Annotated in this window: 43 protein-coding genes, 2 tRNA genes and 3 pseudogenes (1 of these 48 only partly in view); 29 read left to right on the top strand and 19 right to left on the bottom strand. The window is 72.1% G+C overall.

Features of this window, described 5'->3' with window-relative positions; all coding sequences use genetic code 11:
* Positions 1–145: 145 nt before the first annotated feature.
* Positions 146–1,612 (bottom strand): CCA tRNA nucleotidyltransferase, encoded by a 1,467-nt coding sequence (locus ACFWBY_RS26640; RefSeq protein ID WP_385338596.1) that lies wholly within the window; start codon positions 1,610–1,612, stop codon positions 146–148.
* A gap of 196 nt (positions 1,613–1,808) precedes the next feature.
* On the opposite strand from ACFWBY_RS26640, the gene ACFWBY_RS26645 reads away from it, so the two are divergent.
* The 7 genes from ACFWBY_RS26645 to trxA all read left to right on the top strand — a co-directional run bounded on the left by ACFWBY_RS26645 (position 1,809) and on the right by trxA (position 11,289).
* The gene (locus ACFWBY_RS26645) at positions 1,809–4,079 is read left to right on the top strand and encodes a DUF6049 family protein (RefSeq protein WP_385338593.1); all 2,271 of its coding nucleotides are present in this window, start codon (positions 1,809–1,811) and stop codon (positions 4,077–4,079) included.
* Between the two features lie 46 nt (positions 4,080–4,125).
* Complete coding sequence (gene murJ / locus ACFWBY_RS26650) at positions 4,126–6,297, top strand: murein biosynthesis integral membrane protein MurJ (protein ID WP_385338590.1); 2,172 nt, start codon at positions 4,126–4,128, stop codon at positions 6,295–6,297.
* Between the two features lie 117 nt (positions 6,298–6,414).
* On the top strand, positions 6,415–8,133 hold the full coding sequence (locus ACFWBY_RS26655) for a protein kinase family protein (protein WP_385338587.1): 1,719 nt from the start codon (positions 6,415–6,417) through the stop codon (positions 8,131–8,133).
* Between the two features lie 26 nt (positions 8,134–8,159).
* Positions 8,160–8,861, top strand: coding sequence for an RNA polymerase sigma factor SigM (gene sigM / locus ACFWBY_RS26660; protein ID WP_385338584.1), 702 nt, complete (start codon positions 8,160–8,162; stop codon positions 8,859–8,861).
* Complete coding sequence (locus tag ACFWBY_RS26665; protein ID WP_385338581.1) at positions 8,858–9,802, top strand: hypothetical protein; 945 nt, start codon at positions 8,858–8,860, stop codon at positions 9,800–9,802. Before sigM ends, ACFWBY_RS26665 begins: the two co-directional genes overlap by 4 nt.
* 128 nt (positions 9,803–9,930) lie before the next feature.
* The gene (gene trxB, locus ACFWBY_RS26670) at positions 9,931–10,890 is read left to right on the top strand and encodes a thioredoxin-disulfide reductase (protein WP_385338578.1); all 960 of its coding nucleotides are present in this window, start codon (positions 9,931–9,933) and stop codon (positions 10,888–10,890) included.
* 54 nt (positions 10,891–10,944) lie between these two features.
* Positions 10,945–11,289 (top strand): thioredoxin, encoded by a 345-nt coding sequence (gene trxA, locus ACFWBY_RS26675; RefSeq protein WP_214947402.1) that lies wholly within the window; start codon positions 10,945–10,947, stop codon positions 11,287–11,289.
* Between the two features lie 74 nt (positions 11,290–11,363).
* On the opposite strand, the gene ACFWBY_RS26680 is transcribed toward trxA, so the two are convergent.
* The 9 genes from ACFWBY_RS26680 to rpmH all read right to left on the bottom strand — a co-directional run bounded on the left by ACFWBY_RS26680 (position 11,364) and on the right by rpmH (position 17,850).
* Entirely contained in the window at positions 11,364–11,981 is a 618-nt protein-coding gene (locus tag ACFWBY_RS26680) for a GNAT family N-acetyltransferase (protein WP_385338574.1), read from the bottom strand.
* A 101-nt stretch (positions 11,982–12,082) separates the two neighbouring features.
* Positions 12,083–13,177 (bottom strand): ParB/RepB/Spo0J family partition protein, encoded by a 1,095-nt coding sequence (locus tag ACFWBY_RS26685; RefSeq protein ID WP_385338572.1) that lies wholly within the window; start codon positions 13,175–13,177, stop codon positions 12,083–12,085.
* Positions 13,174–14,265, bottom strand: a complete 1,092-nt coding sequence (locus ACFWBY_RS26690; protein ID WP_385338569.1) for a ParA family protein — start codon at positions 14,263–14,265, stop codon at positions 13,174–13,176. The genes ACFWBY_RS26685 and ACFWBY_RS26690 overlap by 4 nt, the downstream gene beginning before the upstream one ends.
* Positions 14,266–14,561: 296 nt before the next feature.
* Positions 14,562–15,299, bottom strand: coding sequence for a 16S rRNA (guanine(527)-N(7))-methyltransferase RsmG (rsmG, locus tag ACFWBY_RS26695; protein WP_385338566.1), 738 nt, complete (start codon positions 15,297–15,299; stop codon positions 14,562–14,564).
* Positions 15,300–15,406: 107 nt separating this feature from the next.
* A complete protein-coding gene (locus tag ACFWBY_RS26700) occupies positions 15,407–15,916 on the bottom strand; it encodes a protein jag (RefSeq protein WP_385338563.1) in 510 nt (169 codons plus the stop codon).
* Positions 15,917–15,930: 14 nt separating this feature from the next.
* Positions 15,931–17,034 (bottom strand): membrane protein insertase YidC, encoded by a 1,104-nt coding sequence (gene yidC / locus ACFWBY_RS26705; RefSeq protein WP_385338560.1) that lies wholly within the window; start codon positions 17,032–17,034, stop codon positions 15,931–15,933.
* Between the two features lie 3 nt (positions 17,035–17,037).
* Positions 17,038–17,319 carry a membrane protein insertion efficiency factor YidD gene (yidD, locus tag ACFWBY_RS26710; protein ID WP_385338556.1) on the bottom strand — a complete coding sequence of 94 codons (282 nt, stop codon included), beginning with the start codon at positions 17,317–17,319 and terminating at the stop codon, positions 17,038–17,040.
* A complete protein-coding gene (gene rnpA / locus ACFWBY_RS26715) occupies positions 17,316–17,690 on the bottom strand; it encodes a ribonuclease P protein component (protein WP_385338554.1) in 375 nt (124 codons plus the stop codon). The genes yidD and rnpA overlap by 4 nt, the downstream gene beginning before the upstream one ends.
* 22 nt (positions 17,691–17,712) lie before the next feature.
* Positions 17,713–17,850 carry a 50S ribosomal protein L34 gene (rpmH, locus tag ACFWBY_RS26720; protein ID WP_008741645.1) on the bottom strand — a complete coding sequence of 46 codons (138 nt, stop codon included), beginning with the start codon at positions 17,848–17,850 and terminating at the stop codon, positions 17,713–17,715.
* Positions 17,851–18,209: 359 nt separating this feature from the next.
* Between rpmH and dnaA the strand changes: the two genes are divergently transcribed.
* The 11 genes from dnaA to ACFWBY_RS26775 all read left to right on the top strand — a co-directional run bounded on the left by dnaA (position 18,210) and on the right by ACFWBY_RS26775 (position 32,735).
* Entirely contained in the window at positions 18,210–20,018 is a 1,809-nt protein-coding gene (gene dnaA / locus ACFWBY_RS26725; protein ID WP_385338551.1) for a chromosomal replication initiator protein DnaA, read from the top strand.
* A gap of 891 nt (positions 20,019–20,909) precedes the next feature.
* The gene (gene dnaN, locus ACFWBY_RS26730; protein ID WP_385338548.1) at positions 20,910–22,040 is read left to right on the top strand and encodes a DNA polymerase III subunit beta; all 1,131 of its coding nucleotides are present in this window, start codon (positions 20,910–20,912) and stop codon (positions 22,038–22,040) included.
* Between the two features lie 211 nt (positions 22,041–22,251).
* Positions 22,252–23,127 (top strand): phosphogluconate dehydrogenase (NAD(+)-dependent, decarboxylating), encoded by an 876-nt coding sequence (gnd, locus tag ACFWBY_RS26735; RefSeq protein ID WP_385338545.1) that lies wholly within the window; start codon positions 22,252–22,254, stop codon positions 23,125–23,127.
* Between the two features lie 162 nt (positions 23,128–23,289).
* Complete coding sequence (recF, locus tag ACFWBY_RS26740; RefSeq protein ID WP_385338542.1) at positions 23,290–24,426, top strand: DNA replication/repair protein RecF; 1,137 nt, start codon at positions 23,290–23,292, stop codon at positions 24,424–24,426.
* A 47-nt stretch (positions 24,427–24,473) separates the two neighbouring features.
* Positions 24,474–24,980, top strand: a complete 507-nt coding sequence (locus ACFWBY_RS26745) for a DUF721 domain-containing protein (RefSeq protein ID WP_385338602.1) — start codon at positions 24,474–24,476, stop codon at positions 24,978–24,980.
* A 494-nt stretch (positions 24,981–25,474) separates the two neighbouring features.
* Positions 25,475–27,532 carry a DNA topoisomerase (ATP-hydrolyzing) subunit B gene (gene gyrB / locus ACFWBY_RS26750; RefSeq protein ID WP_385338539.1) on the top strand — a complete coding sequence of 686 codons (2,058 nt, stop codon included), beginning with the start codon at positions 25,475–25,477 and terminating at the stop codon, positions 27,530–27,532.
* Between the two features lie 40 nt (positions 27,533–27,572).
* Positions 27,573–30,188, top strand: coding sequence for a DNA gyrase subunit A (gene gyrA, locus ACFWBY_RS26755; RefSeq protein WP_385338536.1), 2,616 nt, complete (start codon positions 27,573–27,575; stop codon positions 30,186–30,188).
* A 2-nt stretch (positions 30,189–30,190) separates the two neighbouring features.
* Positions 30,191–30,820, top strand: coding sequence for a DUF3566 domain-containing protein (locus ACFWBY_RS26760; protein ID WP_385338533.1), 630 nt, complete (start codon positions 30,191–30,193; stop codon positions 30,818–30,820).
* 107 nt (positions 30,821–30,927) lie between these two features.
* Positions 30,928–31,001 (top strand) — tRNA-Ile (locus tag ACFWBY_RS26765).
* A gap of 155 nt (positions 31,002–31,156) precedes the next feature.
* Complete coding sequence (locus tag ACFWBY_RS26770) at positions 31,157–31,291, top strand: DLW-39 family protein (protein ID WP_208809277.1); 135 nt, start codon at positions 31,157–31,159, stop codon at positions 31,289–31,291.
* A 124-nt stretch (positions 31,292–31,415) separates the two neighbouring features.
* Positions 31,416–32,735: a hypothetical protein gene (locus tag ACFWBY_RS26775; RefSeq protein WP_385338530.1), complete on the top strand. Its 1,320-nt coding sequence runs from the start codon at positions 31,416–31,418 to the stop codon at positions 32,733–32,735.
* Between the two features lie 39 nt (positions 32,736–32,774).
* On the opposite strand, the gene ACFWBY_RS26780 is transcribed toward ACFWBY_RS26775, so the two are convergent.
* Both ACFWBY_RS26780 and ACFWBY_RS26785 read right to left on the bottom strand, forming a co-directional pair.
* The gene (locus tag ACFWBY_RS26780; protein ID WP_385338528.1) at positions 32,775–34,022 is read right to left on the bottom strand and encodes a serine/threonine-protein kinase; all 1,248 of its coding nucleotides are present in this window, start codon (positions 34,020–34,022) and stop codon (positions 32,775–32,777) included.
* 41 nt (positions 34,023–34,063) lie between these two features.
* The gene (locus tag ACFWBY_RS26785) at positions 34,064–34,615 is read right to left on the bottom strand and encodes a helix-turn-helix domain-containing protein (RefSeq protein WP_385338526.1); all 552 of its coding nucleotides are present in this window, start codon (positions 34,613–34,615) and stop codon (positions 34,064–34,066) included.
* A 159-nt stretch (positions 34,616–34,774) separates the two neighbouring features.
* On the opposite strand from ACFWBY_RS26785, the gene ACFWBY_RS26790 reads away from it, so the two are divergent.
* Positions 34,775–34,847, top strand: a tRNA-Ala gene (locus ACFWBY_RS26790).
* Between the two features lie 149 nt (positions 34,848–34,996).
* Here ACFWBY_RS26790 and ACFWBY_RS26795 read toward each other — a convergent pair.
* Positions 34,997–35,183 (bottom strand): annotated as a pseudogene (locus ACFWBY_RS26795) (cytidine deaminase); the annotation flags it as partial.
* A 140-nt stretch (positions 35,184–35,323) separates the two neighbouring features.
* Here ACFWBY_RS26795 and ACFWBY_RS26800 point away from each other — a divergent pair.
* Positions 35,324–38,044 carry an AAA family ATPase gene (locus ACFWBY_RS26800; protein ID WP_385338523.1) on the top strand — a complete coding sequence of 907 codons (2,721 nt, stop codon included), beginning with the start codon at positions 35,324–35,326 and terminating at the stop codon, positions 38,042–38,044.
* Between the two features lie 121 nt (positions 38,045–38,165).
* On the opposite strand, the gene ACFWBY_RS26805 is transcribed toward ACFWBY_RS26800, so the two are convergent.
* Positions 38,166–40,709 (bottom strand): BTAD domain-containing putative transcriptional regulator, encoded by a 2,544-nt coding sequence (locus ACFWBY_RS26805; protein ID WP_385338521.1) that lies wholly within the window; start codon positions 40,707–40,709, stop codon positions 38,166–38,168.
* A gap of 222 nt (positions 40,710–40,931) precedes the next feature.
* On the opposite strand from ACFWBY_RS26805, the gene ACFWBY_RS26810 reads away from it, so the two are divergent.
* The 4 genes from ACFWBY_RS26810 (at position 40,932) to ACFWBY_RS26825 (ending at position 45,753) form a co-directional block, all read left to right on the top strand.
* Positions 40,932–42,725 (top strand): fatty acyl-AMP ligase, encoded by a 1,794-nt coding sequence (locus ACFWBY_RS26810; protein WP_385338518.1) that lies wholly within the window; start codon positions 40,932–40,934, stop codon positions 42,723–42,725.
* Positions 42,722–44,518 (top strand): acyl-CoA dehydrogenase, encoded by a 1,797-nt coding sequence (locus ACFWBY_RS26815; RefSeq protein WP_385338516.1) that lies wholly within the window; start codon positions 42,722–42,724, stop codon positions 44,516–44,518. The genes ACFWBY_RS26810 and ACFWBY_RS26815 overlap by 4 nt, the downstream gene beginning before the upstream one ends.
* Before the next feature lie 90 nt (positions 44,519–44,608).
* Positions 44,609–44,911 carry an acyl carrier protein gene (locus ACFWBY_RS26820; protein ID WP_385338513.1) on the top strand — a complete coding sequence of 101 codons (303 nt, stop codon included), beginning with the start codon at positions 44,609–44,611 and terminating at the stop codon, positions 44,909–44,911.
* On the top strand, positions 44,908–45,753 hold the full coding sequence (locus tag ACFWBY_RS26825) for a 4'-phosphopantetheinyl transferase family protein (RefSeq protein WP_385338511.1): 846 nt from the start codon (positions 44,908–44,910) through the stop codon (positions 45,751–45,753). The genes ACFWBY_RS26820 and ACFWBY_RS26825 overlap by 4 nt, the downstream gene beginning before the upstream one ends.
* Positions 45,754–45,774: 21 nt before the next feature.
* On the opposite strand, the gene ACFWBY_RS26830 is transcribed toward ACFWBY_RS26825, so the two are convergent.
* Together ACFWBY_RS26830 and ACFWBY_RS26835 are read right to left on the bottom strand one after the other, a co-directional pair.
* Positions 45,775–46,839 carry an AfsA-related hotdog domain-containing protein gene (locus ACFWBY_RS26830; protein WP_385338508.1) on the bottom strand — a complete coding sequence of 355 codons (1,065 nt, stop codon included), beginning with the start codon at positions 46,837–46,839 and terminating at the stop codon, positions 45,775–45,777.
* Between the two features lie 133 nt (positions 46,840–46,972).
* Positions 46,973–48,037: a hypothetical protein gene (locus ACFWBY_RS26835; protein WP_385338506.1), complete on the bottom strand. Its 1,065-nt coding sequence runs from the start codon at positions 48,035–48,037 to the stop codon at positions 46,973–46,975.
* A 162-nt stretch (positions 48,038–48,199) separates the two neighbouring features.
* On the opposite strand from ACFWBY_RS26835, the gene ACFWBY_RS26840 reads away from it, so the two are divergent.
* The gene (locus tag ACFWBY_RS26840; protein ID WP_385338504.1) at positions 48,200–48,346 is read left to right on the top strand and encodes a hypothetical protein; all 147 of its coding nucleotides are present in this window, start codon (positions 48,200–48,202) and stop codon (positions 48,344–48,346) included.
* Positions 48,347–48,604: 258 nt separating this feature from the next.
* Here the strand turns inward: ACFWBY_RS26840 and ACFWBY_RS26845 are convergent, their stop codons facing one another.
* The 3 genes from ACFWBY_RS26845 to ACFWBY_RS26855 form a co-directional block, all read right to left on the bottom strand.
* The gene (locus tag ACFWBY_RS26845; RefSeq protein WP_385338501.1) at positions 48,605–50,899 is read right to left on the bottom strand and encodes a LuxR C-terminal-related transcriptional regulator; all 2,295 of its coding nucleotides are present in this window, start codon (positions 50,897–50,899) and stop codon (positions 48,605–48,607) included.
* 389 nt (positions 50,900–51,288) lie between these two features.
* A complete protein-coding gene (locus ACFWBY_RS26850; RefSeq protein WP_385338498.1) occupies positions 51,289–52,302 on the bottom strand; it encodes an AIR synthase related protein in 1,014 nt (337 codons plus the stop codon).
* Positions 52,303–52,310: 8 nt separating this feature from the next.
* A complete protein-coding gene (locus ACFWBY_RS26855; RefSeq protein ID WP_385338495.1) occupies positions 52,311–53,288 on the bottom strand; it encodes an AfsA-related hotdog domain-containing protein in 978 nt (325 codons plus the stop codon).
* A gap of 560 nt (positions 53,289–53,848) precedes the next feature.
* Between ACFWBY_RS26855 and ACFWBY_RS26860 the strand changes: the two are divergent.
* The 4 genes and pseudogenes from ACFWBY_RS26860 to ACFWBY_RS26875 form a co-directional block, all read left to right on the top strand.
* Positions 53,849–54,757: pseudogene (locus ACFWBY_RS26860) on the top strand (4-(cytidine 5'-diphospho)-2-C-methyl-D-erythritol kinase); the annotation flags it as partial.
* 180 nt (positions 54,758–54,937) lie between these two features.
* Positions 54,938–56,023, top strand: a pseudogene (locus ACFWBY_RS26865) (DegT/DnrJ/EryC1/StrS family aminotransferase); the annotation flags it as partial.
* Complete coding sequence (locus tag ACFWBY_RS26870) at positions 56,020–57,138, top strand: DegT/DnrJ/EryC1/StrS family aminotransferase (protein WP_385338492.1); 1,119 nt, start codon at positions 56,020–56,022, stop codon at positions 57,136–57,138. The pseudogene ACFWBY_RS26865 and the gene ACFWBY_RS26870, both read left to right, overlap by 4 nt.
* Positions 57,139–57,158: 20 nt before the next feature.
* On the top strand, positions 57,159–57,671 hold the 5' portion of the coding sequence (locus ACFWBY_RS26875) for a class I SAM-dependent methyltransferase (protein ID WP_385338489.1). It continues 300 nt past the right edge of the window; 513 of the gene's 813 nt are visible here — the first part of the coding sequence; its start codon is at positions 57,159–57,161; the stop codon falls past the right edge of the window.

Genomic DNA, 57,671 nt, shown 5'->3' on the forward strand with positions numbered 1-57,671 from the left:
GGGCGGGGGGTGGTTTCCGTACACACCGCCCCGGCCCGCCGGGCGGGGGGGGGGGGTTGGGGTGGGGGGGGGGGGGCGGGCGGGGTTGTGCTCCCGGCCCCCCCCCCCCCGCCGCCCGCGCGGGGACCACGCCCGCAGGCCTTTCTCAGGCCTGCGCCGCCCACCACTCCTTGAGGGCGACGACGGCCTCGTCGCGCCCCATCGGACCGTTCTCCAGCCGCAGCTCCAACAGGAACGCGTAGGCCTTGCCGATCACCGGACCTGGGCCGACCTCCAGCACCCGCATGATCTCGTTGCCGTCCAGGTCGGGGCGGATCGCGTCCAGCTCCTCCCTCTCCTGGAGCTGGGCGATGCGCTCCTCCAGCCCGTCATACGTACGGGAGAGCGCGTTCGCCTTGCGCTTGTTGCGCGTCGTGCAGTCGGAGCGGGTCAGCTTGTGCAGCCGCTCCAGCAGCGGGCCGGCGTCGCGGACGTAGCGGCGCACCGCCGAGTCGGTCCACTCCCCGTCCCCGTAGCCGTGGAACCGCAGGTGCAGCTCGACCAGCCGGGACACGTCCTTGACCATGTCGTTGGAGTACTTCAGCGCGGTCATGCGCTTCTTGGTCATCTTCGCGCCCACCACCTCGTGGTGGTGGAAGGAGACCCGTCCGTCGCTCTCGAACCGGCGGGTGCGGGGCTTGCCGATGTCGTGCAGCAGGGCCGCGAGCCGCAGCACCAGGTCCGGGCCGTCCTCCTCCAGTGCGATCGCCTGTTCCAGCACGATCAGCGAGTGGTCGTAGACGTCCTTGTGCCGGTGGTGCTCGTCGCTCTCCAGGCGCAGCGCCGGCAGCTCGGGCAGCACGTGGTCGGCCAGCCCGGTGTCCACCAGGAGGCCGAGGCCCTTGCGCGGGTTCGCGGAGAGCAGCAGCTTGTTCAGCTCGCCCTGCACCCGCTCCGCCGAGACGATCTCGATGCGGCCGGACATCTCCGTCATCGCGGCGACCACGTCGGGGGCGACCTCGAAGTCGAGCTGGGCGGCGAACCGGGCTGCCCGCAGCATGCGCAGCGGGTCGTCGGAGAAGGAGTCCTGCGGGGTGCCCGGGGTGCGCAGCACGCCGGCCGCGAGGTCTTCCAGGCCGCCGTGCGGGTCCACGAACTCCTTCTCGGGGAGCGCGACGGCCATCGCGTTCACGGTGAAGTCGCGGCGGACCAGGTCTTCCTCGATCGAGTCGCCGTAGGAGACCTCCGGCTTGCGCGAGGTCCGGTCGTAGGACTCGGAGCGGTAGGTGGTGACCTCGATCTGGAAGCTTCTGTCGACTTCTCCGACCCGGGCCAGCTTCTGCGCACCGACCGTGCCGAAGGCGATGCCGACGTCCCAGACCGAGTCGGCCCACGGCCTGACGATCTTGAGAACGTCCTCGGGGAGGGCGTCGGTGGTGAAGTCGAGGTCGTTGCCGAGGCGCCCGAGCAGCGCGTCGCGGACCGACCCGCCGACCAGGGCGAGGCGGAATCCGGCCTCCTGGAAACGGCGGCCGAGATCGTCGGCGACGGGAGCGATGAGCAGCAGTTCGCTCACCGCGTGGGCCTGCCCCTGACTCAGGACAGTGGCATTGTCTTCGTTGGCGTTCGGCACAACAGAAAAGGGTACGTGCCCGGCCCGCCGGGAGCTCCCTCGTTTGCGGCCACCTCGGCCCACCCCGGCCCACAAGGGCTCCGGGCCGGACCCGATCATGTGGAGCAAGGCGCGGCACTCGCGCACAGCGGGCCTCGTTACCATGCGTGGACGCACAAACGACGACCACTGACACTTCGAGGGACCGGGGGAGCGCGTGGCCGAGGCGGCAGACAACCAGGGGGTGCCCCCCACCCCTGCCCGCAAGCGCTGGCTGCGGCGGGCGGTCGTCCTGCTCGCCGGAACCCCGGTGCTGGCCGCCCTGGTGTACTCGCCCGCCCCCGAAGCCCAGGCCGCCGAGGCGGCCGCCGCCGTCGACGTCCAGCTCGACGGCCTGGTCCCCACCGCACCGGTCAAGGGCGACACCCTCACCATCTCCGGCACCGTGGTCAACAACGGCCGCGAGAAGATCACCGACGCGCACGTGGGCCTGCGGGTCGGCCCGGCGCTGGGCGACCGCAGCTCCATCGACGAGGCCGCGGAGCGCGGCGGCTTCCGGGCGGGGGTCGACCCAGCGGAGGTCGGCGCCGAATTCGCCGTCAAGATCGATTCGCTGCCCTCGAAGGTCGCCCAGCCGTTCACCCTCAAGGTCCCGGTGAACAAACTGGAGCTCGACAAGGACGGCGTCTACCAGCTGGGCGTCTCCCTGTCCGGCGAGACCGAGAGCCGCCCGTACGAGCAGGTCCTCGGCATCCAGCGGACCTTCCTCCCCTGGCAGCCCGAGGCCGCGGCCAAGCGCTCACAGATCTCCTACGTGTGGCCGTTGATCTCCACAACCCACCTGACCGCGGAGACCGGCTCGGACGAGGTGCAGACCCCCGTCTTCCTGGACGACAGCCTGGCCGAGGAGCTTCGGCCCGGCGGCCGCCTGGAGCAGATGGTCTCGCTCGGCAAGGACCTGAACATCACCTGGGTCGTCGACCCGGACCTGCTCTACACGGTCGACGCCATGACCAAGGGCTACCGGATCCGCACCGCCGACGGGCGGACCGTCCAGGGCAAGAACAAGGCCGTCGCCGAGCAGTGGCTGAGCTCGCTGGAGAGCGCCGTCCAGGGCAAGAAGGTCGTGGCCCTGCCCTTCGCCGACCCCGACATCGCTTCGCTCGCCCACCGCGGCAAGGACGTCTCCGGCACGCTGGGCCAGCTCCGGCCGGCCACCGACAAGGCGAAGCAAGCCGTCGAGACGGTCCTGCACGTCCCCGCGACCACCGATTTCTCCTGGCCCGTGGACGGGGCGATCGACCCGTCCATCGTGAACGTCGCGACCTCGGCCGGCGCCCACAACGTCCTCACCCGCAGCGACAGCCTCCAGGAGACCGGCGCCCTCGGCTACAACCCGTCGGCCGCCCGCCCCATCGGCGCGGGCACCACGGCGGTCGTCGCCGACACCGAGCTCTCCACGGCTTTCGAGGGCGACATGCTCGATGCCGGGAACTCCGCCCTCGCGGTCCAGCGCTTCCTCGCCCACACCCTCGCCCTGAACCTGCAGAAGACCGACACGCAGCGCAGCTTCGTCGTGACTCCGCAGCGGATGCCGACCGCCAGCCAGGCACAGACGATGGCCGCCGCCATACGCGGGCTGCAGCCGGGCCGCTGGACGCAGCCCGCCGACCTGGAGGCGGCCGCCGCCGCGACGCCCGACCCGCGCGCCGCCACCCAGGTCCCGGGCGCGGGCCAGTACCCCGAGGCGCTGAGCAAGCAGGAACTGCCGGTGGCCGCTTTCGAGAAGATCCGCAGCACCCAGAGCACCCTCGACCACTTCAAGGTGATCCTGACCGCGCCAGACCGCGTCGAGATCCCCTTCGGCAACACCACCAACCGGGAGATGTCCGCCTCCTGGCGCGGCCGCCCCGAACCGGCCCTGGAGTACCGGGACCAGGTGCAGAAGTACCTGATCGGCCTCACCGAGAAGGTCAAGGTCATCCCCAAGTCCGACGCCACGCTCTCCGGACACAGCGCGACGATCCCCGTCAGCGTCCAGAACAGCCTCGTCCAGGACACCCACAACCTGATCCTGCGCGTGCGGTCCGCCAATCCCACCCGCCTGATGTTCGGCGACAGCGGTGAGGACCAGCAGGAGGTCGCGGTCCAGGGCGGGCACAGTCAGACCGTGAAGTTCACCGCCAACGCGACCGCGAGCGGGCCGGTCGAGGTGACCGCGCAGCTCTTCACGACCGACGGCGTCCCGTACGGCAAGGCCCGCACCTTCACCGTCGAGGCCACCGAAGTCACACCTACCGTCATGCTCGTCATCGCCGGCGGCGTCCTCCTCCTCGTCCTGGCCGGCATCAAGATGTACGCCAGCCGCAAGCGCGTCGCGGCACGCGCCGCCGCGGAGGAGGAGAGCACGCAGCAGAGTGACGAGTCCTCGGACACCGGACCGCAAAGCGCGGACCCGTCCGGCACGGGTGAGACAGTGGACCGTTGAGCGACGCCGTGGCCGGTCGGCCTGGGGACGATGAGGTGGGGTTTCGATGAACGCGCCGTACGAAGGTGACCGCGCGCAGGGCACTGGCGGGCCCGCGCCCTCCCAGGGCACCGCCCCCGGTGCCCAGGTGCCGGGGCAGGCTCCCGCGCCCGCGCCGGACCACGACCCGTATGTCCAGGACGCCTACGCCTACGACCCGTACCGGTCTCAGGACCTGTCCGCCCAGGACCCCGTGGCCGAGGTCCTGTACGACCGGGCATCGCACCCGCCGCCACCGCCCGGCACCTTCCAGGAGCCCGGCCCGCTCTACGCGGCTCCGCAGGCCCCCTCCTACTCCCCCGACCCGCGCGTCTGGGCCCAGACCCCGCCGCCCGAGCCGGACGGACCCTCCCGCCACCTGCCCTACGGCGACCGCGCCACCACCACGCAGTTCGTCGGTGTGGACTCCCTCGTCACCAAGGCCGCCGACGACGAGCCCCGCCCCGACGCCTTCGCGCACCTCTACCGGGACCAGGAAGCGGCGCCCCGCACCCCCGCCGAGGACGCGCCCGTCGCCGCTCCGGCGCCGAGCAAGCCCGCCGGACGCGCCTCCAGCCTGCTGAAGTCCAGCGCCCTGATGGCGGCCGGCACGATCGTCTCCCGCATCACCGGCTTCATGCGGACCCTGGTCATCGCCGGGGCCATCGGCGTGGCCACCCTCAACGACAGCTACCAGGTCGCGAACACCCTGCCGACGATGATCTACGTACTCGTCGGCGGCGGCGCCCTCAACGCGGTCTTCATCCCGCAGCTGGTGCGCGCGATGAAGAACGACAAGGACGGGGGAGAGGCCTACGCCAACCGGCTGCTCACCCTCGTCATGGTGCTGCTGGGCGCCGTCACCACCATCTGCGTGCTCGCGGCCCCGCTGTTCATCGGCATGATGTCGCAGAAGATCGCCGATGATCCCGAGCGGCTGGCCGTCGCCGTCGCCTTCGCCCACTACTGCCTGCCCACCATGTTCTTCATGGGCGTGCACGTGGTCCTCGGTCAGATCCTCAACGCCCGCGGCCGGTTCGGCGCGATGATGTGGACCCCGGTCCTCAACAACATCGTCGTCATCGCCACCTTCGGAGCCTTCATCTGGGCCTTCGGCGGCTTCACCGCCACCGGCGTCACCGAGGCCGGCATCACCCCCGACGGGGTCCGGCTGCTGGGCCTGGGCACCCTGCTCGGCCTCGTCGTGCAGTCCCTGGCGATGGTTCCCTACCTGCGCGACGCCGGCTTCAGGCCGCGCCTGCGGTTCGACTGGAAGGGCCACGGTCTCGGCAAGGCCGCCGGCCTGGCGAAGTGGACGTTCTTCTTCGTCCTCGCCAACCAGCTCGGCCTGATCGTCGTCACGCAGCTCGCCACCTGGGCGGGCGAGGTCGCCGACAAGCAGGGCCACGGCGGTACCGGCATCACCGGCTACAACTACGCCCTGCTGCTCTGGCAGATGCCGCAGGCCATCATCACCGTCTCCGTCATGACGGCCGTCCTGCCGCGCATCTCCCGCTCCGCCCACGACGGCGACGCCGCCGCCGTCCGCGACGACATCTCCTACGGTCTGCGCACCTCGGCCGTCGCGATCGTGCCCTGCGCCTTCGCGTTCCTCGCGCTGGGCGTCCCGATGGCCGGCCTGCTCTACGCCGGTTCCGGCACGGAGAGCGCCCAGAACATCGGCTTCATCCTGATGGCCTTCGGCCTCGGGCTGATCCCGTACTCCGTCCAGTACGTCGTCCTGCGCGGCTTCTACGCCTACGAGGACACCCGGACCCCCTTCTACAACACGGTCATCGTCGCCGCCGTCAACGCGGGCGTCTCCACCGTCGCCTTCCTCGTCCTCCCCGCCCGCTGGGCCGTCGTCGGCATGGCCGCCGCCTACGGCCTCGGCTACGCGGTCGGCGTGGGCGTCGCCTGGCGCCGCCTGCGCGTCCGCCTCGGCGGCGACCTCGACGGGGCGCACGTGAGGCGCACCTACGCCCGTCTCATCGGCGCCTGCCTCCCGGCCGCGGCCGTGGCCGGCGCGGTCGCCTTCGCGGTCCTGCGCTTCCTCGGCAGCGGAGCCCTCGGTTCCCTCACCGCGCTGGTGGCCGGCGGCATCGCCCTGGGCGCGGTGTTCGTCATCGCGGCGAAGAAGATGCGCATCGAGGAACTCAACGCGATGGTCGGAATGGTCCGCGGACGCCTGGGGCGCTGATGCGTACAACCATCCCCTTCCCTAGCGTGTCGTGCAGAGCGCCGGACTGTGGGCACAATTGGCATGGCTTCGCAGACTGGCCGACAGCGCGTAACGGATGGGGAGGCAGGGACGACGGTGGCGGAACGTAGCACGGCTGCCGTCGACGTGGCCGACAACGGCGGCGACGAGCCGCCGGCCGCTGAGGCGGCCCAGGCCACGGCCGACGGGGTGGACACCCAGAACGGACGAGCCGCGGACGGACCCATGCTCGAAAAGGACGGCGAGCTCAGGAACGCGGCACCTGCGGCCGCGCCCGAACTCCACAGCGGCCACAAACTCGCCAGGCGCTACCGCCTCGAAGAGTGCGTCACCCGCGTCGACGGATTCAGCAGTTGGCGCGCGATGGACGAGAAGCTGCGCAGGGCCGTGGGCGTCCACCTGCTGCCCGCCGACCACGCCCGGGCCCGCGCGGTCCTGGCCGCCGCCCGCTCCTCCGCCCTGCTCGGCGACCCCCGGTTCGTCCAGGTCCTCGACGCGGTGGAGGAGAACGACCTCGTCTACGTCGTCCACGAATGGCTGCCCGACGCCACGGAGCTGACCGCGGTCCTCGCGGCGGGCCCTCTGGAGCCGCACGAGGCCTACCAGCTCGTCAGCCAGATCTCCCAGGCCATGACCGCCGCGCACCGCGAGGGCCTGGCACACCTGCGCCTGACCCCCAGCGCGATACTGCGCACCTCCACGGGCCAGTACCGCATCCGGGGCCTCGCGGTGAACGCAGCCCTGCGCGGCATCACCAGCGACACCCCGCAGCGCGCGGACACCGAGGCCATCGGCGCCCTGCTGTACGCGGCCCTGACCCAGCGCTGGCCCTACGAGACCGACGCCTACGGCCTCACCGGCCTGCCCAAGGGCGTCGGCCTGATCCCGCCCGACCAGGTCCGTGCCGGTGTGCACCGAGGCCTGGGCGAGCTCGCCATGCGGGCCCTCGCCAACGACGGCGCCACCGCATCCCGTCAGGAACCCGCCTGCACCACCCCGGAGGAGCTGTACAAGGCCGTCGCCGCGATGCCCCGCATCCGGCCGCCGGAGCCCACCTTCACCGCGCCCCCGGAGTACCAGCAGACCACCTACCAGCAGGGCAGCTACGGCAGGCCCACGCCTCCCGGCATGACCACCTCGCTGCCGCTCGTCGCCGCGCCCCCGCCGCCGCCCTTGCAGAGCCGTACCGGGCGTGCCCTCAAGTGGGGCGTCGCCGCCCTGCTGATCGCCGCCCTCGGCCTCGGCAGCTGGCAGCTCGCCGACACCCTCCTGAACCACGGCACCAAGGGCGACAGCGGCCCCAACCACTCCCAGCCCGGGACCAACGACCCCGAGGACAAGAAGGAGCCCGCGCAGCTCCCCATCACCGGGGCTCAGGAGCACTACCCGGACGGCACGCCGCAGAACACCGCTGACGTCGGCAAGACCTACGACGGGGACGCCTCCACCTTCTGGCGCAGCAAGAGCTTCTTCGAGGGCCCGCAGATCAAGATCAAGGACGGCATCGGGATCGTCTACGACCTCGGAGAGGAACGCGAGGTGACCGAGGCTTCGATAGCGCTGCGGTTCGCCGGTGCCCACACCACCCTCGCGCTCTACGCGACCGACTCCCTGTCGCCCAAGGGATCCGTCGCCTCCATGAAGAAGCTCGCCGGCACCACCACCTCGGGTACCGCCGTGAAACTGACCACCGAGGCGCCGCTCAAGACGCGCTACGTACTCCTGTGGATCACCGCGCTCCCGGAGGCGCCCGGTGACGAGTTCAGCGGGGCCGGGTTCAAGCAGGGCGTCACCGACGTGACGTTCAAGGGCTGACGTACGACTCGGGGAGGGGCTCACCGTTGGACGACCCGACACCCGGCGGCCGCAGCGACCAGGAGCTCCTGGCCCTGCACGCCGCCGGCGACCCCGATGCCTTCGGTGAGCTCGTGCGGCGCCACCGCGACCGGCTGTGGGCGGTGGCCCTGCGCACCCTCGGCGACCGCGAGGAGGCCGCCGACGCGGTGCAGGACGCCCTGGTCTCCGCCTACCGGGCGGCGCACACCTTCCGCGGCGAGTCCGCCGTCACCACCTGGCTCCACCGCATCACCGTGAACGCCTGCCTGGACCGGGCCCGCAAGGCCGCCTCCCGCAGGACGTCCCCCCTCGACGACACGGACCGCCTGGAGCGCCTTCTGGAGCCCCACGAGTCCGCCGAGGCCCCGGCGGAGCGCCAGGACCTCCACCGCCAGCTCCTGGCCGCTCTGGGCACCCTGCCGGCCGAGCAACGCGCGGCGCTCGTCCTCGTCGACATGCAGGGCTACCCCGTCGCCGAGGCCGCCCGGCTGCTCGGCGTCCCCGTCGGCACCGTGAAGAGCCGCTGCGCACGGGGCCGGGCCAGGCTCCTCCCGCTCCTCACTCATCTGCGCGCGTCCACCGGGGATAACACCGACACGGAGCGGGGAAGGAACCGGACACCGGGGACAACCGTCCCACCAGCGGCAGACCGAGGGCGGAGCGCCCCGGATCCCAACGCAGTGAAGGGCGGAGGTGGACGAGCGTGAGCACCACGACCGGCACGGTCCGGCACCCCGACGTCTCGGAGATCTCCGAGCTGACGGAGGGCCTCCTCTCCCCGTCCCGTACGGCCGAAGTCCGTAGCCATCTCGGCGATTGCGCCTTGTGCGCCGACGTACGCGCCTCCCTGGAGGAGATCAGGTCCCTGCTCGGCACCCTTCCCGGGCCCGCCCGCATGCCCGCCGACATCTCCGGCCGGATCGACGCGGCCCTCGCCGCCGAAGCACTCCTCGACTCCACCACCACCCCGCGCGAAGAGCCCCGCCCCACCCGGCGACCCGCGCCCTCCGCCTGTCCCGCCCCCGATGTTTCACGTGAAACATCGCCCTCCCCGCTCACCGAAACCGGCGCCAAGCGGCCCTCCGGTCACCCGGACGGCCCAACGGGACCCGGCCGGCGCCGCGCCCGTCGCCGGATCGCCCTCGCGGGCGGCCTGCTCGCCACCTGCGCCGCCGGCGTCCTGCTCTTCAACCTGTTCTCCGGACTCCCGTCGTCCCAGGACACCGCCGCCGGAGGCGACGCCGCCACCGCACGGTCCCGGTCCGACACGCACGACTTCACCGCGCAGGGACTCCAGGACGAAGTCCGCGAGCTCCTCGCCACCGGCAACGGGTCGAAGAGTGCCCCGGCGGACCAGAACCAGACCTACGGGCTGGAGAACAACTCCCCGGCCGCCCCGGAAGCCGCACCCGGCGAAGGCGAGGAACCCCGGGTCCCGACCTGCGTCCAGGAGGCCACCGGCCGCTCCGAGAAGCCCCTGCGGTCCGAGCGCGGCACCTATGAGGGGAGCGACGTCTTCCTCCTCGTCCTTCCGCACCCCGGCGACCCCGGCGCCGTGGACGCCTATCTCGTCGGCGCCACCTGCGTCACCACCCCCGCGGCCGCGCCCGGAAAACCGTTGCTGACCCACACCTACCCCCGGAGCTGAGAGGCCTCGGAGCCCGGGGGGACAACTCGGGAATGCGGGCGCCGTAGGATCCGTTGGGTGGGGTGAGAGTTCACACCGGCCCACCCCCGGTAGGCAGCAGGCAGTCCGCAGAGACGAGGAAGCAACCCGTGAGCGACGTACGAAACGTGATCATCATCGGCTCCGGGCCGGCCGGTTACACCGCCGCCCTGTACACCGCACGTGCTTCGCTCAAGCCCCTGGTCTTCGAAGGTGCCGTCACCGCCGGTGGCGCGCTGATGAACACCACCGAGGTCGAGAACTTCCCCGGCTTCCAGGACGGCATCATGGGGCCCGACCTCATGGACAACATGCGCGGCCAGGCCGAGCGCTTCGGCGCCGAGCTCGTTCCGGACGACGTCGTGGCCGTGGACCTCACCGGCGAGATCAAGACCGTCACCGACACCGCCGGCACCGTGCACCGGGCGAAGGCCGTGATCGTGACCACCGGCTCCCAGCACCGCAAGCTCGGCCTGCCGAACGAGGACACCCTCTCCGGCCGCGGCGTCTCGTGGTGCGCCACCTGCGACGGCTTCTTCTTCAAGGACCACGACATCGTCGTGGTCGGCGGCGGCGACACCGCGATCGAGGAAGCGACCTTCCTCTCCCGGTTCGCCAAGTCCGTCACGATCGTCCACCGCCGGGACTCCCTGCGCGCCTCAAAGGCGATGCAGGACCGCGCCTTCGCCGACCCGAAGATCAAGTTCGCCTGGGACAGCGAGGTCGCCGCGATCCACGGCGACCAGAAGCTCACGGGGCTCACCCTGCGCAACACCAAGACCGGTGAGACCTCCGAGCTGCCCGTGACCGGCCTCTTCATCGCCGTCGGCCACGACCCGCGCACCGAGCTGTTCAAGGACCAGCTGGACCTGGACTCCGAGGGCTACCTCAAGGTCGACGCCCCCTCCACACGCACCAGCCTCACCGGTGTGTTCGGCGCGGGCGACGTCGTCGACCACACCTACCGTCAGGCCATCACCGCCGCGGGCACGGGCTGCTCCGCCGCCCTCGACGCCGAGCGCTTCCTCGCCGCCCTCGCGGACGCCGAGAAGGCGCACGCGACGGTCTGACACCCTCAAAGCACCACCACACCCCACTCCCCGCAGGAAAAGAAGGAGGCCGCTGTGGCCGGCACCCTCACTAACGTGACCGACGCTGACTTCGACGCCAAGGTCCTCAAGAGCGACAAGCCCGTCCTGGTGGACTTCTGGGCCGCCTGGTGCGGTCCGTGCCGCCAGATCGCGCCGTCCCTGGAGGCCATCGCCGCCGAGTACGGCGACGAGATCGAGATCGTCAAGCTCAACATCGACGAGAACCCGGCCACGGCCGCCAAGTACGGCGTCATGTCCATCCCGACGCTCAACGTCTACCAGGGCGGCGAGGTCGCGAAGACCATCGTCGGCGCCAAGCCGAAGGCCGCCATCCTGCGGGACCTGGACGACTTCATCACGATCAAGCCCGTCGCCTGACCCCTCCCGGTCCGGCACGGTGACGTGGAACGGGGCCGCTCCCTCCAAGGAGCGGCCCCGTTCGCGTACCCGCCTCACAACGGACGCAGTGCCGGTTCCTTGCGGGCCGCACCCAACAGGCGGTCCAGGGCCAGCTCCACGTCTTCCTTCCACGACAGCGTGGACCGCAACTCCAGCCGCAGCCGGGGATGGACAGGATGCGGCCGTACCGTCTTGAAGCCCACGGCCAGCAGGTGGTCCGCCGGCAGGAGGCAGCCCGGACGCTCCCAGCGCGCGTCACCGAACGCCTCGATCGCCCGGAACCCCCGGCGCAGCAGGTCCTTCGCCACCGTCTGGACCATCACCCGCCCCAGGCCCTGCCCCTGATAGCCCGGCATGATCCACGCCGTGATGAGCTGAACGGCGTCCGGCGACACGGGGCTGGTCGGGAAGGCCGTCGCGCGCGCCACGTAGGCCGGCGGGGCGTACAGGACGAACCCGACGGGCACCTCGTCCACATAGACCACCCGGCCGCACGAACCCCATTCCAGCAGGACGGCCGAGATCCACGCCTCCTTCTCCTGGGCAGAGGTACCCGCCTTCACGGCGGCCTCGCCGCTGACGGGGTCCAGCTCCCAGAAGACACAGGACCGGCAACGCCGGGGCACATCCTGAAGGTTGTCCAGCGTGAGCGGTACCAGCCGACGACCCATGACCGCATGGTATCCACAGCTCGAATCACCCGAAACCGCGACAAGGCAAAGGGGCGGGTCGCGCCGGCTCCCACCGGTGCGAACCGCCCCCAGGCTGTGGACTACTCCTCGGAGACGCCCTGGTCCAGCACCCGGCCCTCGCCCGGCGCCAGCGTGCCCAAAATCCGCTCCAGGTCCTCCATCGACGCGAACTCGACGGTGATCTTGCCCCTCTTCTGGCCGAGATCCACCTTCACCCGCGTCTCGAACCGGTCCGACAGGCGCGTCGCCAGCTCGCTCAGCGCGGGAGAGACCCGGGCCCCGGCTCGAGGCCCCTTCGGCTTCACCGCGCCCGCGGCCTCGGACCCCATCATCGACACGATCTCCTCGACCGCGCGCACCGAGAGCCCCTCAGCCACGATCCGGTGCGCCAACCGGTCCTGCTCCTCGGAGTTGTCCACCGAGAGCAGAGCCCGCGCGTGACCCGCCGACAGGACTCCCGCCGCCACCCGGCGCTGCACGGGGGGCGAGAGCTTCAGCAGACGCAGCGTGTTCGAGACCTGTGGACGCGAGCGTCCGATCCGGTCCGCCAGCTGGTCGTGGGTGCATTTGAAGTCCTGGAGCAGCTGGTCGTACGCTGCCGCCTCCTCCAGCGGGTTCAGCTGAGCCCGGTGCAGGTTCTCCAGCAGTGCGTCCAGCAGCAGCTTCTCGTCGTCCGTGGCCCGGATGATGGCCGGGATCCGCTCCAGACCCGCCTCCCGGCACGCCCGCCAGCGCCGCTCGCCCATGATGAGCTCGTACCGGCCGGGGGCCGACTGCCGCACCACCACCGGCTGGAGCAGACCCACCTCGAGGATGGACGTCACCAGCTCGGCCAGCGCGTCCTCGTCGAACACCTCTCGGGGCTGCCGCGGGTTCGGCGTGATCGAGTCCATCGGGAGCTCCGCGAAGGTCGCACCCGCCACCTCGCCGACCGCCGCGTCGACGACCGGCTCCCGCGGGCTTTCCGCCGCGCTCGCCACCGATGTTTCACGTGAAACATCCGCCTGCGCCAGCGCGGCCAGCCTCGCCGCCGCGACCCCCCGCTCGGAGGGCAGTACCGGCAACGCCGACGGAGACACCGACCCGCCGCCGATCACCGGCGGCGTCTTCTCCTGCGGAGCCGCGGGAATCAGCGCGCCGAGCCCCCGCCCCAGACCCCTACGTCGCTCACTCACTGGATCCCCTCCGCCATGCTCTGCGTGTTGTTCATGCCCGCACTCAGATGAGGGTGCTGGGCGTCGTACTGGATTCCGGCCCCGCGCAGCGCGATCTCCCGCGCCGCCTCCAGATAGGAGAGCGAACCGCTGGAACCCGGGTCGTAAGTGAGCACCGTCTGCCCGTAGCTCGGGGCCTCGGAAATGCGGACCGACCGGGGGATGCTCGTGCGCAGCACCTCCTTGCCGAAGTGCGTGCGCACCTCCTCCGCCACCTGCGAGGCCAGCCGCGTCCTGCCGTCGTACATCGTCAGCAGGATCGTGGACACGTGCAGGGTCGGGTTCAGGTGAGCCCGCACCAGGTCCACATTGCGCAGCAGCTGCCCCAGTCCCTCGAGCGCGTAGTACTCGCACTGGATCGGGATCAGCACCTCCGCGCCGGCGACCAGGGCGTTCACCGTGAGGAGGCCGAGCGAGGGCGGGCAGTCGATCAAGATGTAGTCGAGCGGCTGCTCGTACGCCTGGAGGGCCCTTTGGAGGCGGCTCTCCCGCGCCACGAGGGAGACCAGCTCGATCTCCGCGCCCGCCAGGTCGATCGTGGCAGGAGCGCAGAACAGCCCCTCCACATCGGCCACCGGCTGGACGACCTCCATCAGCGGCCGGCTGTCCACGAGCACGTCGTAGATGGACGGCACGTCCGCGTGGTGGTCGATGCCCAGCGCCGTTGAGGCGTTGCCCTGCGGGTCGAGGTCGACCACCAGGACCCGCGCACCGTGCAGGGCCAGGGAGGCGGCCAGGTTCACGGTCGACGTGGTCTTGCCCACGCCGCCCTTCTGGTTCGCCACCACCATGATCCGGGTCTGTGCGGGCCTGGGCAGGCCCTCACCCGCACGGCCCAAGGCCTCGACCGCGATCTGCGCGGCTCGGCCGATGGGCGTGTCTTCGTTGTCTACAAGCGGCGGGGCCGATGTTTCACGTGAAACATCCTCACCCGGCGATTCAGAGCGGGGACCGGGGACCGGATCGGCCATCGGCCCCGCGAGGTTGGCGTCTGACCGCACGGTGTCACTCTCCTCGGCATCAGGCTCGCGATGAACAGAGCCTGCCATGGCACCGGGGTCGCGAACCAGCGGGGCCTGTACTCCTGTGGATGAATCCACCGATGTGGACAACTCCGTCCCCCCTTCGTGCTTGCGTTGACGGGGGGACGCTGCCGCACGACCGCGGCTGATGATTCCGTGCAGCAGAGAGCGACGTTTCACGTGAAACACGATGCCCGGACGGAGTCATCCGGCCGCTACGACACTCCGAAATCCATACCTATAGGGCTCAACCCACCCCGAAACTACACAGGAACCAGCAAGGAACCAGCACGGAACCAGGGAGGAACCAGGGAGGGTCGGGCTCAGCGGCGCCGTCGGGTACGGCTCACCCGGGCGGCCTTGGCCCGCTTCGTAGCGAACCTCACACCTCCGGGGCTCTCGCCCACCTCTACCCGGACCACCGTGGACAGCGGGTCCACGACGCCCTCACCGACATGCAGCACCGAGGTCTTCACCACACCGAGCTTGGTCAGCGCGGCCTTCGCCGCGACCAGTTCCTCCTCGGCGGTGTCACCCTTCAGTGCCAGCATCTCGCCGTACGGCCGCAGCAGGGGCACGCCCCATCCGGCGAGCCGGTCCAGCGGTGCCACCGCACGCGCCGTCACCACATGCACCGGCTGCAGCGTGCCGAGGACTTCCTCGGCACGCCCGCGAACCACCGTCACGTGGTCGAGACCCAGCAGCTCCACGGCCTCCTGGAGGAAGTTGGTGCGGCGCAGCAGCGGCTCCAGCAGTGTGATCTTGAGGTCACGGCGCACCAGGGCGAGCGGAATGCCGGGAAGCCCCGCACCCGAGCCCACGTCGCACACGGTGACGCCCTCGGGCACCACCTCCGAGAGCACGGCGCAGTTCAGGAGGTGCCTCTCCCACAGCCGCGGTACTTCGCGCGGCCCGATCAGGCCCCGCTTCACGCCCGCGTCCGCCAGCAGCTCCACGTACCGCACAGCTTCCGGGAAAAACTCACCGAACACCGCGCGCGCCTCTTCGGGTGCCGGGGGCGCTTCTTCAGGCATCGGGGGAAGCTCAGCTGCCTCCGTCACGGGACCGTCCTTCCGTACCGCATGGTGAAAACCACGTCGTCACTGCCAGGCTGACAAACATCGGCCCCGCCTGCGATACAGACGGGGCCGAACACACAGGCTTCCGGTCAGGCCGGGAGCACGACGACGAAGCGCTGCGGCTCCTCGCCCTCCGATTCGCTGCGCAGACCGGCGGCCGCCACGGCGTCGTGGACGACCTTCCGCTCGAACGGGGTCATCGGGGCCAGCTTCAGGGGCTCGCCGGACGCCTTCACGTCCGCCGAGGCTTGGGCGCCGAGCGCCGTCAGCTCCTCACGCTTCTTCGCCCGGAAGCCGCCGATGTCCAGCATCAGCCGACTGCGGTCCCCGGTCTCGCGGTGCACGGCGAGGCGGGTCAGCTCCTGCAGAGCCTCCAGCACCTCTCCGTCGCGGCCCACGAGCTTCTGCAGGTCGCGTGCGGACTCGCTGACGATGGAGACCGAGGCGCGGTCCGCCTCGACGTCCATGTCGATGTCGCCGTCCAGGTCGGCGATGTCCAGCAGGCCCTCGAGGTAGTCGGCCGCGATCTCACCCTCCTGCTCGAGGCGGGTCAGGGTGTCGCCACCCTCAGCGGCGGCGGTGGTGGTGCCTTCCGTCACGGGAGGGACTCCTTTTACTTCTTGGAGGGCTTGCTGGGGGGCGTCTGACGCTGCGACTTCGACTGCCGCTTGGGCTGCTGCCGCTTCTGGGCACCGCCGCCGGCGGCGTCGGCGTCGACCGTCGCCTCTACGCTCTTCGCCACGGATCCGTCCGCCTGCGCGGCCATCCCCTGCTTGGACAGGGCGGTGATGAACTTGCGCTCGTTGTCGTTGCGGTCCGGACCCTTGGCCACGATCGCCGCGACGATCTTCTTCTTGCTCCGGCCCTTGATGGTGCCGTGCGAGGAGACCTGCTTCAGCAGGCGCGTCAGGTACTGGTCCTGGGCCTTGCTGCCCGGGGTCGGGTTCTGGTTGATCACGTACATCTGCTGACCCATGGTCCACAGGTTCGTGGTCATCCAGTAGACGAGGACGCCGACGGGGAAGTTGATGCCCATGACCGCGAAGATCAGGGGGAAGACGTACATCAGCATCTTCTGCTGCTGCATGAACGGCGTCTTGACCGAGAGGTCGACGTTCTTCTGCATCAGCTGGCGCTGCGTGTAGAACTGCGACAGCGACATCAGGATGATCATGATGGCGGTGACGACACGCACATCGGTGATCGAGGCGCCCAGGGCGGCGGCCTTCTCGGCACTGTCCGTGAACTTGGAAGCCAGGGGAGCGCCGAAGATGTGCGCGTTACGGGCGCTTTCCAGCAGCGGGCCGTCGATGTAGCCGATCGGCTTGCCGTTGGCGATGCTGGAGAGCACTTGGTACAGCGCGAAGAAGAACGGGGACTGCGCCAGGATGGGAAGGCACGAGGAGAGCGGGTTGGTACCCGTCTCCTTGTACAGCTTCATCATCTCTTCGGACTGGCGCTGCTTGTCGTTCTTGTAGCGCTCCTGGATCGCCTTCATCTTCGGCTGGATCGCCTGCATGCCCCGTGTCGCCTTGATCTGCTTCACGAAGAGCGGGATCAGACAGATACGGATCAAGATCACCAGGGACACGATGGACAGGCCCCAGGCCCATCCGCTGTCCGCACCGAACATGGCGCCGTACAGCTTGTGGAACTGAACGATGATCCACGAGACGGGCGTGGTAATAAAGCTGAACAGACTGGCAATCGTGTCCACTAATCAGGCTCCTTGAGCATGGCGAGATCTACGCAACGCACTGCGCAGCTGCTCGTGCCAACGCGGGCGTTTCCGAGGTGGGACATGATCCACACCGCCCGGGGACCACGGATTGCACCGCAAGATCCGCCAGCCGGTCAGAACCGTCCCCTTCACCGCACCATGCCGGTCGATGGCCGTGTACCCGTAGTGCGAGCACGAGGGGTAGTAGCGGCACACCGGCCCGAGCAGCGGACTGATGGTCCACTGGTACAGCTTGATCAATGCGAGCAGCGGGTACTTCATCGAGCCTCGCCTCCCAAGAGCCGCAGCAACGCGGCATCGAGGTCCCGGGCCAGGTCGTCGTAACCGGCATCACCCGCTCCGGGCAGAGCCCGTACCACTACCAGGCTACCTTCGGGCAACCGGGACAGTCGCTCGCGAACGAGATGCCGCAGCCGGCGCTTGACACGGGTGCGTACGACGGCGCCGCCGACAGCCTTGCTGACGACGAAACCCGCACGCGTCGAGGGATCGATCTCCCCCGACTCGTGCGGGTCCGTTGCACCGCTTGTACGTAGGTGTACGACGAGGAGCGGGCGACCAGCCCGACGACCCCGACGTACCGCGCTCGCGAAGTCCTCGCGCCGCCTCAGCCGATTTTCGGGAGACAGCACGACGTCACGATCCGCCCGTCAGTTACGCGGAAAGGGCGGCGCGGCCCTTGCCACGACGGTTCGCAAGGATCGCGCGACCGGCACGGGTACGCATCCGGAGACGGAAGCCGTGGGTCTTGGCACGACGGCGGTTGTTCGGCTGGAAGGTGCGCTTGCTCACTCGGGGGCTCCAGAGAATAAATCGTTGTGGCGGGACATCGCCTGGCTGTCACCGTGCGCCCACGAGGAGGAATACTCGCGTGTTCGCCCGAGTGGCACCGCTAAACGATCACAATCAGTGATCTTCGCCCATCGGTAGGCAGGCGGCAGCAGCCATCGACAACTCGACCTCGTTACGGTACGCGCGGCTACGCCATCCGGTCAAACCGAGGCGGCGGGGCCCCACACTGTGCACAGGCTGTGGACAACGACTTGAACCGTACCCGTCGGCCTGACTACCGTTGCCCGACCCTGGTTTTTTTGTCCCGACCGTCCCAAAGAACCACACATTCGTGGGACCCCTCTGAGAGAGCGTGCTCTGTGGCTGACGTACCTGCCGATCTTGCCGCAGTGTGGCCAAGGGTGCTCGAGAAGCTCCTCGGGGAGGGACAGAACAGCATCGAGCCCAAGGACAAGCAGTGGGTCGAGCGCTGCCAGCCGCTCGCCCTCGTCGCCGACACCGCTCTGCTCGCCGTCCCCAACGAATACGGCAAGCGCGTCCTCGAAGGCCGCCTCGCCCCGCTCATCAGCGACGCCCTCAGCCGGGAGTGCGGGCGGCCCATCCGGATCGCCATCACCGTCGACGACTCCGCCGGCGAGCCCGCGCCCCAGGCCCCGCCCTCGCCCTCCTCCCGCGACGCCTACGAGCCCTATGGCGGCCAGCGTCCCGGCGGTCACACCGGGCCCGGGGGGCACACCGGCCGCACCGGCCACACGGGACCCGCCGACGACCAGCTCCCGAACGCCCGCCCCGCCTACCCGGACTACCAGCAGCAGCGGCCCGAGCCCGGCGCCTGGCCGCGCGGCGGCCAGCAGGACGACTACGGCTGGCAGCAGCCCCGCCTGGGCGGCTTCCCCGACCGCGATCCGTACGCCTCCCCGCAGCCGGGCTACCTCCAGCAGCCCGAGCCCTCCTCCTACGACCAGGGCTCCTACGAACAGCAGAAGTACGAGCAGCAGGGTTACGACGGCCAGCAGCAGCGCCAGAACCGCCCGTACGAGCAGCAGCAGTACGAGCAGCAGCCCGCGCGCCAGGCGCCCAGCCGGCCCGCGCCCTCCGCCCCGTCCGGCGGATCCACCTCGGGTCCGCTGGAGCCGACCGCCCGGCTGAACCCCAAGTACCTCTTCGACACCTTCGTCATCGGCGCCTCCAACCGCTTCGCGCACGCCGCCGCGGTGGCCGTCGCCGAGGCGCCGGCGAAGGCGTACAACCCCCTCTTCATCTACGGGGAGTCGGGCCTCGGCAAGACGCACCTGCTGCACGCCATCGGGCACTACGCACGGAGCCTCTACCCCGGCACCCGGGTCCGGTACGTGAGCTCCGAGGAGTTCACCAACGAGTTCATCAACTCGATCCGCGACGGCAAGGGCGACGCCTTCCGCAAGCGCTACCGCGAGATGGACATCCTGCTCGTCGACGACATCCAGTTCCTGGCGAGCAAGGAGTCGACGCAGGAGGAGTTCTTCCACACCTTCAACACGCTCCACAACGCCAACAAGCAGATCGTGCTGTCCTCCGACCGGCCGCCCAAGCAGCTCGTCACCCTGGAGGACCGGCTCCGCAACCGCTTCGAGTGGGGCCTGATCACCGACGTCCAGCCGCCCGAGCTGGAGACCCGCATCGCGATCCTGCGCAAGAAGGCCGTACAGGAGCAGCTCAACGCCCCGCCGGAGGTACTGGAGTTCATCGCCTCCCGCATCTCGCGCAACATCCGCGAGCTGGAGGGGGCGCTGATCCGGGTCACGGCCTTCGCGAGCCTGAACCGGCAGCCGGTCGACCTCGGCCTGACCGAGGACGTCCTGAAGAACCTGATCCCCGGCGGCGAGGACAGCGCGCCCGAGATCACGGCGACGGACATCATGGCCGCCACCGCGGACTACTTCGGGCTCACCGTGGACGACCTGTGCGGCTCCTCGCGCAGCCGCGTGCTGGTCACCGCCCGGCAGATCGCCATGTACCTGTGCCGCGAGCTCACGGACCTCTCGCTGCCCAAGATCGGCGCGCAGTTCGGCGGCCGCGACCACACCACCGTCATGCACGCGGACCGCAAGATCCGCGCGCTGATGGCGGAACGCCGGTCCATCTACAACCAGGTCACGGAGCTCACGAACCGCATCAAGAACGGCTGACGAAGACGCTGTGCGAGGGCCCGGCCGGGTGTCGCCGACCCGTCAGCACGCCTCGTCAGGCACCGCCAGAGGGCGCTCCCGGGTCACTTCGGGGGCGCCCTTCTTCATGCGCGCGCCCCGAGTCTGTTCGAATACGCCCCCAAAGGGGCAACTCATCCACAGATTGGGCGACTTTCTGCCGTCCACAGCCTGGGGACGGCCCGCGCCACCCACAAAACTGTCCACAGGCCCCTGTCGTGAGGCACCATCAGGGCTGGTCAGCCCCCTGTGGATTTGTGCGCAACCATTATCCACAGCCTGTGGACAGAAATTTCGTCCACAGCCCCGTCCACCGCGTTGTCCACCGATGGTCCACAGCTTCCCGCGCCCTGTGCACAGGATCAGACGACTTCCCCACACCGTTGTCCACTGTTCGGCAACGAGGAGCCCCCTCTCACCGCCCCGAGTGAAAGCGGTCACACCGAAGTCGACGTTTGGGCTGTGGAGTACTCGGGCAAACCTGGGGACACACCTGTGGAGTAGTGGGGGTCACCTGGGGACGGCCTGTGCAGAACTTTTCGTTCTCCACAGATACCCCCGGTTGTCCACCGGCTCCACCCACAGGGTGTGGGGATAAAAAACGCGGGCTGACCTGGGAAAACGGGCTTATCCACCGTTTCCACAGGCCCTACTACTACCCCCATAGAGAGTTAGCCCGGTTTCGGTTTTCAAGCAGGTCCTGTGCACAACTCGGTGGATCGCCCTCCCCGACACCTCGCTCCCGACTTGACCGCCGACAGCGACGACTGTCGGCGCCGTACGTCAGACTGGTCCCCGGCATCGGTCGAGGCATCGACGAGCCGACGACGAAGGCCGGCAGGACGAGCGAGCAACAGCAGGAGGCGGTTTCCGGTGAAGATCCGGGTGGAGCGCGACGTACTCGCGGAGGCGGTGGCCTGGGCTGCTCGTAGCCTCCCGGCCCGGCCGCCGGTGCCCGTTCTCGCGGGCCTGCTGCTGAAGGCCGAAGAGGGCAAGCTGTCCCTCTCCGGCTTCGACTACGAGGTCTCGGCCCGTGTCTCCGTCGAGGCGGACGTCGAGGAGGACGGCACCGTCCTGGTCTCCGGCCGGCTGCTCGCCGACATCTGCCGCGCCCTCCCCAACCGCCCGGTGGAGATTTCCACAGACGGTGTACGGGCGACCGTGGTCTGCGGCTCCTCGCGGTTCACACTCCACACCCTGCCTGTGGAGGAATACCCGGCGCTGCCGGTGATGCCCACCGCGACCGGCACCGTGCCCGGCGAGGTCTTCGCCTCCGCCGCCGCCCAGGTGGCCATCGCCGCCGGCCGCGACGACACGCTGCCCGTGCTGACCGGTGTCCGCATCGAGATCGAGGGCGACCGCGTCACCCTCGCCTCCACCGACCGCTACCGCTTCGCGGTCCGCGAGTTCCTGTGGAAGCCCGAGGACCCGGCCGCCTCGGCCGTCGCCCTGGTGCCCGCCAAGACGCTCCTGGACACCGCCAAGTCCCTCACCAGCGGCGACACGGTCACCATCGCCCTGTCGGGCTCCGGCCAGGGCGAGGGCCTCATCGGCTTCGAGGGCGCCGGCCGCCGCACCACCACCCGCCTCCTCGAGGGCGACCTGCCGAAGTACCGCACGCTCTTCCCGACGGAGTTCAACTCCATCGCCGTGATCGAGACCGCCCCGTTCGTCGAGGCCGTCAAGCGCGTGGCCCTCGTCGCCGAGCGCAACACGCCGGTCCGCCTCAGCTTCGAGCAGGGCGTGCTGATCCTGGAGGCCGGTTCCTCCGACGACGCACAGGCTGTGGAGCGCGTCGACGCGAAGCTGGAGGGCGACGACATCTCGATCGCCTTCAACCCGACCTTCCTGCTGGACGGGCTGAGCGCGATCGACTCGCCCGCCGCCCAGCTGAGCTTCACGACGTCCACCAAGCCGGCGCTGCTCAGCGGCCGCCCGGCGGTCGACGCCGAGGCCGACGAGGCCTACAAGTACCTGATCATGCCGGTCCGCCTCTCCGGCTGACGACGTCCCGTCGGGCCCGGTCTCGCTCCCGCGGGGCCGGGCCCGACGGCGTCCGCCGCCCGCGCGCGGAGCCTCGTACGCCGCCCCGTGCGGCCGCCCGGAGTGCCCGTGGGGCCAGGGCCCCCGGCCCGGCGTAGGCTCGGCGCAGGGATGTCCCCGGCAGCGGGGCGAACCCCGGCACAGACGGCCACAACGCTTAAGGAACCACCTGATGGAGCTTGGTCTCGTCGGTCTCGGCAAGATGGGCGGCAACATGCGCGAGCGCATCCGCCGCGCCGGCCACACCGTCATCGGATACGACCGCAACCCGGACCTCGCGGACGTCCACAGCCTGTCGGAACTCGTGGACAGCCTGCAGGCCCCCCGCGTGGTGTGGGTGATGGTCCCCGCGGGTGCGGCGACCCAGTCCACCGTCGACGAGCTCGGCGAACTGCTCTCGCCCGGCGACATCGTCGTGGACGGCGGCAACTCGCGCTGGACCGACGACGAGAAGCACGCCGAGGAGCTCGCGGCCAAGGGCATCGGCTTCGTGGACTGCGGAGTCTCCGGCGGCGTCTGGGGCCTGGAGAACGGCTACGCGCTGATGTACGGCGGCGACAAGGAGCACGTCGCGGTCGTCCAGCCGGTCTTCGACGCCCTCAAGCCCGAGGGTGACTTCGGTGCGGTGCACGCCGGCAAGGTCGGCGCCGGCCACTTCGCGAAGATGGTTCACAACGGCATCGAGTACGCCATGATGCAGGCCTACGCCGAGGGCTGGGAGCTCCTGGAGAAGGTCGACTCGGTCACCGACGTCCGTGAGGTGTTCCGGTCCTGGCAGGAGGGCACGGTCATCCGTTCCTGGCTGCTGGACCTGGCCGTGAACGCGCTGGACGAGGACGAGCACCTGCAGCAGCTGCGCGGGTTCGCGCAGGACTCGGGCGAGGGCCGCTGGACGGTCGAGGCCGCGATCGACAACGCCGTGCCGCTGCCGGCGATCACGGCTTCGCTCTTCGCGCGCTTCGCTTCCCGCCAGGACGACTCTCCGCAGATGAAGATGATCGCCGCGCTGCGCAACCAGTTCGGCGGGCACGCGGTCGAGAAGAACTGATCACGGCGTCCGCGTCGGTGAAGTAATCCACAGCCGGCTCCGTGGATCCACAGTCTGTGGATCCACGGAGCCGGCCCGGGGCCCGTGGGTCCGCTGATCCACAGGTCCGCACCACAGCTCCACAGAGCAGAGCAGCAGGAAGCCGGGGGAGGTCGGCGCCGTATGCACGTTTCGCATCTCTCGTTGGCCGACTTCCGCTCGTACGCCCGGGCCGAGGTTCCCCTCGACCCGGGCGTCACGGTTTTCGTGGGTCCCAACGGCCAGGGCAAGACCAACCTCGTCGAGGCCGTCGGCTACCTCGCGACCCTCGGCAGCCACCGCGTCTCGGCGGACGCGCCGCTCGTGCGCAGGGGCGCGGAGCGTGCCGTCATCCGAGCCGCCGTCACCCAGGGCGAGCGGCAGCAGCTGGTGGAGCTGGAGCTCAATCCCGGCCGGGCGAACCGGGCTCGAATCAACAGGTCCTCGCAGGTCAGGCCCCGCGACGTGCTGGGCATCGTACGGACGGTGCTGTTCGCGCCGGAGGACCTGGCCCTGGTGAAGGGCGATCCGGGGGAGCGGCGCCGCTTCCTCGACGAGCTCGTCACGGCGCGCTCCCCGCGCATGGCGGCGGTGCGCTCGGACTACGAACGGGTGCTCAAGCAGCGCAACACCCTTCTGAAGTCGGCGGCGATGGCACGCCGGCACGGCGGCCGCTCGATGGACCTGTCCACCCTCGACGTGTGGGACCAGCACCTCGCGCGCGTGGGCGCGGAGCTGCTGGCCCAGCGCCTCGACCTGATCGCGACGCTGCTGCCGCTGGCGGACAAGGCGTACGAGCAGCTCGCGCCCGGCGGCGGACCGCTGGGCCTCACCTACAAGGCCTCGGCCGGCGAGGCCGTGGACCGGGGCGAGGCACGCACCCGTGAGGCGCTGTTCGAGGTGCTGCTCGCGGCGCTGGGCGAGGTCCGCAAGCAGGAGATCGAGCGCGGCGTGACCCTGGTGGGCCCGCACCGCGACGACCTGGTGCTGAGCCTGGGCGAGATGCCGGCCAAGGGGTACGCGAGCCACGGCGAGTCCTGGTCGTACGCGCTGGCGCTGCGGCTGGCCTCCTACGAGCTGCTGCGCTCGGAGGGCAGCGAGCCGGTGCTGATCCTCGACGACGTGTTCGCGGAGCTGGACGCGCGGCGCCGGGAGCGGCTGGCGGAGCTGGTGGCGCGGGGCGAGCAGGTGCTGGTGACGGCGGCGGTCGACGACGACGTCCCGGCGGTGCTCGCCGGGACGCGGTACGCGGTGTCCGGAGGCGAGGTGACCCGGCTGTGAACGACAAGACGGGCAAGGCCGACAAGTCGGGGCACGGCCAGGATCCGGTGCGCAAGGCTCCCGAGCCCTCGGGCGTGGACCTGGCGCGCCAGGCGCTGGCCGCGGCGCGGGAGCAGGCGCGCGCCCGGGGCAACGCGGGGACGGGCAAGAGGCGCCAGCAGCAGCCGGGCCTGCGCTCGGGCGCCCGTGCGGACGGCCGGGACCCGATGCCGCTGATGGCGGCGCTGGACCGGCTGCGCACGGAGCGCGGCTGGGAGATGCCGATGGCGGTGGCGGGCGTGATGGAGCGCTGGCCGGAGATCGTGGGTCCGGACATCGCGGCGCACTGCGTGCCGGACCGGTACGAGGACCGCGAGCTGGTGGTGCGCTGCGATTCCTCGGCGTGGGCGGCCCAGCTGAAGCTGCTGGCCCCGCAGCTGGTGGCGCGGCTCAACGCGGACCTGGGGCAGGGCACGGTCCGGCTGCTCAAGGTGCACGGGCCGGGCGGCGGTCCGAAGCGGTACGGCCCGTTGCGGGCGCCGGGCAGCACGGGCCCGGGCGACACCTACGGGTGACCGGGCCTGCGCCGGTGGCCCCGCCGGGCGCCGGCCGGCCTCAGGGCCCCGCCCCGGGGTGATCCGCGGGCACCGGCGCGGGGTGATCCGCTGGCCCCGGCGCGGAGCCTGGCGGCGGACCGTGGCGGGCCCGGTCGCGCTGCCCGCGCGAGCGTCCTCGCGAGTGACCCGCGACCCGGTGTGCGCCCGGTGCGAACGGCTGCGCGGGTGGTGTCCCTCACGGTAGCGGGAGGTTGACAGCCCGAAGCGCTCAATGCCCGTGTGAGCCTCTTTGGGCCCCTCCCTGGATATGGGGAGTCGGAGAGTGATGTTTCAGGGCGGCACATGAGGACTCAGGTACCGGCAAACGCCCATTCATGGTGGTGATACCGGTAGACTGAACGAGAATCCCGCGCATGCGCGGGATCCAGTCGAGTAAAGCTGACCACCGCTGACAAACGCAGATCGACGCAGCCGCTCCCGCTTGCCATGCCTGCCGGCCCGGAGTACGGCTTGTGCTGTGCCAGAAAGGGCGCTTCGTGGCCGATTCCGGCAACCCCAACGACAACCAGTCCACAGTCGGCCAGAACGGCGAGGTCACCTCCTCGTACGACGCCAGTGCCATCCAGGTCCTCGAGGGCTTGGACGCGGTCCGCAAGCGGCCCGGCATGTACATCGGCTCGACCGGTGAGCGCGGGCTCCACCACCTCGTCTACGAGGTGGTCGACAACTCGGTCGACGAGGCCCTGGCCGGGCACGCGGACACCATCGACGTGACGATCCTCGCCGACGGCGGCGTGCGCGTGGTCGACAACGGCCGCGGAATCCCGGTCGGCATCGTGCCGTCCGAGGGGAAGCCGGCCGTCGAGGTCGTGCTGACGGTCCTGCACGCGGGCGGCAAGTTCGGCGGCGGCGGCTACGCCGTCTCCGGCGGTCTGCACGGCGTCGGCGTCTCCGTCGTGAACGCCCTGTCGACCAGGGTCGCGGTCGAGGTCAAGACCGACGGCCACCGCTGGACCCAGGACTACAAGCTCGGTGTCCCGACGGCTGCCCTCGCCAAGAACGAGGAGACGCCCGAGACGGGCACCTCGGTCACCTTCTGGGCCGACGGCGACATCTTCGAGACCACCGAGTACTCCTTCGAGACGCTCTCGCGCCGCTTCCAGGAGATGGCCTTCCTCAACAAGGGCCTGACCCTCTCGCTGACGGACGAGCGCGAGTCGGCGAAGGCCACGATGGGCGCGGACACCGCCGAGGAGACCGACGACCAGCAGGCGCGCACGGTCAAGTACCACTACGAGGGCGGCATCGTCGACTTCGTCAAGTACCTGAACTCGCGCAAGGGCGAGCTGATCCACCCGACGGTCATCGACGTCGAGGCCGAGGACAAGGAGCGCATGCTCTCGGTCGAGATCGCGATGCAGTGGAACTCGCAGTACACCGAGGGCGTCTACTCCTTCGCGAACACGATCCACACGCACGAGGGCGGCACCCACGAAGAGGGCTTCCGCGCGGCGATGACGGGTCTGGTCAACCGCTACGCGCGCGAGAAGAAGTTCCTCCGCGAGAAGGACGACAACCTCGCGGGCGAGGACATCCGCGAGGGTCTGACCGCGATCATCTCGGTGAAGCTGGGCGAGCCGCAGTTCGAGGGCCAGACCAAGACCAAGCTGGGCAACACCGAGGCGAAGACCTTCGTGCAGAAGGTCGTGCACGAGCACCTCAACGACTGGTTCGACCGGAACCCGAACGAGGCCGCGGACATCATCCGCAAGTCGATCCAGGCGGCCACGGCGCGCGTCGCGGCCCGCAAGGCCCGCGACCTCACCCGTCGCAAGGGCCTGCTGGAGAGCGCCTCGCTGCCGGGCAAGCTGTCCGACTGCCAGTCGAACGACCCGACCAAGTGCGAGATCTTCATCGTCGAGGGCGACTCGGCCGGCGGCTCCGCGAAGTCGGGCCGCAACCCGATGTACCAGGCCATCCTGCCCATCCGCGGCAAGATCCTGAACGTCGAGAAGGCGCGGATCGACAAGATCCTGCAGAACACCGAGGTCCAGGCGCTGATCAGCGCCTTCGGCACCGGTGTGCACGAGGACTTCGACATCGAGAAGCTCCGCTATCACAAGATCATCCTGATGGCGGACGCCGACGTCGACGGCCAGCACATCAACACCCTGCTGCTGACCTTCCTGTTCCGCTTCATGCGGCCGCTGGTCGAGGCCGGTCACGTGTACCTGTCGCGCCCGCCGCTGTACAAGATCAAGTGGGGCCGGGACGACTTCGAGTACGCGTACTCCGACCGCGAGCGCGACGCCCTGGTGGAGCTCGGCAAGCAGAACGGCAAGCGGATCAAGGAAGACTCGATCCAGCGCTTCAAGGGTCTGGGCGAGATGAACGCCGAGGAACTGCGCATCACCACCATGGACGTCGACCACCGCGTGCTCGGCCAGGTCACCCTGGACGACGCCGCGCAGGCCGACGACCTCTTCTCGGTGCTGATGGGTGAGGACGTCGAGGCACGGCGCTCCTTCATCCAGCGCAACGCCAAGGACGTTCGCTTCCTCGACATCTGAGTCGGCTCAGCTGACCGCCTGAAAGGACTTCTGACCAGCAATGGCCGACGAAACCACCCCCACCGCCGAGAACTCCGCGGAGGAGCAGCCCGTCATGCGGATCGAGCCCGTCGGGCTCGAGACGGAGATGCAGCGCTCCTACCTCGACTACGCGATGTCCGTCATCGTCTCGCGCGCCCTGCCCGACGTACGGGACGGCCTCAAGCCGGTCCACCGTCGCGTGCTGTACGCGATGTACGACGGCGGCTACCGGCCCGAGAAGGGCTTCTACAAGTGCGCCCGCGTCGTCGGCGACGTCATGGGCACCTACCACCCGCACGGCGACTCCTCGATCTACGACGCCCTGGTCCGCCTGGCCCAGACGTGGTCGCTGCGCATGCCGCTGGTGGACTCCAACGGCAACTTCGGCTCCCCGGGCAACGACCCGGCGGCCGCGATGCGCTACACCGAGTGCAAGCTGATGCCGCTGGCCATGGAGATGCTCCGGGACATCGACGAGGAGACCGTCGACTTCACGGACAACTACGACGGCCGCAACCAGGAGCCGACGGTCCTGCCGGCGCGCTTCCCGAACCTGCTCGTCAACGGCTCCGCCGGCATCGCGGTCGGTATGGCCACCAACATCCCGCCGCACAACCTGCGCGAGGTCGCGGCCGGCGCCCAGTGGGCGCTGGAGCACCCGGAGGCCTCGCACGAGGAGCTCCAGGACGCGCTCATCGAGCGGATCAAGGGCCCGGACTTCCCGTCGGGTGCCCTGGTCGTGGGCCGCAAGGGCATCGAGGAGGCGTACCGGACCGGTCGCGGCTCCATCACGATGCGCGCGGTGGTGGAGGTCGAGGAGATCCAGAACCGCCAGTGCCTGGTGGTCACGGAGCTCCCGTACCAGACCAACCCCGACAACCTGGCGCAGAAGATCGCGGACCTGGTCAAGGACGGCAAGGTCGGCGGCATCGCCGACGTCCGTGACGAGACCTCGTCGCGGACCGGCCAGCGCCTGGTGATCGTCCTGAAGCGCGACGCGGTCGCCAAGGTCGTGCTGAACAACCTGTACAAGCACACCGACCTGCAGACGAACTTCGGCGCGAACATGCTGGCGCTGGTGGACGGCGTGCCGCGCACGCTGTCGATCGACGCCTTCATCCGCCACTGGGTCACGCACCAGATCGAGGTCATCGTCCGGCGCACCCGCTTCCGCCTGCGCAAGGCGGAGGAGCGGGCGCACATCCTGCGCGGCCTGCTCAAGGCGCTGGACGCGATCGACGAGGTCATCGCGCTGATCCGGCGCAGCAACACGGTCGAGATCGCCCGCGAGGGCCTGATGGGCCTGCTGTCGATCGACGAGATCCAGGCGAACGCGATCCTGGAGATGCAGCTGCGCCGCCTGGCGGCCCTGGAGCGGCAGAAGATCGTCGCCGAGCACGACGAGCTCCAGGCGAAGATCAACGAGTACAACGCGATCCTGGCCTCGGAGGAGCGTCAGCGCTCCATCGTCAGCGAGGAACTGGCGGCCATCGTCGAGAAGTTCGGCGACGACCGGCGCTCCAAGCTGGTGCCCTTCGACGGCGACATGTCCATGGAGGACCTGATCGCCGAAGAGGACATCGTCGTCACGATCACCCACGGCGGCTACGTCAAGCGCACCAAGACCGAGGACTACCGCTCGCAGAAGCGCGGCGGCAAGGGCGTGCGCGGCACGAAGCTGAAGCAGGACGACCTCGTCGACCACTTCTTCGTGTCCACCACGCACCACTGGCTGCTGTTCTTCACGAACAAGGGCCGCGTCTACCGGTCCAAGGCGTACGAACTCCCGGACGCCGGCCGCGACGCGCGCGGCCAGCACGTGGCGAACCTGCTGGCCTTCCAGCCGGACGAGAAGATCGCCCAGATCCTCGCGATCCGCGACTACGAGGCCGCCCCGTACCTGATCCTGGCCACCAAGGGCGGCCTGGTGAAGAAGACGGCGCTCAAGGACTACGACTCGCCCCGTTCGGGCGGCGTCATCGCGATCAACCTGCGGGAGACCGAGGACGGCAGCGACGACGAGCTGATCGGCGCGGAGCTGGTGTCCGCCGAGGACGACCTGCTGCTCATCAGCAGGAAGGCGCAGTCGATCCGCTTCACGGCGACCGACGAGGCGCTGCGGCCGATGGGCCGCGCCACCTCGGGCGTGAAGGGCATGAGTTTCCGCGGAGGGGACGAACTGCTCTCCATGAGCGTGGTCCGGCCCGGTACCTTCGTCTTCACCGCGACCGACGGCGGCTACGCCAAGCGGACGCCGGTGGACGAGTACCGCGTCCAGGGCCGCGGCGGTCTGGGCATCAAGGCCGCGAAGATCGTGGAGGACCGCGGGTCGCTCGTCGGAGCGCTCGTGGTGCACGAAACGGACGAGATTCTCGCCATCACCCTCGGCGGTGGTGTGATTCGTACGCGCGTCAACGAAGTACGGGAGACCGGCCGTGACACCATGGGCGTCCAGCTGATCAACCTGGGCAAGCGGGATGCCGTCGTCGGTATCGCCCGCAACGCGGAGGCCGGTCAGGAAGCTGACGAGGTCGACGACAGCGAGAACGAGATCGGGACCGACGCGGTGGTCGAAGGACTGGCCGCGGAGGCCGCCGAGGGCACGGAGCCCTCGGCTGGGGAGCACGAGGAGTAAGCGTGAGCGGAGCCACGGGCGCCGGACCGGCCGACACTGGAGCGAACGGTGGCCGTGGCTCCGCCGCGGACTCACAGGGGGGAACCGTGACGGACACCCGGGGATCGCAGCCGCCGCAGCCCCAGCAGCCGCCGGCCGGTCCGCAGCAGCCTTACCACCCGCCGCAGGCGTACGCGGTGCCTCCGGGCGCCGGGGCGCCGCGCGGCGGCGGGGACCCGGCGGCGCAGCGCAAGCCGCGCACCGGGGCCCGTACGGTGCCCAGGACGCGCAAGGCGCGGCTCAGGGTGGCCAAAGCCGACCCGTGGTCGGTGATGAAGGTCAGCTTCCTGCTGTCGATCGCGCTGGGCGTGTGCACGATCGTCGCGTCGGCGGTGCTGTGGATGGTCATGGACGCCATGGGCATCTTCTCCAGCGTCGGCGGCACGATCAGTGAGGCGACCGGCTCGAACGAGAGCAACGGCTTCGACCTCCAGACCTTCCTGTCGCTGCCGCGCGTTCTGATCTTCACGTCGGTGATCTCGGTCATCGACGTGGTGCTCATGACGGCGCTGGCGACCCTCGGCGCGTTCATCTACAACCTGTCGGCGGGCTTCGTCGGCGGTGTGGAGCTGACGCTCGCCGAGGACGAGTAGACCCTCCGGAGACGGGGCTGATGACCTGCGCAGACGGGTCGCGGCAACCAATTTTGGAGTCACCGGGTCTGTGCGCTAACCTTCAGAAGTCAGCGCGCAGCGCGGATGGGGCTATAGCTCAGTTGGTTAGAGCGCATCCCTGATAAGGATGAGGCCACAGGTTCAAATCCTGTTAGCCCCACAGTGTCGAAGACCCCCAGGCCCAAGGCCTGGGGGTCTTTGTCGTAGGGCGAGTTGGCCCCTCGTGCCAGTCGAAAGGCCGCCGATCGGACATCGGTCGGTGTGTATTGTTGGGCGCCAGAAGTCCCCTACGTCAACGAAAGACGAGGTCGCGCGGTGAAGAAGCTGCTCCTGGTCGCACTGGCCGCCATCGGCGGGCTCCTCGTGTACCGCCAGATCCAGGCGGACCGCGCCGAGCAGGACCTGTGGACGGAGGCAACCGACTCCGTGCCTTCTGGTTCCGGTGTGTGAGACCCGAGGTTGATCCCAGAGCCCCGACTGCCGCTGCGGTCGGGGCTTTGTGCTGCTCTGTGACGAAAAGTTGCAGTATGCAAAGGTTTGGCTTGCGCTGGCAAATTCGGGGTGGGTGGGCGTGATGGAACGGGTACGGCGGCGGGTGCGCCGGCGCGGAGTGCGGACGGCCGTGACGGCGGCGGTGGCGGCCCTGGGCCTGGCCGCCCTCGCGGGGGCCGCGTCCGCGGCGGGGAGCCCGCAGCCGGTGCCCGCGTACCGTGGCGCGGACGGGGCGAAGGCCGTCGAGGGGAAGCCCTCGACGGCGGGATCCCCGCTCCTGGAGCCCGGATCGCACTACGAGGACGCGATCGCACCGGGGGAGCGGTACTACCGGCTCTACCTCGACGACCGCTCCACCGTCTACGTCTCCGCGGTGCTCCAGCCGCCGGCGGGCGCCAAGGCGGCCTACGGCGACGGCGTCGCGGTGGAAGTCATGAACACCGAGAACCGCTCCTGCCCGGGCAATCCCGGCCGGGCGGCCTTCGGCTACGACGCCGTCCCCCTCAGCGCCGTGGGCTCGCGGACGCTGCGGGAGGACTCGGGCTGCCAGCAGCCGGGCACCTACTACGTCAAGGTCACCCGCACGGCGTCCAAGGGCGGCGCACCGGAGCCCTGGCCCCTGGAACTGGGCGTCCAACGAGAACCGGGACTCGCCGGCGGCAGCGCGCCCACCAGCGCGCCCAGCGTCTGGCCGTCGGCCTCACCGACCCTGCCGGGCTCCGATCCCGCGCCGCGCCCCGGCGGGAGCGGCTTCAACGACGCGCGGGCCCTCGGCAGCGGGGTGTGGAGCGACGACCTGCGGCCCGGCCAGACCCGCTACTACCGGGTGCCGCTCGACTGGGGGCAGCAACTCGGCCTCGGAGCCGAACTGTCGGCCGGCAAGCGGACGAAGGAGTACGGCTCGGCCTCCGCCGGGCTCACCGTCTCGCTGTACAGCCCCTACCGGGGCCTGGTCGGCTCCAAGGACGCCGTCTACGACGGCAAGCAGGCGAGCGTCAGCCTGCCCCGGACCCCGCCCGTGGCGTACGAGAACCGGTTCTCCGCCGACCGGAAGGTGGATCCGGTCCGGGTGGCCGGCTGGTACTACGTCTCCGTGACGATGGCCGCGAAGGTCGGGGAGTTCACCGAGGACGCGGCACCCGTGCCGCTGACCCTGCGCCTGGAGGTCATCGGCGGGGCGGGCAAGGCACCCGGCTACGCGGAGAGCCTCACGGCCGCCGGGTTCGGGGTCCGGGCCGAGGACCGCGCCGCCGCCAAGGAGGGCGCCACGGCCGTGGAGGCCGCCGCGGCCGCGGAGAACCGGTCGGTGATGCGGGTGGTGGCGGGCGCCGGGTTCGGTGGCGGGACGCTGCTGCTGCTCGTGCTCGGAGGCTGGATCCTGCTGGCCCGGCGGCGGGCCTGACGCCGGGCCTGACGCCGGGTCCGGCGGCGGCCGCCCGCGCTACATCCGCGTCAGGGCCCAGACTCCGACGGCGAAGCAGAGCAGGGCGGCGAGGACGAAGCCCGCGGTGACCTTCGTGGTCGGCGGCGCGAAGGAGCCCGTACGGGTCGGCGCGGGCGGCTGTCCATACGGGGACGGCTGCGGGGCGCTCGATGCGTCCCGGGCGGTGGCGACAGGCGGCGGGAGGGGGAAACCGCCCGTCTCCGGGGGACCGAAGACCCCCGCGGCGGCGGGTGCGTTCGCGGGCCGGGCCGACGGGGTGGGCGCGGCGGTGCGCGTGGCCTCGTACGGAGCGGCGGGCGGGGCCGCGTACGGAGCCCCGTACGGAGCGGTGGGCGGGGTCGCCTCCGGGGCTTCGCGCGGGGCGTCCAGCGGCGGCCGGGGGGTGAAACCGGCGGGGACCGGGCCCAGCTGGTCGAAGACCTCCACCCGGAGCTCGTCCGGGGCGGGCGGCGCCAGCAGCTCCACGGCCCCGGCAAGGGCCTTGCGCGCCCCTGTGGCCGTCTTGAACCTGCTCTGGGGGTCGGGGTGGAGCAGTGCGGCCAGGACGTCCCACAGCGGCGCGGGAACGCCGTCCGGGGCACTGGGTGTCCCGTGGGCGAGGAAGTGCTCCACGAGGGCCTGGGAGTCGGGCTTGGAGCCCTTGAGGAGGTAGAGGCCGACCAGCCCGACGGCGAACAGGTCGGCGGGGAAGTCCGGTTCGGCCCCGAGGAGTTGTTCCGGCGCGAGGTAGCCCGGCGTGCCGACCACGAAGGCGGTCTCGGTCAGCCGGGGCTCGCCCTTGCGCACGGCGATGCCGAAGTCGGACAGCCGCAGGTGCGGCCGCCCGGTTCCAGTGGCCTCCATGAGGATGTTGGCCGGTTTGACGTCGCGGTGGACGACCCCCTCGGCGTGCACCGTCGCCAGCCCCGACAGGAGCTGGTCGAGCAGCGTGCACACGAACCGGGGCGGCAGTGCCCCGTTGTCCGCGATCACGTGGGCGAGGGAACCGCCGGCGACGAGGTCCATGGTGAACAGGACCTTGTCGTCGTCCGCCGCCCAGCTGGCCGGGGCCAGGACGTGCGGGTGGTCGATCCGCAGGGCCTGCTCGCGAACGAAGCGCAGCAGGGTGTGGGCATCGCCCTGCAGGAGGACCTTCGCTGCGACGTACCGGCGGCGCCGGTGGTCCCAGGCGCGCCATACGGCGCCCGCGCCGCCACGTCCGATCGGGTCGATCAGTTCGTACCGGCCGGCGAAGATCTCACCCATTGCTGCGCCCGTCCCCCGTCGTCAGCCGCGTCCGCCGCGTGTCAGTTCTGGTGCGCCTCGTAGTGGGCGACCGCGTCGGAGGTGCGGCCCGCTCCGTACACCCGGAGGAACTCTGCCAGTTCCGGGTGGCTGGGGGCGAGGGTGTCCGCCGCCTCGATGATGTCGCCGGCCGCCGAGACCGAGCGCAGCAGCGACTGGATCTCGCGCACCACGCGCTTGACGGTGGGGGCGCCGGAACCGGTGGCGGTCTGACCGCTGCTGTTGCTGAGGACGGAACCTCCCTGGGTCTTCTTGATCTCGTCCATCCGCTCGGTCGCCTCCGCCGCGCTGACGCTCCCGTCCGCCACCTGGCCGGCCAGATCCTGGAGAGCCTGTACGCGCTGCACCACCGCCGGGTTGCCGATCTTGGCCCGCTGACCGCTCATCAGCTGGGACAGCATCGGAGCCGACAGCCCGAGGACGGCAGCGAGGCGGGCCTGGTTCAAGCCGAGGTCATCTATGAGCCGGCGGAAGAGCGCGCCGAGGGGCTCCCCGTACCAACTGCGCTGAAGTTCTCTGGCTCTGGCCGTAGCCTCCTGCTGTACTGCGTCCACTCTTACTACTCCCCTTCGCTGGTGCGAACCTCGCGTGCATCTTACGGAGAGTGGTCGCGGCGCGGGAGTCCCTATTATTTTGTGGGATGAGGGGGTACACCCGGTACTCTGTCCTGCGGAACGGTCACTCCCTCCCGGGGGACGTTCGCGTCCACATCCGGGGCCTTAGCTCAGTTGGTAGAGCGCTGCCTTTGCAAGGCAGATGTCAGGAGTTCGAATCTCCTAGGCTCCACTCCATAAAGACCCCCTTGACCTGCGGAAACGTGGATCTAGGGGGTCTTTTTTTCCGTGGCGGGGGATCCACTGCCGTGACGCGGTCTGCTCGGGGTCGAGCCGGTGGTCGGCCCAGACGCGGCTTTCGGGCAGCAGGTCGGCGATGAGGAAGTGGTGGGCGTTCACCGCGGTGACCATCCGGCCGTCCCGGGCACGGGCCGCGGCCGCCACGGTGGGGTTGTCGCCCCGGCAGCGAGTGCGCGCGACGTGGGCCGCGGCCCGGGACGAGTTCGTGGTCGACGTGGTGGGTCCGGGTGTCATCGTCTCCGCCTTCGCAAGGGACGACGGTGGGCAAGCGGATATCGGCGGCGTGGTGCGCCCGGCGGGGTAGTTGCTGCCGCGCAGGTTGTGGCCAGCGGTTTCCCCTGACGCTCCGCGGCGGCGGTTCCTACCGTGGCCCAGTCACCAGTGCGGGTCGGATCGGGGGAGGCTGCTGTGGTGTTCTGGCACCGGGACGACGCGTTCGCGCGGTTGGACATGATGCTGAAGGCGTGCGAGCCGGACGGGGCGGGCGTCGCGCTCGTCGAGGGGCCCGCCGGGTGCGGGAAGACCGAGCTGGTTCAGGAGTTCGCGGATCTCGCCGTGCGGGGCGGGGTCACGGTCCTGCGGGCCGCCGGGACGCCCGGCGAGCAGGGCGTCGAGCACGCGGTGCTGCGCCGGCTCGTCGCGGCGCTGCCGCCCGGCACGCTGCCGCGGGACGGCGGGAGCCCCGCGGTCCACGCGTTCGAGGGGGCGCTGCGGGAGCTCGCCGGGCGGGGGACCGTCATGGTCTGCGTCGACGACCTCCACCACGCGGACGCGTCCTCGCTCGACCACCTGCTGCACCTGGCCCGGACGCTGCGGGACGTTCCGCTGCTGCTGGTCCTCGCGCAGTCGCCCGGGCAGGGCGCCGCGGAGACCTCCCGGGCGCGCACGGAGTTCCTGCGCCACCCCCGCTTCGGCTGGATCCGGCTCGGCTGCCTCGACCTCGCGGCCACCGCCGAGGTCCTGGCGCGGCACACCGGCGCGCCGGTCTCCGACACCTTCGCCGCACACCTGCACCGGATCACCGGGGGCAACCCGCTGCTGCTCAAGGCGCTGCTCACCGAGTACCCCGTACCGCTGCGGGGGGCCCGCAGGTGGCCCGCGCCGCTGCCCGGCGGCCCGTTCGCCGAGGCCGTGGCGGTCTGCCTGCGGCGCAGCGGGACCGAGGCGCGGATGCTGGCCGCGGCCCTCGCCGTACTCGGCGACGACGCGACCGCCGGCCTCGCCCGCGAGCTCGCCGGGACGACGCTCCACGCGGCCCGCGGGGCCCTGGCCGTCCTGGACGGCACCGGGCTCACCGACGGGTACCGGCTGCGGCACCCGGCCGCCGCCGCGACCGTCCTGGACGACACGGATCCCGCCGAGCGCGCCCGCCTGCACTGGAGGGCGGCCCGCGCCCTGCACGACGGGCAGGCCCGTGCCGCAGTGGTGGCCGGGCACCTGCTCGCCGCCGTCGACGTGCCCGGATCACGTGAGGAGGCCGCCGGCTGGGCGGTGCCCGCGTTGCGCGAGGCGGCCCGGCAGGCCCTGCTCGACGACGACTGGTCGTACGCGGCCTCCTGCCTCGGCCGCGCCCGCGAACTGTGCGGGGAGGAGTCCCTGCGCCTGGACATCGACCTGCAGCTCGCCGCCGTCACCTGGCGGGGCAACCCCGCCGCCGCCGAGGCGCACCTGGCGGCTCCGCTGACCGCGGTGCGCCAGGGCAGGCTCGAAGCCGCACCGGCGGGCCTGCTCGCCCGGCTGCTCGTCTCACAGGGCCGGATCGAGAGCGCCGCCGAGACCCTGGAGCGCACCGCCGACCCGCACGCCGAGGGGGAGCAGCCGCCGCCCGCGCCCCGGGAGGACCCGCTGCGCCAGCTGTACGCGCTGCCGCCGGCCGGCGGCCGGGACCAGGCCGCCGCGGCCGCTCCGGGCAGGATGGGCGACTGCGCCGCCCTGTGGGCGCACCCGGGCGGAACCGGTCACGAACTGGCATCTGTGGAAAGGCTGTTGAAGGCAACCCCGCTCACCCACACCACCTTCGACCCGATCACCCAAGCCGTCCGGACCCTGCTCCACGCGGACCAGTCGGACCGGGCCGCGGTGTGGTGCCAGAAGTTCCAGGCACAGACCCATCCGGTGAACACCCCGGGCTGGTACGCGGCGTTCGGGCACCTGCACGCCGAGGCGCTGCTGCGCACGGGTGATCTGGAGGGCGCCGCGCGGGAGGCGGCGGCCGCCGTGACCGCCGTCGCGGGACGCGGATCGGTGTTCCTCTTCGGGCCCCTGGCCACCGAGGTGCTGGCGCTCACCGCCATGGGGCGCTACGACGACGCCGCGCGCCGCCTCGAACTGCCCGTGCCCGCAGAGCTGTTCGCCAGTGTGCACGCCATCGGCTACCTGCGGGCGCGCGGCCACTACTACCTGGCCACCCACCGCCCGCAGGCCGCGGTCGGGGAGTTCCTCGACGCGGGCCGTCTCGCCCGCCGGTGGAACCTGGACCGGCCCCGGTTCGCCCCGTGGCGCACCGACGCCGCCGAGGCCCTGCTCCAGCTGGGCGAGCACCGGCAGGCCGAGCGGTTCGTGGCCGAGCAGCTGACGATGGCGGAGGTCCGCAGCGCGCGCGTGCGCGGGGTGTCGCTGCGCCTGCGCGCCGCGGTGGGCGAGCCGGCCCAGCGGCCCAAGGTGCTGGGCCGCGCCGTGGAGGAGCTGCGCGGCGCCGGGGACCGCCTCGAACTGGCGCGGGCCCTGGCCGACCTGGGCCGCTCCCTCCAGCTGGTCGGCGAGGGCACCCGGGCCGGGATGGTCACCCGGCGGGCCTGGCAGCTCGCCGCGGACTGCGGGGCCGGTCCGCTGTGCGAGCAGATCCTGCCGGGGCAGACCCGCGTCGTGCCGGGATCCGAGTCCGAGGACCGCGCACCGGCGGCGGACGCGAGCCGGCTCAGCGAGTCGGAGCGCAGGGTGGCCGCGCTGGCCGCGTACGGCTACACGAACCGGGAGATCTCGGGAAAGCTGTACATCACCATGAGCACGGTGGAGCAGCACCTGACGCGCGCCTACAAGAAGCTGAACATCACCCGGCGCCAGGAGCTTCCGATGGACCTGCAGATGGACCTGCGGCCCGAGGAGCAGGAGTCGGCGCAGGCCGGCTGAGGGGACCCGGCCGCAGGCGGGCGGCCGGGCGGTCCGCTCGCGCACGGCGAAGGCGTTGCCGTCGAAGCCCCCGGTCCGGGGGGTCTCGACGGCAACGCCTCCTTGCCGTCGTTCCGCGGCCTCAGCCCGTCGTGGTCCGGGCCCGCCAGACGCCGGGGCGGATCTCCGACCAGTCCGCGCGGTGCTCGCCGCCGCCCAGCCGGTTCAGCCACCGCCGGGCGTAGGACTCCAGACGCCGGTCGCCCAGCGCGCCGGCCAGGGCCAGGCACTGGCGGAAGTGGGTCTCGGCCGCGCCCGGCACCTGGGCCTCGACGGCCAGCAGGCCCTGCACCCGGCTCAGTTCCCAGCGGCCCCGGATGTCCTGCGGCGCCTCGTCGAGCATCGGGTCCAGCAGCTGGGCGGCGCCGGCCAGGGCACCCTCGTCCAGCCGCAGGTCCACCAGTCCGGCCAGGGCCCGCACCCGTTCGGGGGCGGTCTCCGCGGACGCTGCGGGGCCGGCGGTCTCGACGGCGCGCAGCGCCTGCCGGTAGTGGTCCCCGGCCTCCGCCAGACGGCGGCGCTGCCAGGCCAGGTCGCCGAGCGAGCGCAGCATCCGTGCCTCGGCCGCGTCGTCGCCGAGGCGCCGGGCCGCGTCCAGGGCCGACGTGTGGCAGCGCTCCCAGACCTCCCAGGCGGCCAGCGCCTCCAGGAAGGGGGACATGCCGTCCGCCAGCCGGACCGTCTCGGGCCACAGCCCGGCGCGGTGCGCCCGTACGAGGGCGTCCGCCAGCTCCGGGCCGCGCCGCTCGAACCACTCCAGGGGGTGGCGCCCGTCCAAGTGCCCGGCGTGCTGCGCCGCCTCCAGCTCGGCGGCCAGTGCCCCGCACAGCCGGGCCGTCGCCCCGTGCGCCACCGTGGCCGGCTCCTCCTCGGCGAGCCGTTCCGCCGCCAGCAGCCCGAGCAGCTCGGGCAGCCGGTAGCCGCCCTCGGGCAGGGCCAGCAGCAGGCCCGACGCGACCAGGGACTCCAGGCGGTCCTCGGCCGGGGCCGCGGCCGATCCCAGGGCCGCGGCCGCGGTCGCCGCCCCGAACGGGCCGGCGGGCAGGGCGCCGAGGAGGCGGAACGCGGCCCGGTCGGCCCCGGGGCTCTCCTCGTAGGCCGCGCGCAGTACTCCGTAGCACTCCTCGTCCGCGGCGCGCAGCTCGGCGAGCCGGGTGTCGGGGGCCCGGAGCCGGTCGGCCAGGGTGTCGGTGGTCCAGCGCGGGTGCGAGGCCAAGCGGGCGGCGACCGCCCGCAGGGCCAGCGGCAGCCCGCCGCACAGGTCGGTCAGTTCCCCGCTCGCCTCGTCGTCCGCGAGCAGGGCCCGGCCCGCGTCGGGCCCGAGCGGGCCGAGCGGCAGGGTCTGTACGCCCAGGGCGGCCATCCCGCGCGGCAGCCCGCGGCAGGTGCCCAGGACCACGCAGCCCGGTACGGCGGCCAGCAGCGGCCGCAGCTGCGCGGCCGAGGCGACGTCGTCCAGGACCAGCAGGATCCGCCGGCCCTCCGTCAGGCGGTTCAGCAGGGCGGCGAGCCCGTCCTCGTCGGCGGGGAGCGTGCCGGTGGTGCCGAAGGCCCGCAGCACCGCGGCCAGGGCCTCGGCTCCGGCCGGCCGGTCGCCCGACGCGGTGCGCAGCCGTACCAGGACCCGGCCGTCGGGGAAGACGGCGTCGGCCCGGTGTGCCGCGGCGGCGGCCAGGGCGGTCTTGCCCGCGCCGGCCGGGCCGCTGACCATCACGCCGCCGCCGGCCGGTGCGGCCCGGAGCCGGTCGGCCAGCTCGGTGAGCTCCGCGTCCCGCCCGGTGAACAGCGGGTCGGGCTGCGGGAGTTGGGTCACGGGGAACTCCGGCAGGCCGGGCCCCCGGACCGGGGCGGCCGTTCGGCTCCCGGAGGCGGCCGAGGGGCGCAGCAGTGAAGGGTCGCCGGTCAGGATGCGGCTGTGCAGCTGCTGGATCTGCCGGCCCGGTTCGATGGCCAGGTCGTCGACGAGGGTGCGGCGCAGCTTCGTGAAGGTGCCCAGGGCGTCGGCCTGGCGGCCGGTGCGGTAGAGGGCGACCATCAGGTGCGCGTGGAACTCCTCGTGCATCGGCAGCTCGGCGGTCAACGCCCGCAGCTCGCCCAGCAGTTCCTGGTGGTGTCCCAGATGCAGTTCGGCACGCACCCGCTGCTCCAGCGCGGCCGTGCGCACCTCGGTGAGCCGTACGGCCATGCTGTCCAGCAGAGAGCCGTGCGGGGTGTCCGACAGCAGCGGGCCGCGCCACAGTGCCAGGGCCCGGCGCTGGAGGTCGGCGGCGCCGGCGTGGTCGCCGGCCGCCAGTGCCTCGCGGCCCCGTGCGTGCAGGTCCTCGAAGACCGTGAGGTCCAGCTGACCGGGGTCGAGGCGGAACAGGTAGCCGGGTGAGCGGGTCAGCAGGAGTTCGCCGCCCTGCTGCGGATCGGCGTCCCGGAGCATCTTGCGCAACTGGGAGATGTACACCTGCAGGGTGGTCATCGCGGTGCGCGGCGGCTGCTCCCCCCACAGCTCGTCGATGAGGCTGTCGACGGAGACGACCTCGTTGACGCGGACCAGCAAGGTCGCCAGCACCACGCGCACCTTCGCGGCGCGCGGGGTCAGTACCCGCACGTCCGGGCCGGCCGAGCGCACTTCCATGGGACCAAGAACCCGAAAACGCATATGAACCCCCCCGCTCACTTGGTCCACCCACTCTAGGTCGGGCCCACCCCCGCACTTCGGACAGGCACCCCCCTATTTCCGGTCAGCGGACGGCGGGCCCGCAAGGGCTGCTTTAGCCCCCGAGGGGAAGATCCAGAACGTGGGAGAGGGCACCCGGCGCCCCGTTGGTGTCCCGGGTACGGCGCGAGGGGGCAGGCCTTGAGCAGTTATTCCACCTTCACCGAGGTGGTGCGGCAGCGCGCCGGGGAACGCGGCGCGGCCGACGCGCACGTCTTCCTCCACGACGACGGCACCGCCGAGCACCTGAGCCACACCGCCCTGGACACCGCGGCCCGCACCCTCGCCGTCCGGCTGCGAGCCCTGGGCGCCCGGGGCGCGCCGGTCCTGCTGCTCTACCCTCCGGGCGCCGAGTTCCTGCGGGCCTTCACCGGCTGCCTGTACGCGGGGGCGGTGGCCGTGCCCGCCCCCCTGCCCGGCGAGCGCGGCGAGCGGCTCCGGCGGGTCTCGGGCATCCTGCGGGACACCGGGGCGCGCCTGGTGCTGACCGACGCGGCGAACGCGGCCGAGGTGTCGCTGTGGCTGGCGATGGCGGGCCGCGGCGACGTGGTGTGCCTGGCCACCGACGCGTTCGCCGCGGGCAGCGGCCCCGGTCCCGGCGCGTACGAGGACCCGGGCACCGGCCCCGACGACCTGGCCTTCCTCCAGTACACCTCCGGATCGACCTCGCGGCCGCGCGGGGTGATGGTCAGCCACCGCAACCTGCTGGCCAACCATGAGGCCTTCCAGGAGGCCTTCGGTACCACCCCCGACGACCGCTTCGCCAGCTGGCTGCCGCACTACCACGACCTGGGTCTGATCGGTCAGCTGCTGCATCCGCTGTGGCTGGGCGCCACCTCGGTGCAGATGGCGGCCGCCTCCTTCGTCCGGCGGCCCGCGCGCTGGCTGCGGGCCATCGACGACTACGGGGCGACCGTCAGCTCCGCGCCCGACTTCGCGTACGACCTGTGCGTACGGCGGGTCACCGACGAGCAGCTCGCCGGGCTGGACCTGTCCCGCTGGCGGGTGGCGCTCAACGGGGCCGAACCGGTGCGCCACCGGACCCTGGACGCCTTCGCGGACCGGTTCGCCGGCGCCGGGTTCCGGCGCGGGAGCCTGTGCCCCGCCTACGGCCTGGCCGAGGCCACCCTCTTCGTGTCCGGTGCGGTGCCGGGCACCGCCGGCGTGCGGCGCACCGTGGACGCGGCGGCCCTGGAGCGCGACGAGCTGCGGCCGGCCCGCGCGGGGGAGCCCGTACGCACCCTCGTGAGCAGCGGCCGCGTGCGCGGGCACGAGCTGCGCGTCACGGGACCCGACGGGCTCGAACTGCCCCCGGGCCGGGTGGGGGAGATCGAGCTGCGCGGCGACAGCGTGGCGCGGGGCTACTGGCGCGACCGGGAGGAGAGCGAGCGGGCCTTCGGGGCGGGACCGGGAGGCTTCCTGCGCACCGGGGACCTCGGCGTCCTGGACGACGGGGAGCTGTACGTCACCGGCCGGCTGAAGGAGGTCGCGGTCCTGAGCGGGCGCAACGTCTACCCGCAGGACGTGGAAGGGGCCGTGCGCGAGATGTCCCCGGCCTTCGCGGCGGGCAACGGCGCCGTGTTCACCGTGGACGCCGAGCGGGAGCAGCTCGTCGTCCTGCAGGAGGTGCGCGCCCAGGACACCGACTGGGAGCAGCTGCGGGTCCTGGCCCGCGGGGTCCAGACGCTCATCGGGCAGGACTTCGAGGTGCCGGCGGGCAACGTGCTGCTCGTACGGCCCGGCACCGTGCGCCGCACCACCAGCGGCAAGATCCAGCGCACCCTGATGCGCGAGCTGTTCCTCGCCGGGGAGCTCGCCGGGGTGTACGAGGTGCTCGATCCGGCCGTGCGGGGCCTGATCCGCCCGTGGAACACGCTGCTGGGCAACGACCTGCTGCAGGCCGCCGGCGGCACGGCGCAGGGGACCGTGTGGTGAGCGGGGCGCCGCCGCGGGCGGCCCCGGCGGGCGTGCGCGGTTCCGCGGAAGGGGCCGCCGGCGGGGCGCGCGGCACGGCCGTGCCCGTGCGGGACCGGATCGCCGCCCTGGAGCGGCTGCTCGGCGACCCCGGCCGGCCGGACAACCCGACCGGCTACCGGGCGCTGCTGCGGGCCGACCGGGCCGCGACCCCCTCGCCCGAGGCCGAGGCCCTACTCGACGACTACGGCATGAACGAGGAGTTCGTACCGCGCGAACTGGGCGGCCGCTTCGACTCGGCGGAGTCCCTCATGCGGGTCATGCGCCCGGTCTTCCGCCGCGACGTCGCCCTGGGCATGGGCCACGGCACGACCACCTTCACCGCTGCCTCCGACGTGTGGATGACGGGCAGCGCCGCGCAGCGCGCCGGCCTCGCCGCCCTCCTGCTGGCGGGCTCGAAGGCCGCGGTCGCCGCGTACGAGACCGCGCACACCGACGACTTCGTCAGGAGCGGCATCCGGGTCGACGCGCTGTCCGGCGGCCGGCTCGCCCTGACCGGAGTCCGACCGGTCGTCAACAACGTGCAGCGCGCGGACGCCCTGGTGCTGTTCTGCCGCACCGGCGACGAGCGCGGCAGCTCCGGCCACAGCGCGCTGCTGCTGGACCCGCGCCGCTTCCCCGCGTCCCGCCACCGGATCACCGGACGGCCGCCGTCGGTGGGGCTGCGCGGGTACTTCCGTACGGGCGTGGAGTTCGCACACTGCCCGGTGCCCGACGGTGCGCTGCTGGGCGCGCCCGGCAGCGGGCTGCGCACCGCGCTGCGGTCCTTCCAGATCAGCCGCACCCTGACCGCCTCGCTGGTGGTGGCGGCCGTGGACACGGGCCTGCGCACCGCCGTCCGCGTCGACCGCGCCAAGGGGCCGGGAGGCGCAGCGGCGCCCGCCGCCGACCCGCGCCAGGTCGCCCACACCGTCACGGGGGCCTTCGCCGACCTGCTGCTCTACGACAGCCTCGCCGTCGTGGCCACCCGGGCCCTGCACCTGCTGCCCGGAGAGACCAGCCTGTACTCGGCGGCCGTGAAGTCGCTGCTGCCGAAAGTGCTCGGCGAGACGATGTACGACCTGTCCACGGTGCTCGGATCGCAGCTGTACACCCGCGAGGGCGCGGCCGGGATCTTCCAGAAGCACCTGCGCGACGTGCCCGTGGCCGGTCTCGGGCACGCCGGGACCGCGGCCTGCCGGGCCACGATCGTCCCCCAGCTGGGCCGCCTCGCCCGGCGTGCCTGGTTCACCGGGGAGGAGGCGCCGCCCGCGGTGTTCCGCCCGGCGGACCCCCTGCCCGCCTTGCGCTACGAGGCCCTCGTGCCGGCCGGGGGACGCGACAGCCTCAGCGCGTCCCTGCTGGCCGTCGCCGCCGCCGTCCCCGGGGCCACCCGCGAGGAACGCGCCCTGCTCGCGCTGGCCGACCTGCTCGTCGGTGAACTGCGCGACCTGCGCGGGCGGGTGCTCGCCCTGCCCGAGCCGGGAGCGGACCGTCCCACGAGCCCCGCCTGGTTCGCGCTGTGCGACCGCTACGCGCTGGTGCTGGCCGGCGCCGCCGTCCTCGGCGTGTGGTGGCACGGCCGCGCCGCCGGCGACCCCTTCCTCGCGGACCCCTCATGGGCCGCGGCCGCCCTGCACCGCGTCGCCCGCCGGCTGGGCCTGCGCCCCGCGGAGCTGCCCGCGAGCTGCTCGGCCCGGGTCCACCAGGAAGTGCTGGCCCGGTACGCCGAGGGGCGCAGCTACGACCTGTACGCCTCGCCGGTGCCCGGCTGAGGGCTCCCGCGCACCACCCGGCCGCCCCGGACCCGGACAGCGCACCAGCACCGAACCCCGAACCCCGAACCGCATCCAAGGAGTACCGGCATGACCCTCCCCGTATCGCCGCGCAACGCGGCGCCGCTGTACGGATGGCTGATCGAGCGGCTCTCCGTCTACCTCGGCCGGCACCCCGACAGCATCGACGCGTCGGTGCCGCTGGCCGAGTACGGGCTGGACTCGGTCGGCGCGCTGAGCCTGTGCGGTGACGTGGAGGACGACTTCGCGATCCCCCTCGAACCCGCCTGGGTCTGGGACCACTCCACCGTTCACGACCTCGTGGCGCACCTCGCCGCACGCGGTGCGCGGCCCGCGACGGTCGCCGAGGCGGGCGGGTACGAGGCCGGATGACCGCTCCGGTACCGGGCGAGCCCATCGCGGTCGCCGGCCCGGGCGACAGCGGCGACCGACCGCGGGTGCGGGCCGAACTGCGCCGGCACGGCAGCGCCCTGGTGCACGGCCGGCTCGGCGACTGGCGTCCCCGTGACGAAGGGGCGCCCGCGCTGCGCGCCGTACTCGGCCGGGACTGGGCCCGCTTCCAGGACATCGAGCACCCCGACCTGCGCAGCCGGTACGCGGCCTCGCGACTGCTGCTCAAGCACGCGGCGGGCGCGGCCCTGTCCGCCGACGCGGCCGACCTGGAGCTCACCTACGGGCCGACCGGCAGGCCGTACCTGCGCGGCTGCGACCAGATCGACATCAGCCTCAGCCACACCGACGAGCTCCTCGTCGTCGGGCTGACCAGCCGGGGGCTGATCGGCGTCGACGCCGAACCGGCCACCCGCCGGCTCTACCGGCCGGGTGTGGACCGGCACATCTGCACCCCGCAGGAGCGCAAGGACCTCGCCGCCCTCGCCGAGGAGGACCGCAACGCGACCCTGGTGCGCCTGTGGACGCTCAAGGAGGCGTACAGCAAGGCGATCGGCCAGGGCATGCAGTTCCGCTTCACCGAGTTCGGCTTCGGCCCCGGCGGCGGGCGGACCCGGGTCCTGAGCCCGGACGGGACGCCGGGGGAGGGGGACGAGTGGTCCTTCCGCACCTACGCCCTCGACAGCGGGGGCGTGCACTTCACGGTGAGCGCCGCCGTGTACGACGCCGGTCTGGGAAGCGCGCCGGACACCGGGGTCACCTCCATGCTGGACGCCGAGGCGGTCGAGGCGATCCACGAGGCGCTCGCCGAGGCGGCCGCCTGAGACCGGGGGACGGCGGGCCGGTCAGTGGTCCTCCACCACCTTGGTGACGGCCTCCAGCACGGTGCGGCCCGCTTGGGTCAGGGTGAGGGTGACCGGGGCCCGGCGCCGGCCCCGGCCGTCGTGTTCCAGGACTCCCGACACCGCCGCGCAGCGCATGGCCAGGTCCCTTTCCGCGTAGCCGCGGAAGTGGACGCGCAGGGAAGCGAGCGCACAGCGCGCCGGCGCGAGCTGATGCGTGCCGAGGGCGGCGAGGAGGGAGGCCTGACGCAGTGTCTCCAGCAGGACCAGGGCGGGCACGTGGCCCTCTCCGGCCCCCTGCGCCGAGGGCCACGCCGGGGGTACGGACACGCCCACCGAGAGCCGGCCGTGCGAGGGCCGGGAGGCGTCGTGGAGCATGACGTTGGCCGGGTCGGCGCGTCCCACGTCCGCCGGGTCGACCGGGACGCCCGGCCCGTCCGAGGCGAGCCGGCCGAGCGTGCCGGACGCGGCGGCGAAGGCCGTGGCGCGGCTCTGCTCGCGGTGGCTGCGGCGCAGTACGGGCGGCAGGAAGACCACGTTGGCGGATCCGGTCCCGCACCGGACGTCGTCGATCTCCAGGGCGGTACGGAAGTCCAGGGCGCGCGGCACGCCGCCGATCATCTTGTCGGGGGTCACCACCAGCGTCGCGGTCAGCCGTGCCGGGTCGGGGCGGGTCCGCCAGGCGGCGAGGTCGGGGACGTCGATGCCGAACCGGTAGAAGATGCCGGTGCGGTCGGCCGGGACGCCGAAGTGGCTGCGGCCGATGAACTCGCCCACCTCGCGGACCATCTCGGAGGCGGCCTGGATGTCGTGGAAGCGGCCGGGGCCGTCGTTGAGGAGCGGGTGGTCGCGGGGGAGTTCGGCGGCGAGCGCGAACTCCTCGGAGGCGTCCTCCACCGGGGACAGTCCGTGGTGCTCCCAGGTGCGGGGGCGGTGGACCAGGTGCCGGGTGGTGGAGCCGGGTGCCGGCCGGCGGGCGGGCGGGCCCGGATCCGCGGGTATGTCCCAGTCGGCGGCCGAGGGCCGGCCGGCCGGTGCCTCCCAGCCGGCGAGTGCGGTACTGCTCACGCTGACCCACCCCCGTCCCGGCCGCCTCCCGTTGAGGCTCCCGGTGATCCAGACTGCCGGGAGGCGGGAGGTGCGGCCAGCGGACGGCGATGGCAGCTTGCTGTGTGTCAGCTAGTACTGCTCGTAGTGTCGGCTAGTACGGCTCGTACTTGGGGCCGGCAGGGGCGGGCTCCGCGCCGACCGACTCGTCGAGCATTCCGGACATGGCCACGTTGAAGCCCGCCTGGAAGCGGCTGGTCGACTCCACCTCGGCCATGATCTGCGAGATGTGGCGCCGGGCGGTGCGCACCGACATGCCCAGGCGGCGCGCGACGAGCTCGTCCTTGTGACCCTCCGCCATCAGTTTGACGATCGACAGCTTGAGCTCGTCGTTGATGGTGGTGATCTCCTCCAGGCCGGGGATGAAGGGGGCGGCTCCGGCCCACAGGTGGTCGTACACCTTGCAGAGGAAGGCGACCAGGGTCGGTTCGCGGACCACGACGGCGCCCGGTATCCGGCCTTGGACGTGCTGTTCGGGCAGGAAGACGATCTCACGGTCGTAGATGACCATGCGGTCGACCATCTGGTCGGTGGTGCGGACCTCGGCGCCGGCGGTGGTGACGGAGCGGACGTAGGCGGTGGTGGCCAGGTCGCTGCGGACCGTGTGCTGGTAGAGCTGCTTGAGCCGCAGTCCCTTCTCCATCCGCCCCAGGGACTGCGGAAGGGCCTGCTCCAGCATCTCGGGGCTGCGGGGGCCGCCGGGCTGCGCCGTCAGGATCTCGAAACGGCAGCGCGAGCCGTAGTCGTCGAGCATGGCCTGCAGCGCCCTGATGTCGGTGATGACGTCGAAGGCCTCGGCCTCGTTGCGCCGGCGGCGGCTCTCGAAGTAGGCGGGCAGCAGCGCGAGCATGTCGGTCCGCACCTCGCTGACGGACTGCTGGAGTTCACGGATCTCGTTCTCCGCGGGGGCCACCAGGTCCACCACGGCGGCGCCGGGGCTGATGGGCACCAGGACGTCGGGCTCACCCGGCATCGGGCGCAGCAGGTGCAGCTGTCGCAGCGTCTGCTCCATCAGGAGGGCGTGGTCGGTACTCACCCCCAGTTCCTCGGCGACGTCCGCCCGGTCGTAGCGGCCGCGCAGGACCGCGTACCGATAGGCGGACGCACTCGTATCGTCCAGCTTGGCGAAACCTGCCCCAGTGAGGGCATTTTCGGGCATCTCGCTATTTCTCCCCCCGGTTGCGAGAACTAGTTGCCAGGCAACTTTACGACAGCGGGGAAGGGTTGGGTCCGGTATTGAAACTCGGCAGACTAATTGACGTAACCACAACGGGCCTTACCAAACTTGGGGGTAAGTATGAACGGCCTTGGTCTTCGAAACATGGCAGCCTCGCTGTTGATCGCGTTCGGCGTCGCGGTGTCCGTGGGGGCGGGCTCCGTGCAGGCGATCGGCGGGGGCTCGGCGGTGAGCGCCGTCAGCGAGCCGGCCCCGCCGGTGCTGGCCCCGCTGGACGAGCGCTGGGGCTGACGTTCCGCTTGACAGCTGCCGAGAGCAGGCCCGCCACACCGGCGGGCCTGCTCTTTTTCGTATACCGGAAGGTGCCTTAAGTCGCTCACAAGCGGCCGCTGGAACTCTCTGGTCGTGGGTCTTAGCTCCCGGTTCCCCCGACCGGTCGAGTCGCCCATTCGCCCCGCCCTCGGAACCCCAAGTTCGAGTGGCGGGGCTTTTTCTTGCCCGTTTTTCTCCGGTCGATAAAAGATCGAATCGCGCCCGCATTTCCGGCTGCTAATGACCGTCATTTCTGCCGATCGCGCGGGCTACCTGAGAGCGTGAATTGACGCCGAGCTTCTTGAATATCCGGCTCATGTACGTCTCCACGGTTTTCACGCTGATTTCGAGGCGCGTGGCGATTTTCTGATTGGTGGTTCCCTCGCCGACGAGCGAGGCTATTTCCAGTTCGCGCGAGCTCAACTCCGAGAGCAGGCCCCCGAACTGACCGGCGGGTTGATATCCGGCCATCTGGCGGTTAATTCCAGACACGTCGGATGCCGGTGCGGGCTGAGCGGGAACGGGCACCGGGGGCGCGCCGATCCGGCGGAACGCCTCCGCCGCGAGGGCCTCGGCGGCACCCGCCCCGGCACGGTCCCCGGCCGCCAGACGGGCCCGGGCCAGGCCCGCGGCCAGCTGCCCCAGCAGCATGCCCTGCCCGTGGCGCAGGGCCAGGCGGACACCGCGCCCGGTGTGCCGCGGGGCCGCCGGGTCGCCCAGCGCGCACTCGGCGGAGCCCAGCCAGCGCAGGGCCTCCAGAACGGCCGCGCACTCCTCGTCGTCGAGGGAGTCAAGGAGCAGGGCGGCACCGCGGGCGCTGTGCTCGGCGCCCGGCAGGTCCCCGGCCGCGGCCTGGACGGCGGCCAGCCGGGCCAGGGCGTGCGCGTGGCCGGGGTCCTGCGGCGGGCCCGCCGCGCCCAGGGCGAGGCGGGCGGCCTCCAGGGCCTGCTCCCAGTCGGCGGCGCCCGTCCCGGGACCGCTCTCCCGGCCGCCCGCTGGCCCGGTTTCCAGGGCCAGCGCGGCCCGTTCGCCCAGCAGCTCCCCGCCCTCGGCCGCGAGGGGCCCGGCGTCGTCGAGCAGCGCGCGGGCCTGCTCGAGGCGGCCGAGCAGCCGCAGGGCGCGGACCCGCCAGAGCAGGGCCTCGTACCGGCCGTCCGGAGCCCAGAGGGCGTGGACGCGCGGCCACAGACCGGCGTATCCGCGCAGGGCCTCCTCCGGTTCGCCGGCCACCACCAGGGCCTTGTACAGCAGGAGGTGGGACTCAAGGGAGGCCTGCGGGTACGCCGTCACCCGGCGCAGTGCCCGTACGGAGCGGGCCGGCTGCCTGAACAGCCCGTCCCGCGCCGCCAGGGTCAGCTCGCGCACGTCCGCCGCGCTGAGCTGGTCGGTGTCCTCCAGGTGTGCGGCCAGGGCGAGCCGGGCCGCCGGGGAGCGGTCGGCGCGCAGCGCGAGGACGGCCCGCTGCCGGGCCGCGCCGCGCCAGCCGGCGGCGGAGGAGTGGTAGAGCAGGGCCCGCACGGCGGGGCGGGCGAAGCGGAAGCGCAGCGCGGAGCCGTCCGGGGCGACCAGGCCCTCGGCGTGCAGCTCGTCCAGGCCGCGCCGCACCTCCTCCTCGGGCAGCCGGGCCGTGGCCGCGGCCTGGCCCGGAGTGAAGGGGGAGCCGAGGACGGCCGCCGCGCAGGCGGTGCGCCAGCCCAGGGAGGACAGGGAGTGCAGTTCGACCGGCCCGTGCTGCAGCACGGGCGGTACGCCGAGGGACAGTTCGGGGACGGCGCGCAGCCCGGCGCCGGGATCGTGGGCCAGCGCGCGCAGAAGGCCGGGGACGCCCGCGCCGTCGCGCAGCGCCTGCGCCTCGGTGACCGGGTCCAGGCCGGCCGGGAGCAGGGTGCGCGCCTGGTCCTCGGGCAGCGGGGCCAGCGGCAGGTGGCGGACCCGGGAGCTGTCGTAGGAGACGGCGGACAGGTGGCGGGCGGTGGCGCCGGTGCGGTGCGCGAACACCGTCAGGACCGGGGCCCGCGGGGGGTGGTGGACGAGGTGGGTCAGGAAGTCGAGGGTTTCGGGGCTCGCGCGGTGGACGTCGTCCAGGGCCAGCAGCAGGCCGCCCTCGCCCGCCAGCAGCTCGATCAGCGCCCGCAGGGCGCGGACGGCGCCGTAGGCGTCGGGCGGGGCGGGGGCCGTGCAGGGGACCCCGGGGACGGGCGCGAGCGAGGGGAAGTATCCGGCCAGGGCGCGGGTGTGGGTGGTGCCCAGGGCGGCGAGCAGGGAGCCGTCGTCGCGGCAGAGGTGCTCGTCGAGGGCGTCGACGAGCACCTCGAAGGGCCGGGAGGGGCCCGGGCGCGGCACGCTGCCGAAGGCGACGGTCCAGCCCTCCCGCTGCGCGGATTGCGACAGCCGGCGCATCAGGCAGGTCTTCCCCGACCACGCCTCCCCCGTGAGGCGTGTGAACTGAGGGGACTCCCGTGCCAGGAGCAGCGTGCGCCGCAGCAGGGCGAGTTCTTCCGCCCGTACCGGCGTCAGCGGTTCCTTGTACATGACACGTCTCCTCGGGTGCGCGTTCTCTTTCTCCGGAGAACGGATGTGCGTATTCGGCTGTGAATGCTGTAGGGGTGTCTTGTTTTGATGTCAGGGTTTTCCCTGACAGACGTTCTTCGGCCGACAGGACCGAAACCCGATGTCTGAATAAGAGCAGGAGATGAATGAACCTAACTCGAACGGCGGAGCCGGTGTGAGGAATAGCCGCGTCCGCTGCGGCAAACGACCGGAACCAGGCCGACGGGGAGCATTCCGCTATCGCGCGCGCCGGCCCCGCCAGGGACACCGGTCCGGCCCGCCCCGGACACGCCTCCGCCCGCACCGGAGCGGTGCGGGCGGAGGTTCCTGCCGTCCTGTCCGGCGCGGGGGCCTGCGAAGGCCCGCGATGCCTAGGACAGCCTCGCGGGCGGCGCCTGTTCGGGCGCGAGCGGCACCGCGGAGCCGTCGGCGCGCAGCAGCCGCACGCCCGCCCCGGTACCGGCCAGCACCACACCCACGTCGGCGGCGTCGGCGCCCTGCGGGTGCGCGCGCAGCGCAGCGAGCACGTCATCGGCGTACTCCGCCGCGACCAGCAGGCACAGGCAGCTCGCGCCGGCCGCGTGCCAGGGGTCGACGCCCAGCGTGTCCAGGGCCATCCGCACCTCGTAGCGGACCGGCAGCGCGAGCTCCTCGACCCGCAGGTCCAAGGCGGCCTCCTGCGCCAGCGCCCGCAGCACCGGGGCCAGGCCCTCGCCCGCCACCGGGCGCACCGCCCGCACCGCGTCCCACGGCACGCGGCCGCGGACCAGCGCGAGCAGTGAGGCCAGCGGAGCGCAGGCACCGCTGATGATGGACTCGTACCCGAGCAGCCCGCGCACCGACAGCAGGTGCGCGCCGTAGCCGCCCAGCGGGGCGCTCAGCACGATCCGGTCCCCGGCCCGCGCCGCGCTCCGCCGCAGAGCGCCGCCCGGGAAGACCCCGATGCCGGTGGTCTGGACGTACAGCTGGTCGGCCTCGCCCGCACGCACCGCGCGGACGTCCACGGCGGACACCACCACGCCCGCCTCGCGCGCGCAGTCCCGTACGGAGGCGGCCATCCGGCTCAGCCGCGCCAGCGGCAGCCCCGCCTCGGCGATGACCGACAGGGTCAGCGCCACCGGCTCGGCGCCCGCCGCCGCGATCTCGTTGACGGTGCCGCAGACCGCGACCTGTCCGATGTCCCCGTCGCCGTAGAAGGGGGGGTCCACCACGAAGGCACCGGTGTGCAGCATGGGGGAGCCCGCCCCGAGCGGCGGGCAGTCGGCCCGTACGTCGCCCAGTACCCGCTCGACCACGGCCCGCAGGTTCTGCCCGCCGGGGGCGGCGTCGCGGTCGTCACCGAGGCCGACGTGCCCGGCCGGGGCGGGCGGCGCGCCCTGCGCCACGGCGGCCATCAGGCGGCCCGGGAAGCGGTGATCTCGGCCTCCGCGGTGACCTTGCCGAGCTGGGAGACCGTCAGCCGGATCGGTGCGCACACCCGGCCGGCCGCGTCGCGGCGCACCGGACCGGCCACCGCGGTGCAGCTCAGCGGCAGGTCCAGCTCGGCGAACCCCCGGAAGCGCACGGCCATCGCGGTCAGGGCGGTCTCGGCCGGGTGGAAACCGTGGCTCCGGTCGGCGGCCAGCACCGCGGACTGCCGCAGCGCCTCCACCAGCAGCAGGCCCGGCACCGAGTCGGCGCCGTCCAGGAAGAACACCGGATGGCCCGGGTCCACGACGATCGCGGTGGTGGACGACTCCCCGCGGACCACGGGCGCGCAGACCACCACGTCGCCCGGATCCGTACGGCCCACCGCCCCGGGGTCGGCGAGCGGACGGGCCGGACCGGACGGGCGCGGCCCGTCCCCGCGGACGGCGGCGAGCCGGCTGGTCGCGCGGTGGCCGCGGGCCACCGCCGGTGGCAGGAAGAGGACTTCGGCCGAGCCCGCACAGCCCGGCTCCCCGTCGATGCGCAGCGTGCCGGCCAGCCGCAGTCCGCGCGGGACCCCGCTCGCGGCCCGGGAGGTGGGCGTGGCGCGGACGTCCAGCGCCAGGTGCGCGCCCGTGCCCCGGCCGCGCCACGCGGCCGGATCGGCCACCGCCCAGTCGAGGCCGACGAACAGGCAGGCGCGCTCGGCGGGCACCCGGAAGTAGCGGTAGCCCAGGGACAGGCCCAGCTGCCGGAAGATCTCGACGAACAGCTGGGTGTCGTGGCCGCCGGCGCCGTCGCCGAACAGGGAGGGGCCGCACGGCAGCTCACCCGCCAGCGCGAAACGCTCCTCGTCCCGCTCCGGGACGCCGGGGCCGGACGGCGGCGGGTCCTTCGGCAGGTGGACGAGCCGGCGGGTGACCGCCGTCAGATCGAGCCCCTCGAGTGTCGCGGTTCGAGACATCCTCACTCCTTGCGGGTGCGTCGCCGCTCCGTGCGGAGAGCTTCGGTCCGGCCCCGGCCGCGGGGTGTCCGGGCGTGCCCGTCCAGCTTCCGCGCGCGCCGGGCGCCGGGCCAGCGCCGGGCGATGGCACCAAGTTGCACGGCAGGTACTGCTGCCTTCCCGGGCGCCTTCCCCGAGCCTCTTTCCCGACCTGTTCCCGGGCTGTTCCCGCGCGCGGTCACCGAGTGGCGTCCCAGCGCCGTGCGAGTGCCGCGCGAGCGCCGTCCGGGTGCCGCCCGAGGGCGGCCGGGGCCCCGCGACAGTCCTCCGGGGGCCCCGCGGGCCGGGCCGCCGGACACGTCGGAGCAGGTCGCACGGGGTGTCGCGGTCGCTTTAGCCGGGCGCATGGACCCCGTCGCAGACTCACGGCACCAAGGCAGCGGCGGGACGGATTCCGCCCCGCGCCGCCCCCTCGGAACTCGTCCGTCCAGCCGGCGCGGCGGTCCGCCGGGGCACCGCGCCGGGACACCTTCGACACAGGAAGCAGCCACGTTGATGATCGAGATCTGGGACGCCGCACGGTGAGCGTCACTGTCCGGGTACCGGCCAAGGTCAACCTCCACCTCGCCGTGGGGGCGACCCGGCCGGACGGCTACCACGAACTCGTCAGCGTCTTCCAGGCGGTGTCGCTCCACGACACCGTCACGGCCACCCCCGCCCCCGAGCTCTCCGTCACGCTCTGCGGCGAGGACATCGGGGCGGTCCCCGCCGACCGGCGCAACCTCGCCGCGGCGGCGGCCGCCCTCCTCGCCGAGCGGATCGGTGTCGACGCGGGCGTCCACCTGCACATCGACAAGCGGATCCCGGTGGCCGGCGGCATGGCCGGCGGCAGCGCCGACGCGGCCGCCGCCATCGTGGGCTGCGCCGCGCTCTGGGGCCTGGCCCCGGACGACCCGGTGCTGGCCGAGGTCGCCGCGCAGGTCGGCAGCGACGTCGCGTTCGCGCTCATGGGCGGAACCGCCCTGGGCACCGGGCGCGGCGAGCAGCTCACCGCGCTGCCCGTCTCCGGCCGCTTCCACTGGGTGTTCGCCGAGGCCCACGACGGGCTGAGCACCCCGCGCGTGTTCCGCGAGTACGACCGGCTGCTCGCCGAGTCGGACACGGCGGCTCCCGGGCCCGAGGAACTCGCCCCCGCGGCGGACTTCGCGGCGGCCCTCGCCTCCGGGGACCCGGACCGGCTCGCCGCCCTGCTGCGCAACGACCTGGAGGGCGCCGCGCTGCGGCTGCGCCCGGAGCTGGCCGACACCCTGGGCGCCGGACTCGACGCCGGGGCGCTCGGCGCGCTGGTCAGCGGCTCCGGCCCGACCTGCGCCTTCCTGGTCCGTGACGAAGCCGGCGCGGAGGCGGTGGCCGCGGCCCTCGACGCCTCCGGGTACTGCCGGTCCGTACGCACCGCCCACGGTCCCGTCGACGGTCCGGCCGCGCGGGTGACCACCGGGACGGACCCGGGCTCCCCCAACGTCTCCCAAGGAGCAGCCGTGAAGAGTGTGGAAGTTTCCGCCGAGGCCGAGGCCGAGGCCGAGGCCGGCGGTCGCGAGCGCGAGGGGGTGCCGTTCTTCACGCAGGCGGCCACCTTCGACGCGCTGTGGCCGTCGATCAGCGCCCACATACAAGACGTGTTCGACCGCAACAAGTGGTCGCACGGCCGCAAGTGCCTGGAGCTGGAGCGGGCGGTGGCCGCCTACACCGGCGCCAAGCACGCCATCGCGGTCAACAACGGCACCGACGCCCTGGTCATCCTGCTGCGCGCGGCCGGAGTCCGGCGCGGCGACGAGGTCGTCGTACCCGCCTTCACCTTCGCGGCGACCGCCACCACCGTCGCGGCCATCGGCGCCGTCCCCGTCTTCGCGGACATCGACCCCGTCACGTACGCCATGGACCCGGTCTCCTTCGAGAAGGCGATCACCGAGCGCACCCGGGCCGTGATGCCCGCCCACCTGTTCACGCAGCTCGCCGACATGGACGCGATCTCCGAGGTCGCGGAGCGGCACGGGATCACCGTCCTGGAGGACAGCGCCGAGGGCATCGGCATGCGCTGGAACGGCAAGCACGCGGGTCTGCTCGGCCGGGGCGGGGTGCTGTCCTTCTTCCCCACCAAGACGCTCGGCGCGATCGGCGACGCGGGGATGATCCTCACGGACGACGACGAGATCGCCGAGACCGCGCAGATCCTGCGCCACCACGGCCGCATGGGCAAGACCATCGACCACATCGCGGGCATCTCCAACCTGTCGGGCGCCTCGGGCACCAACAGCAAGATGGACGACATCCAGGCGGCCGTGCTGATGGCGAAGCTGCCGCGCCTCGACCAGGACATCGCCACCCGCGCCCGCCTCGCGCGGGCCTACCACGAGCGACTGTCGGGCCTGCCGGGAATCCTGCGCCTGCCCACCGTCGTGGAGCGCCCGGTCCCCACCGACGCGGTCTTCTACGTGTACGAGATCGAGGTCGAGCGGCGCGACGAGCTGGTCGCCCATCTGACCTCGCGGGGCATCGGCACCGAGACGTACTACCCGATCCCGCTGCACGTGCAGCCCTGCTTCGCGGACCTGGGCTACGAGCCGGGTGACTTCCCCGTGGCCGAGGCCGCCTGCGAGCGGGCCGTGGCCCTGCCCTTCTACCCCGACCTGACCGAGGAGCAGCTCGACACCGTCGTCGCCGCGATCCGGGACTTCTTCACCGGGAGCCAGTCGTGACCACCCTGCCCTTCTTCCCGCCGGACCTGTTCGAGGAAGACAAGGACGCCCTGCTCAAGGTGCTGTTCGACGTCGGCACCGATCCGGAGCAGCGCTTCATCCTCGGCCGACGGACGGCCGAGTTCGAAGAGGAGATCAAGAAGGCGACCGGGGCCGGCGCGGTTCTCGCCTGCGGCAGCGGCACGGGCGCGCTGGAACTGGCCGTCGGCGCCCTGGACATCGGTCCCGGCGACGAGGTCGTCGTCCCCGCCTTCTGCTGCCAGCCGGTGGCCTCCGCCGTGGTCAACGCGGGAGCCACCCCGGTCTTCGCGGACGTGGACCCGTGGACGATGGTCATGGACCCCGACCACACCGAGAGCCTGATCACCGGGCGCACCAAGGCGCTGCTGCCCGCGCACCTGTTCTCGATCATGGCCGACATGCCGCGGTTCATGGACATCTCCCGGCGTCACGGCATTCCGGTGATCGAGGACGCGGCGGTCGCCCAGGGCGCGGTCCTGGACGGCGTTCCCGCGGGCCGCTGGGGCACCCTCGGCGCCTTCTCCTTCTTCCAGGTCAAGGCGCTGGGCACGGCCGGCGAGGGCGGCGTCGTCCTGACGGACGAGCCGGAACTGGCCACCGCCGTCAAGATGCTGCGCAACCACGGCCAGGACGGCGTCAACCGCTTCCTGCACCACCGCATCGGCCGCAACAGCCGCTTCGACGAGGTCCTCGCGGGCTTCCAGCTGCACCGGCTGGCCGGCTTCGCCGACCGCATGGAGCGCCGGGCACAGATCGCGGACTACTACACCGACCGCTTCGCCGCACTCGCCGACGAGGACGTCAAGGCCCCGCCGGCCGGGCGCAACGGCCGCTGCTACTACGTGTACTCGCTCCAGGTCTCCCGGCGCGAGGACCTGCGCGCCTACCTGAGCGAGCACGGCATCGGCTCGCACGTCTACTACCCGACCCCGCTCCCGCTGCAGCCGGCCTTCGCCGCGTTCGCGCCGGAGGGTGCCGACTGGCCGAACGCGCGCTGGGCCAGCCGGTCCAACCTCGCGATCCCGGTCTGGCCGCACCTGACCGACGCCGAGGTCGAGCACATAGCCGACACGATCTGCGATTTCTTCGCCTAGGCCCAGGAGGACCAGGACCCATGACCGTCACCACGGAAGCGGACCAGCAGCAGGAGTACGTCTTCGACTCCGCCTGGGACAAGGAGACCGAGCGGCTGATCACCAACGAGGCCATCTGGGACCCCGGCACCTTCGAGCGCTTCGAGCGGCTCGGGGTCGGCCCCGGCTGGCACTGCCTGGAGGTCGGCTTCGGCTCGGGCTCCGCCGCCCGCCGCCTCGCGGAACTGGTCGGCCCCACCGGCCGGGTGGTCGCCGCCGACCTCAAGCCCGAGCGGCTGATCGACGAGCAGGACGAGACGCTGCGGGTGCTCCAGCTCGACCTGCGCGAGGACGAGCTGCCCGCCGCCGCCTTCGACCTCGTCCACGCCCGCATGGTCATCCAACACCTGCCCGAGCGCGAGGCCCTGGTCGCCAAGCTGGTCGGCGCCCTCAAGCCCGGCGGCATCCTCTTCCTCGAGGACACCGACTCCTCGACGCTCTTCCGCAGCGCCCGGTCCGAGGACTTCCTCCAGGACGTGCGCGCCGCCGGGTAC

This window comes from Streptomyces sp. NPDC060049, assembly GCF_042736715.1.
Lineage (GTDB): Bacteria > Actinomycetota > Actinomycetes > Streptomycetales > Streptomycetaceae > Streptomyces.

Coding starts and splice junctions, on each gene's coding strand:
- gyrA (WP_385338536.1), top strand. CDS start 27,573: ATGGCCGACGAAACCACCCCCACCGCCGAGAACTCCGCGGAGGAGCAG.
- ACFWBY_RS26845 (WP_385338501.1), bottom strand. CDS start 50,899: ATGTACAAGGAACCGCTGACGCCGGTACGGGCGGAAGAACTCGCCCTG.
- murJ (WP_385338590.1), top strand. CDS start 4,126: ATGAACGCGCCGTACGAAGGTGACCGCGCGCAGGGCACTGGCGGGCCC.
- ACFWBY_RS26690 (WP_385338569.1), bottom strand. CDS start 14,265: ATGGCAGGCTCTGTTCATCGCGAGCCTGATGCCGAGGAGAGTGACACC.
- ACFWBY_RS26840 (WP_385338504.1), top strand. CDS start 48,200: ATGGCAGCCTCGCTGTTGATCGCGTTCGGCGTCGCGGTGTCCGTGGGG.
- ACFWBY_RS26775 (WP_385338530.1), top strand. CDS start 31,416: ATGGAACGGGTACGGCGGCGGGTGCGCCGGCGCGGAGTGCGGACGGCC.
- yidD (WP_385338556.1), bottom strand. CDS start 17,319: ATGAAGTACCCGCTGCTCGCATTGATCAAGCTGTACCAGTGGACCATC.
- ACFWBY_RS26805 (WP_385338521.1), bottom strand. CDS start 40,709: ATGGAAGTGCGCTCGGCCGGCCCGGACGTGCGGGTACTGACCCCGCGC.
- ACFWBY_RS26825 (WP_385338511.1), top strand. CDS start 44,908: ATGACCGCTCCGGTACCGGGCGAGCCCATCGCGGTCGCCGGCCCGGGC.
- ACFWBY_RS26820 (WP_385338513.1), top strand. CDS start 44,609: ATGACCCTCCCCGTATCGCCGCGCAACGCGGCGCCGCTGTACGGATGG.
- ACFWBY_RS26835 (WP_385338506.1), bottom strand. CDS start 48,037: ATGCCCGAAAATGCCCTCACTGGGGCAGGTTTCGCCAAGCTGGACGAT.
- ACFWBY_RS26780 (WP_385338528.1), bottom strand. CDS start 34,022: ATGGGTGAGATCTTCGCCGGCCGGTACGAACTGATCGACCCGATCGGA.
- recF (WP_385338542.1), top strand. CDS start 23,290: ATGCACGTTTCGCATCTCTCGTTGGCCGACTTCCGCTCGTACGCCCGG.
- ACFWBY_RS26680 (WP_385338574.1), bottom strand. CDS start 11,981: ATGGGTCGTCGGCTGGTACCGCTCACGCTGGACAACCTTCAGGATGTG.
- ACFWBY_RS26855 (WP_385338495.1), bottom strand. CDS start 53,288: ATGTCTCGAACCGCGACACTCGAGGGGCTCGATCTGACGGCGGTCACC.
- gnd (WP_385338545.1), top strand. CDS start 22,252: ATGGAGCTTGGTCTCGTCGGTCTCGGCAAGATGGGCGGCAACATGCGC.